We start from the raw sequence: 56,991 nt of genomic DNA, 5'->3' as shown, positions 1-56,991 counted from the left end.
TCGAAGACGGGTGAGATCATGACTGTGCTAGTCACCGGCGGCGCCGGCTATATCGGAAGTCACACGGTCCTGGCGCTGGCGGAAGCCGGCGAGGACGTCGTCGTGATCGACGATCTCTCCACCGGCTTCTCGGCCTACCTGCCCGAAGGCGTGCCGCTGTTCATCGGCGATGCCGGCGACGAGAACCTGCTCGAAGGCGTGATCGCCCAGCACGACATCGAGAGCATCATCCATTTCGCAGGCTCGGTCGTCGTGCCGGATTCGATGCGCGATCCGCTCGGCTATTACCGCAACAACTTCACCACCGCGCGCAACCTGCTCAACGTCGCGGTCAAGCGCGGCATTGGCCGCTTCATCTTTTCCTCGACCGCCGCGGTCTACGGCAATCCGGACCAGGTGCCGGTGCCCGAGCACGCGCCGACGCGGCCGCTGTCGCCTTACGGCTCCTCGAAGCTGATGACCGAGATCATGCTGCACGACGTCGCTGCCGCCTACGGCATGCAATACGTGACCCTGCGCTATTTCAACGTCGCCGGCGCCGATCCGCAGGCGCGCATTGGTCTTGCCACCGTCGGCGCCACGCACCTGCTCAAGATCGCGGTTGAGGCCGCCACCGGCCAGCGCGCCAAGATCGACGTGTTCGGCACCGACTATCCGACCCCGGACGGCAGCTGCATCCGCGACTTCATCCACGTCACCGACCTGTCGCAGGCGCATCGCTCGGCACTTGCTTATCTGCGCAATGGCGGCGCCTCGACCACGCTGAATTGCGGCTATGGCCGCGGCTATTCGGTGCTGGAGACCATCGACGCGGTGCGCCGGGTTTCGGGCCGCAGCTTCGCCGTGCAATACGCTCCGCGCCGGCCCGGCGACATCATGACCATGGTCGCCGACACCAGCCGTATCCGCAGCCTGCTCGACTGGCGGCCGCAATACGACGACCTCGAGACCATCGCGGCTCATGCGCTGGCCTGGGAGGACAAGCTGTTCCGCGAGCGCCACGGCGAGCTTCGCCACGCCGTCTCGGCCTAGAATCATCCCAAGCGCAAGCCCTTAATTGGGCTTGAAAAACCCGGCTTGAGCGGGCACAGAGGCCCATCGATCCCTGACGCGCGGGCAGGCTTTTGTCCTGCGCCGTCAATGGACACCGGATGGCCCAGTTTCCAAAGAAAATCACCGACGATCCCTACGCGGCAGCGGTCCTGATTCGCCGCCTGATCACGGAACAGGGAATCGTCTACTGGCGGCGCTACCTCGTGGCCTTCGCGCTGATGGCGCTCGCGGCCGGTGCGACCGCTGCTGCGACCTACGTCCTCGGCCAGGTCATCAACCAGGCCTATGTCGACAAGAACATCCCGGGCATCGCGATGTTCTCGGCCATCACGGTCGCTCTGCTGTTCGTCAAGGGCGTGGCGACCTACGGCCACATGGTGATCCTGACCAAGATCAGCAACGCGATCCTCGCCACCAACCAGCGCCAACTGTTCGCAAAATTGATGCGCGAAAGCGTCGGCTTCTTCTCCGAGCGGCACTCCTCTGAATTTCTCGCGCGGCTGACCGCCGGCGCCAAGTCGATCACGGACGTGCTCAACATGCTGGTCAACGCCATCGGGCGCGATCTCCTGATGCTGCTCGCCATGATCGGCGTGATGGTCTGGCAGGACCCGCTGATGTCGTTCATCGGCCTCGTCGCGGTGCCGCCGGCGATGCTGGTGCTGCGCAAGCTGGTCAAGCGCATCAAGGGCCTGGCCTTCAACCAGTTCACCGGCACCGCCGACATCATGGAGACGATGCAGGAATCGCTGCAGGGCATCCGCACCGTCAAGGCGTTCACGCTCGAAGAGACCATGCAGAAGCGCATCGACGAGAACATCGCGGTCGTCGAGCGCAACGCCAACAAGATGGCCCGCGTCGCCAACCGCTCCAACCCGCTGATGGAGATGCTGGGCGGCTTCGCCGTCGCGGGCTGCCTGATGTACGGCGGCTATGCCGTGGTCGCGCTCAACGCCACGCCCGGCGCATTCTTTTCGTTCATGACCGCGTTCCTGATGGCGACTGAGCCGGCCAAGCGGCTGGCCCGGCTCAACATCGATCTCAACAGCCAGCTGGTCGGCGCCCGCATGCTGCTCGAGGTCGTCGACAGCCCCGCGAGCGAGCAGTCCGACGATGACAAGCCGGCGCTGAAGCTGACGGATGCCCGCATCGAGCTGCGCGACGTCAGCTTCTCCTACCGCTCGGGCGAGACCGTGCTCAACCGCATGAGCTTCGTCGCCGAGTCCGGCAAGGTGACTGCGCTGGTCGGCCCCTCCGGCGGCGGCAAGTCGACGGTGCTGGGGCTGCTCCTGCGCTTCTACGAGGTGACGCAGGGCGACATCGTGATCGACGGCCAGTCGATCTCGTCGGTCTCGCGCAAATCGCTTCGCGCCCAGACCGCCTATGTCGGCCAGGACGTCTATCTGTTCCGCGACACCATCCGCAACAACATCGCCTTCGGCAAGCCGGGCGCCAGCGAGGACGAGATCGTCGCGGCGGCGAAGGCGGCCTGCGCGCACGACTTCATCATGGGCTTTCCGCTCGGCTACGACACGCCGGTCGGCGAGCACGGCACCCAGCTCTCGGGCGGACAGCGCCAGCGCATAGCGGTCGCGCGCGCGCTGCTCAAGAATGCGCCGATCATCCTCCTGGACGAAGCAACCGCAGCCCTCGATTCCGAATCCGAGCGGCAGGTGCAGGAGGCGATCGAGCATCTCTGCCAGAACCGCACCACCATCGTGATCGCGCACCGCCTGCACACCATCATGCACGCAGACAGCATCCTGGTGGTCGAAGGCGGCGAGATCGTCGAGCAGGGCCGCCATGACGAGCTGCTCCGTCGCGGCGGCCGCTATGCCTCGTTCTTCCGCCTGCAACATCACGACGCCGGCGCTCTGGCGCCGATCAGCGCAACCGCATAGAGTTCGTTTCACCTCAAGAGCAGCGAGACCCGCATGAACGCCGCCTCCTACGTCATCCCGCTTCCGCCCCAGGCTTCGCTTCCCGTTGTCGGCGAGAGCGGCCGTTATCCGGTGCGCCGCATCTGGTGCGTCGGCCGCAACTATCTCGAGCACATTCGCGAGATGGGCAATGACGAGCGCGCCCCGCCGTTTTTCTTCGGCAAGCATGCCGACATGCTGGTGCCCGACGGCGCCACCATTCCCTATCCGCCTCTGACCAAGGATCTGCATCACGAGGTCGAGCTGGTCGTCGCGATGAAGAGCGGTGGACTGAACATTCCCGCCGACAAGGCTCTGGACCACGTCTACGGCTACGCCGTCGGCATCGACCTCACCCGGCGCGACCTCCAGATCGCCTCGCGCAAGAAGGAGCGCCCGTGGGAGATCGGCAAGTCGTTCGACTATTCGGCGCCCTGCTCCGCGCTGCAGCCGGCCTCGAAGATCGGCCATCCCGCCAAGGGCAAGATCTGGCTGACGGTCAACGGCAAGGAAGCGCAGAAGGGCGACCTCACCGAATTGATCTGGAACGTGCCCGAGATCATCTGGCAACTCTCCCAGCAGGTGAAGCTCGCCGCCGGCGACATCATCATGACCGGCACGCCCGCCGGCGTGTCGCAGCTCCAGCCTGGCGACAAGCTCGAATGCGGCGTCGACGGCATCGGCACGCTGAAGGTCAGCATCGGCCAGCCGGAATAAGGCTCGCTGCAGCTCGGACTCAAAAGGCCCCGGAATGGGGCCTTTTGCATGTCGATCGTGCACGCGGTCGAGCTACCAGGCCTTGACCGGCCGATTGGCGTGGCTCGCCTGCGGCACACCGCGATTGAGCGACATGTGCGAATGCACGCACAGCCAGCGATCGCCGCTTCTCGAAAACACCATGGTCGCCCGGCCGGGACGCGCAAATGTGCTGCCATCGGGATGATAGCCCGTGCTGGTCCACGGCGCGATCACGGTTGCCATCGTGCCATCAGGCGATGCTAGAACGGACGTCTGATCCAGGACGAAACGGAAGTCGGCGGTCCTTGGCCAGACGTTGTCCCATTGCGTCTTGACCCATTGATCGAGGCCGGGGATGACGTCGTTATGGGTGCCGAAAGCGAGCACGTCGGGATGGAAGAGCGGCCGCGCCGAGGCGTAATCGACCTCGCGGACATAACCCGCGAAGGTGTCCAGCCACTCGCGGAAGAACTGCATGGTCTCAGCATTCGCGGTCGGCAAAGAGGCCATCGCCTGCTCCACATTCGGCAACTCAATCGCGGCGATCTTTGTTGCCATGGGACGGACTATCCAGCAAGATTTGCGCTCCGGGATCACGCGATCGCGACAGGGTCACATCAGAGCCGGGTTCGATGCTTCGACATCGGCCGGCTCCGTTGTATGGAGCCAGATTCATGAACCGCCTGCTTCTGCTTGCAGCCTCCCTCCTCCTCACCAGTAGCGCAGCCGGCGCGCAGTCCAGTCAACCCTATGCCGGCCTCGAGAAGCGCCCCATCAAGGCGCTGTCACAGCAACAGATCGACGATCTCCGCGCCGGACGCGGGATGGGCCTGGCTCTTGCTGCGGAGCTCAATGGATATCCCGGTCCCAGCCACGTTCTCGAGCTCAGTGATCGTCTCGGCCTCACCGCCGATCAGCGCGCCGCGGTTCAACGGCTGTTCGATGCCATGAAACAGGAAGCTGTTCCGCTGGGTAACAAGCTCGTCGAGCAAGAGAGAGCGCTGGAAGACCTCTTCTCTTCCCGTGCGGTCACATCGGAAGCGCTCAAGACCAGCATTGGCGCCATTGCCGAAACTCAGGGGCAGCTCCGCGAGAGCCACCTCAAATACCACCTATCAACCGCTGCCTTGCTCGATCAGAGCCAGATGCAGCGGTATGCAGAGTTACGAGGCTATCAGCGTCCAGACGGCTCCGCAGGGCACAAGCACAAGCACCATCACTAGACAATGCCGACCGAGATCAGACGATCGCGCCAGGGCGGATCGAGATGAGGCCACGGCGGACCAAGCTTCGCTGATCCGCCCCGCGCATTTGCCTCAATTCAGTGCCGAGTACACGATCAGGCCGAGGATCAGCGCCGTCAGCGAGTATTTCAGCGTGTAGTAGACGTTGCGGTTCCACTCCTTCACCTTGCGGCTGGCGAGGTGGATCTCGTAGAGCTTGCCGAACACCTTGTTGAGCACGCCGACGTGCTCACCGTCGACATTCTGGGTCGCCGACGCCTTGACGATGTGATGGCTGACCCAGCGGTTGATCGCGGTCATGAAGCCGTACTTCATCGGGCGCTCGACGTCGCAGAACAGGATGATGCGGTTGACGTCGGTCGCATTCTCGGCGCTGTGGATGAAGGTTTCGTCGAACATGAAGGCCTCGCCATCACGCCAGACGCATTCGACGCCATCGACGAGGATCCGGCACTTGTTCGAGTTCGGCGTGACCAGGCCGAGATGATAGCGAAGAGAGCCGGCGAAGGGATCACGGTGAGCGCCGAGCTTGCCGCCGGGCGGCAGCATCGCGAACATCGCGCCATGCACGCTCGGGATCGATTTGAGCAGCTCCACCGTCTTCGGGCACAGCGTGTTCGCCGAGGGCAGGAAGTCGTCGTACCATTTCAGGTAAAACCGCTTCCAGCCGCTCTTGAAGAACGAGTAGAAGCCCCAGTCGTTGTTCTTCGCCGCAGCGCGGATAAAACCTTCATCGAACAGGCGCACGGCCTCGTCGCGGATGGTCTGCCAGTTCTCGCTGAGGGGCTTCAGCTCCGGAAACTGATCGACCGAGATCACCGGCTTGTTCGGCACCGCCGAGCCCGCATACATCAGCACATTGTAAGGTGCGAGATAGGTCGAGTGATCGCCGAGTTGGCGCGCGAAGCGCAGCCGCTGCTTGCCGCGGAAGTGAACGTAAATCGTCGAGGCCGCAAGCACATACAAAATGACGAGCTGCGGCGCAAAAAGCTGTTTCAACATTTCCCCAATCCCAAGTGACCCAGCTGGGGTGTCGTGTAGCTCGACCCGGCCCGAGCGGCAAGATATTCACCGGTGGATTGCAATCACGCCGGGGAGAGCAAGGGATGGAATTGGGTCCAAACCGGCCGAAACGAGCCGAGTCAGGCCCGTGACAGCGCCTGCAGGCCCTTGAAAGTTAGGCGCTTGGGGTCGGTGACGCCGGCGAGGTAGAGGCGGCGGATGAAGGCGATGACAGCGTCGCGATCGCAATCGGTCAACGCGACGACGGCGTCGACCGCTATTCTCTGGGCTTCCATTGGGCTCACCTCGGCCTTGCGAGTAACCCCGGCCGAGACAGGGTAGGACTCATCCGTTAAATCGGCGTTAACCGTTCCGGAACCATCGCCGATTCAGCCGCCCCGCCGTATACGCGAAAACGCGCATTGCTCAGGGCGCGAAGTGGGGCTCCCGGTCGCACGCGGCGCAGCGATGCGATCAGGAATACTGCATCACGCCGTCGTCGATCCGGCCGAAGCGCAACGAGACGATGTCGAGCGCGTAGTTCTGGTGAAGCCGCCAGGGCCGCTTCGAGCCCTGCTTTGGCATCTTGGCGATCGAGCGCTGCACGTAGCCCGAGGTGAAATCGAGCGAAGGCTGCGCGGTGATGGTGGGATCATCGTTGTGCGGCATGCACTGGCGGAAATTGTGCCGGTCCATGTAATTGATGAGGCGACAGACATATTCGCAGGTGAGGTCGCATTTCAGCGTCCAGGACGCGTTGGTGTAGCCGAAGGCCGAGGCCATGTTCGGCACGTCGGCATACATCATGCCCTTGTAGGTCAGCGTGTTGGCGAAATCGACGGAGCGGCCGTCGACGCTGACCTCGAGACCGCCGACGACCTGGAGCACCAGCCCGGTCGCCGTCACGATGATGTCGGCCGCCAGCTCGCTGCCGTCCTTCAGGCGTATGCCGTCATGCGTGAAGGTGTCGATCTCGCTGGTGACGACGCTGGCGCGCTGCTCGCGGATCGCCTTGAAGAGGTCGCCATCGGGCACGAGGCACAACCGCTGGTCCCAGGGATTGTAGCGCGGCGTGAAGTGGGTCGCGACGTCGTAGTCCGGGCCGAGCGCCATCTGCACGCCTTTGAGAATGAGGTCCTTCACCTTCGCCGGCCTGCGCCGGCTGAGCTGGAAGAAGAACATCCCCCACATCACGTTGCGCCAGCGGATCAGGTGATAGGCGAACTTCGCCGGCAGGTTGCGGCGCAGCTTGTTGGCGACGGGATCCTGCGCCGGCCGCGACACCACATAGGTCGGCGAGCGCTGCAGCATGGTGACCTGCGCCGCCTTCTTGGCGAGCTCCGGCACCAGCGTTACCGCTGTCGCGCCCGAGCCGATCACGACGACACGCTTGCCCGCGTAGTCGATGTCCTCGGTCCATTTCTGCGGATGCACGATGCGGCCGGCGAAATCAGCAGCGCCCTTGAACTCCGGCGTGTAGCCCGCCTCGTATTTGTAATAGCCCGAGCAAAGAAATAAGAAATTGCAGGTGAAGCGCACCAGCTCGGTCGCGCCCTCGCCCGTGATGCGCTCGGCTTCCACCGTCCAGCGCGCATCCGGCGTCGACCACGCCGCGCGCTTGACGCGATGGTGGAAGCGGATGTGCTTGTCAATGCCGTTCTCGCTAGCGGTCTCGCGCACGTAGTTGAGGATCTGCGGCCCGTCGGCGATCGCCTTCGGATCGGTCCACGGCTTGAACGAATAGCCGAGGGTGAACATGTCGCTGTCGGAGCGGATGCCGGGATAGCGGAAGAGGTCCCAGGTGCCGCCGATGCAATCGCGTCCCTCGATGATGACATAGCTCTTGCCCGGACACTTGGTCTGCAGATGATAGCCGGCGCCGATGCCTGATAGCCCGGCACCGACGATGAGGACGTCGAAATGTTCTTGTTGCATGGTTTCCTCCGCCGGGCGGATTGTCCGCCTGCCGCCGCTGGCCGTCAATCGGCAATCAACGTGCCGCAACCGCAAGGCGAGTTGAATTCCATGCCCCAAAACAACAAAGCCCCGGATCGCTCCGGGGCTTTGCGTCGATGGTTGGTCGACCGGCGGATCAATACCGGTAATGATCGCTCTTGTACGGGCCTTCCGGTTTCACGCCGATATAGTCCGCCTGGTCCTTGCGGAGCTCGGTGAGTTTGACGCCGATCTTGGAGAGGTGCAGGCGGGCGACCTTCTCGTCGAGCGTCTTGGGCAGCACGTAGACCTTCTTCTCGTACTTGCCGTCCTTGTTGTTGGCGAACAGCTCGATCTGCGCCAGCGTCTGGTTGGTGAAGGATGCCGACATCACGAAGGACGGATGGCCCATCGCGTTGCCGAGGTTCACGAGGCGGCCCTCCGACAGCAGGATGATGCGGTGCTTGTCGGGGAACTCGATCTCGTCGACCTGCGGCTTGATGTTGGTCCACTTCAGATTGCGCAGAGACGCGATCTGGATCTCGTTGTCGAAGTGGCCGATGTTGCAGACGATGGCGCGATCCTTCATCGCGCGCATGTGCTCGATGGTGATGATGTCCTTGTTGCCGGTGGCGGTGACGAAGATGTCGGCCCGCGGCGCGGCGTCTTCCATGGTCACGACCTCGTAGCCTTCCATCGCCGCCTGCAGCGCGCAGATCGGATCGACCTCGGAGACCATGACGCGGCAGCCGGCCTGGCGCAGCGAGGCGGCCGAGCCCTTGCCGACGTCGCCGAAGCCGGCGACCATCGCGACCTTGCCCGACAGCATCACGTCGGTGCCGCGGCGGATGCCGTCGACCAGCGATTCACGGCAACCATAGAGGTTGTCGAACTTCGACTTGGTGACGCTGTCGTTGACGTTGATGGCCGGCCACAGCAGCGTGCCTGCCTTCTGCATGTCATAGAGACGATGCACGCCCGTCGTGGTCTCCTCGGAAACGCCCTTGATGCTGTTGGCGATCCCGGCGAAGTAGCCCTTCGGCTTTTCCTTGAGCTGCTTCTTCAGAAGCGCGAAGAACACTTCCTCTTCCTCGGAGCCGGGCTTGTCGAGGAAGGCGGTGTCGCCGTTCTCGGCGCGCAGACCGAGATGGACATACATGGTGGCGTCACCGCCGTCATCGAGGATCATGTTCGGGTGACCGCCGCCGTGCCAGTCGAACAGCTTGGCGGTGTAGTCCCAGTACTCGGTCAGCGTCTCGCCCTTGACGGCGAAGACGGGAATGCCGGCGGCGGCGATCGCAGCGGCAGCGTGATCCTGCGTCGAATAGATGTTGCAGGAGACCCAGCGGATGTCGGCGCCGAGCGCGGCGAGCGTCTCGATCAACACGCCGGTCTGGATCGTCATGTGCAGCGAGCCGGCGATGCGCGCGCCCTTCAGCGGCTGCTTCGGGCCGTACTCCTCGCGGGTAGCCATCAGGCCGGGCATCTCGGTCTCGGCCAGCGAGAGCTCCTTGCGGCCGAAATCGGCGAGCGAAATGTCCTTGACGATGTAATCGGTGAAGCCGGGCTTCGCGTTCATTTGGGGGTTCCTGTTGTTTGGCTCGCCATTCCGGGGCGCTCGTCGAGCAAACCCGGAATCCGGAAAGTTCGAGATTCCGGGTTCGCCGCCGTCGCGGCGCCCCGGAATGACGCAAGAGAGCTAGAGCGCGCGCTTGAGCTGCTCGACGAGGTCGGTCTTCTCCCATGAGAAGCCGCCCTCGTTGTCGGGCGTACGGCCGAAATGGCCGTAGGCCGAGGTGCGCGCGTAGATCGGCCGGTTGAGGTCGAGATGGCTGCGGATGCCGCGCGGGGTGAGGTCCATCGCCTTCGCCGCGGCCTTCTCAAGCTGGTCTTCCGAAACCTTACCGGTGCCGTGGGTGTCGATGTAGATCGACAGCGGGCGCGCCACGCCGATGGCGTAGGCGAGCTGCAGCGTGCAGCGGTCGGCAAGACCGGCGGCGACGATGTTCTTGGCGACGTAGCGCGCAGCATAGGCCGCGGAGCGGTCGACCTTGGTCGGATCTTTGCCGGAGAACGCGCCGCCGCCATGCGGGGCCGCACCGCCATAGGTGTCGACGATGATCTTGCGGCCGGTCAGGCCAGAATCGCCGTCGGGACCACCGATGTAGAACTTGCCGGTGGGGTTGATGTGCCAGATCGTCTTCGCGGTGATCCAGTCCTTCGGCAGCGCCTCGCGCACATAGGGCTCGACGATCTCGCGAACCTGGTTCGAGGTGAGGTCGGGAACCAGATGCTGGTGCGAGACGACGATCTCGCGCACGCCGACCGGCTTGCCGTTCTCGTACTGCACGGTGACCTGGCTCTTGGAGTCCGGCCCCAGCACCTTCTCCTTGCCGGAGTGGCGGGCTTCCGAGATCAGGCGCAGGATCTTGTGGGCGTAGAAGATCGGCGCCGGCATCAGATCGGGCGTCTCGTTGGTGGCGTAGCCGAACATGATGCCCTGGTCGCCCGCGCCTTCTTCCTTGACTTCGCCCGGCTGCAGCGCGTCGACGCCCTGGGCGATGTCGGCCGATTGCGGGTGCAGGAGGATCTCGATGTCGCAGGTCTTCCAGTGGAAGCCTTCCTGCTCGTAGCCGATGTCCTTGATCGCACCGCGGACGACGCCCTCGATCTGCTCGTTGGTCACCGACTTCGGGCCGCGGGTCTCGCCGGCGATCACCACCTTGTTGGTGGTCGCGAGCGTCTCGCAGGCGGCGCGGATTTGCCAGGGGTCGATGCCCGCCTTCGGCCCTTCACGGTAGAACAGGTCGACGATCTCATCGGAGATCCGGTCACAGACCTTGTCCGGATGGCCCTCGGACACGGACTCGCTGGTGAAGAGATAGGACGCGCGCATCAGTAACCCCTTGTTCCGCCGCCAGCCGGCGGGCGTTTGCGATGTTTACTTTTGATGATGTCAATCACGCCGGCGCGAGATGACGTAGGATTCGTCGAGAAACCAGAGCCCGTTGTACTTCCGCAGCACATCCCTGGCGGCATCCAGAGTGCGGCCGTTTTGAGTCATTTCCGCCAATCGGTCGTCCTCAATCTGAGCGACATACACCGCCGCATTCCACGCTGCAAAGGCCGTCGAGGTTCCGATGGTGCCGGTGACCTCGTTGGGCAGCGCTTCCATATCATACCTGAAGATCGAACGATTGTCCGCATATGCATTAAAATTTAAGTCGCGGCCCACCGATCCAAGTTCATACTTAACGGCACGCAGTAGCTCATGACGGCTGACTGAGAAAGGATTTTCTCCCGGCCAGATCGCCTGGATCATTTCCATGCCCGGATCCTGCCCATGGGAGTGGATACCGATCAGCCTGCCGCCCGGCCGCAGCGCCCGCGCCAGAGGTGCAATGATCCGCTTGGCCCGGAAATTGACCGATGACAGGGCCCGGTAGGGCTGGGATGCGATGACGAGGTCAAAATTGGCCTCAGTCTGGCCCGGCCGCGGAATGGTCGAATCCAGCAGGAACCTGTGGTCGTCGCGATAGAGCACGAGAACGACAGGCCGCTCGTAGAGCGGCATGGCCGTGCGCGGGCTGATCGCAGCGCGCCAGTTCTGCTCCAGAAACGGCCTCAGCTCCGCGATCTGCTGCTCGAACTCGCCCGACGAAGCGCCGCGGAGCGGCACCTCGTGCCAGACGGTGGCAGCGGCTGCAGCAGGCGATGCTGGGGTCAGCCAGGGCGCCTCCGCGTAGAACATGTTGGTGAACACGAACACCGATGCCGGGTGCTCGAAAATGCGGTCCGGCACCTTCTCCAGCGTCAGGCGCAAATCCTCCAGGCTGAGCTCCTTGCCCGCGACGTAGAACGGCATGTGCGGAAAGCGCTGGTGCGTGGCGCGCAGCACCCGCGCCAGCACCGTGCCGTCGCCGACGCCGGCGTCGAACAGGCGCAGCGCCGGCGGGCGCGGATGGATCGAGGCAAGCTCCAGCGCGACGCGGTCGGCGATCACCCGCTTTTCGCTGCAGGTGTGGACGAACAGCAGGTATTTCTGGCGGTTCTCGAAGAAGCGGAAATTGCCGCGCGGATCGCGCTTCTCGGGCGGCACCTGAAGCCCCCGCGGCGGCGGCACGCCGCCGGCCATCGACGCCGCCATATAGGCCTGGATCCGCTCCAGCGTGTCGATGGTGATGCGCTTTCCCTCGCGCAGGCGGTGCACCAGCTTCCCATCGTTCACCGCACGCCGGCCGAACGTCGATTCCGCCATGTCCGCCTTGCGGCAGAAGTCGGTGATCTGGCTCAGGATTTCGTCGTTCTTCATGAGTGGGAAATCGGTGGGCAGACGGATTGGGACTTGCGTCTTAGCAAATTCTGCCCACTCAGGGAATAGCGGATGCGGGGCCTTTGTGCGCCCGGAGAGCTGCCCCCTGCGGCTGGCCGGGCAACAAACGAGCGCCCCTCCTCGCATGAGACCATGCGCCGCCTCCTCGACACGCTCTGCCTCTCTGCTCGCGGACTGGTCGCGCCGGCGGTGGCGCAGCCGCGCAACCAGCTCGGCCCGCTCTGCACCACCGAGACCACGCCGGCGGACAAGATGGCCGCCCCCTGCACCAAGATCATCGCGCGGAAGGTCTTCAAGGGCGAGCAACTCGCCACCGTCTATTTCTGACGCGCGGTTGGCTGGAACAAGAAAGGCGATTACACCAAGGTCATCACTGAAGCGACGGACGCGGTCCGGCTGCAGCCGAGCCAGGCGGTCTATAACCTCCGCGGCCCGGCCTATTACGACGAGCGCGACGACATCGCGATCGCCGACTACGACATGGCGATCAAGGCCGATCCGAAATCGGCGTTCTCGTTCCAGAACTCGTCGCTGCTGGGTGAGGTCTATCTGGCGGAGAAGTGAAGTTCTCTCGTGCCCCGGACGCAGCGTAGCGCTTCTTCAGCGGTGCGCTGCAGAGCCGGGGTCCACACCCACCCCGCGGCAGGCGTAGCAGGGTGGGTCCCGGATCTGCGCAGCAACGCTAAGAGCGTTGCTGCGCGTCCGGGACACGAGCTCTGCCAGTTGTGGGCCCTCAATTGCCCCACACTTCCTTCGCGATCTCGACCGCGAGGCTGAGCTTGGCCCATTGCTCCTCCTCGGAGAGGATGTTGCCCTCTTCCGTCGAGGCAAAGCCGCATTGCGGCGACAGTGCGAGCTGCTCCAAGGGCGCGAACTTGGCGGCTTCTTCCAGGCGGCGCTTGATGTCGTCCTTCTTCTCGAGCTCGCCGAACTTCGAGGTGATGACGCCGACCACGACGACCTTGTTGCCCTTGGGCAGGAAGCGCAGCGGCTCGAAGCCGCCGGCGCGGTCGCTGTCGTACTCCAGGAAGTAGCCGTCGTAATTGGTGCCGGCGAGCATGGTCTCGGCCACCGGCTCGTAGCCGCCCGAAGAAATCCAGGTCGAGCGGAAATTGCCGCGGCAGACGTGGGTCGTCACCACCATGTCGGCCGGCTTCTCCGCCAGCGCGTAGTTGATGACGCGGGCATAGATCTGCTGCAGGCCATCCGGGTTATCGCCGCGCTCGCGCGCCTTCTGCAATTCGTCCTGCGAGCAGAGATAGGCCCAGACAGTATCGTCGAACTGGAGATAGCGGCAGCCAGCGTCGTAGAACGCCTTCACGGCCTTGCGGTAGGTCTTGCCGAGATCTTCGTAGAAGGCATCGAGATCGGGATAGACGTCCTTGGAGATCGACTTGCGCCCGCCGCGGAAGTGGAGCACCGCAGGCGAAGGGATCGTCATCTTGGCGGTGACGTGGGCCTGGTCGGCGACCTTCTTCAGGAAGCGGAAGTGGTCCAGCATCGGGTGGCTGTCGGGAAAGTCGAGCTTGCCGATGACGCGGACCGCATCGTGACGGGTCTGCACGCCCGTGAACTGGATGCCGGTGTCGGGGTGAAACAGCTCGCAGCCCGTGAGCTTGGCCAGGAAATCGAAATGCCACCAGGAGCGGCGGAATTCGCCGTCGGTCGCGAGCTTCAGCCCGATCGAGGCCTGCTTGTGCACGACCTTCTCGATCTCCATGTCCTCGATCTTGCGCAGATCATCGGCCGAGATCTCGCCCTTCTCCAGCCGGCTGCGGGCTTCCTTGATCTTGGGCGGACGCAGGAGGCTGCCAACCTCGTCGGCGCGGAAGGGGGCTTTGGTTCGCTGCATGTGTCACTCCCTGGACATCTTAGTGGGCGCTCGCCCTGGCGACGCCGAGATGGCGTTCCAGGACAGAGGGATCGGTCTTCAGTGCGGCGCTCGGAGCGTCGTGGACGATCGTTCCGCGCTCCAATATCACAACGCGGTCGGCGAGCCCCAGAATCTTTTGGGCATTCTGTTCGACGATGATCGAGCAGATACCTCCGGACCGGGTGATGGTCCCGATCGCCTTCAAGAGTTCCTCGACGACGATGGGCGCAAGGCCCTCGGTCGGCTCGTCCAGAAGCAGGACCTTCGGGTTGAGGGTGAGCGCGCGACCGATCGCCAGCATCTGCTGCTCGCCGCCGGAGAGCTGGTTGCCGAAATTGCTCCGCCGCTCCTTCAGCCGCGGGAACATCTCGTAGACCTTCTCGACCGTCCAGGGACCGGGCTGCGCCACCGCGGTCATGTTCTCTTCCACCGTCAACGAGCGGAAGATGTTGCGCTCCTGCGGCACCCAGCCGATGCCGGCGCGCGCCCGCTGGTCGGGCCGCATCGCCGTGACATCAGTGCCGGCCAGCGCAATGGAGCCTGCGAAGCGACGCGTGACGCCGACGATGGAGTTGATCAGCGTGGTCTTGCCGGTGCCGTTGCGCCCGAGCAGCGCCAGCACCTGTCCTTCGGCGAGACGGAGCGTCATCTTCGGCAGCACCACCGCCTCGCCGTAGCCGGCGCGAAGCGAATCGATCGCGAGCAGGTCAGACATCGACCGCCTCCTCGCCGAGATAGACCGCCTTCACCTGCGGATCGCGCGCGACCTCTTCGGGCGGGCCTTCGGTCAGCAGCGCGCCCGAGACCAGCACCGAGATGCGATCAGCAAAGGAGAACACGAGGTCCATGTCGTGCTCGATCAGGAGCACGGTGACGTCCCGCGGCAGGCTGCCCACGACGGCGAGAATGTCGTGGCGCTCGCTCTCGGGCACGCCGGCGGCGGGCTCGTCGAGCAGCAGCACGCGCGGCTTAGCCGCAATGGCCACCGCGATCTCGAGCAGGCGCTGCTTGCCGTAGGGCAGCGTCACGGTCTCTTCGTTCATGACGTCGAGCAGATGGAAGCGGGAGAGCAGATCGGCGGTCTCGCCATTGACGTCACTGCGCGTGCCCATCCGTCGCCACCAGTCGCCGCCATGGCCGAGGCGCTCGGAGACCGCGAGCCCGATGGTCTCCAGGGGAGTCAGGTCCGGATAGAGCTGGTTGATCTGGAACGTGCGCGACAGTCCGCGCAGCACGCGCTTGTGCACCGGTAGATCGGTGATGTCCTGACCTTCGAGCAGGATGCGGCCTGCGTTCGGCTTCAGCACGCCGGTGAGCTGGTTGATGACCGTGGTCTTGCCGGCACCGTTCGGGCCGATCAGCGCGTGGCGGGCGCCCTGCTCGACCTTCAAAGACAGATCGCGGGTGACGCGCAGGCCGCCGAACTGCTTCTCGAGATTTTGGGTTTCGAGCGCGATGGTCATGAATCGCTCTCCGGCACGGCAACGATCGCCTTGCGCCCCGCAATCCGCCTGATGATCAGGTTCGGCACATACAGCACCCAGCGATGCAGGCGCTGGCGGCCGACCAGCACGATCACGACCAGCACGAGGCCGATCCAGAACTGCCAGTATTGCGGCGTGATGGTCGAGAACAATTCCTGGAGCATGCGGAAGATCACCGCGCCGATCAGCCCGCCGTAGAGATAGCCGGTGCCGCCCATGACCAGCACCAGCATCAGGTCGGCGGAGCGTTCCATGGAAAACACGTCCAGCGAGGCAATCGCGGTCGTCTGGGTGAACAGCGCGCCCGCAATGCCGGCATAGAACGCGGCCAGCGTATAGATCGCGATCAGGCGACGGTTGACCGGAATGCCAATGGCGGCGGCGCGGAGGGGATTGTTCTTGATGGCGCGCAACGACAGGCCGAACGGGGAATGCACGACGCGGCGGGCGAACAGGAACAGCAGGAACAACACGGCCAGCGAATAGAAGAAGCCGGCCTTGCCGAACATGTCGAACGGGATCTCGCCGAAGATCGGCTGCATCTCGATGCCCTGCAGGCCGTCGGTCCCACCGGTGATGTTGGAGAAGCGCTCGGCGAGCGCTTCCAGCAGCAACGCAATGCCGAGCGTCACCATCAGGCGCGTCAGGTCGACGCCGCGGATCACCAGAAAGCTGGTGGCAAAGCCGAGCACCATGGCGGCAAGGCCGGCGACGATCAGCGCCAGCACGGGCTCCTTGACGATGCCGTGCAGCGCCAGCAGCCCCGCAGCATAGGCGCCGACGCCGAAGAAGGCGGCATGGCCCAGCGAAACGATGCCGGCATAGCCGAGGATGAGATCGAGCGACATCGCGAACAGCGCAAGGCGCAGGATGTCGGTCATGATCAGATAGCGCGACGGAAATGCGAAACCGCAGGCCAGCACGATCAGCCAGAAGGCGATTTCGCCGTAGTGCCAGCGCGCCTGGCGCTGGGCATGGAAGCCGACGTCAGAAGCAGCGCTCATCGGCGAACTCAACGCGCGGCCGTGCGGCCGAACAGGCCGTTCGGGCGCCAGATCAGGATCACGATCATCATGGTGTAGATCACGAAGGGGCCCATCTTCGGCACGTAATACTTGCCGGCGACGTCGCCGATGCCGAGCAGCAGCGAGGCGAGGAACGGGCCAGTTATCGAGGACGAGCCGCCGACGGTGACCACGATCAGGAAGTAGATCATGAACTTCAGCGGGAAATACGGGTCGAGGCCGAGGATCTCGGCGCTGAGCGCGCCGCCGAGGCCGGCGAGCCCGCAACCGAAGGCAAAGGTGAAGGCGAATACCTGCGGCACGTTGATGCCGAGACCGCTCGCGGCGCGGGGGTCATCGACCGCCGCCCGCAGGCGGCTGCCGAAACGCGTCTTCGCCAGCACCATTTGAAGCGCGATGGTCAGCAGGCCGCAGATCACGATGATCATCAGCCGGTAGCGGCCGATACCGACTCCGAACAGATCGAACTGGCCTTGGAGCGCGGCGGGCAAATTGATGAAGACCCGCGAGGATCCCTGGATATAATCGACGACTGCCACCGACATGAAGGTCAGGCCTATCGTGAACAGCACCTGGTCGAGATGGCTGCGGGCGTAGAGATGACGGTACAGCGTCCGTTCGAGCGCGATGCCGATTACGGCCGAGGAGACGAAAGCGAGCGGCAGGGCGGCGAAGAACGGCCAACCCATCCGGTTGACCAGCACCATGCAGATATAGCCCCCCGCCATCGCGAAGGCGCCGTGGGCGAGATTGACGAAGTTCATCAGGCCGAGCGTGACCGCGAGCCCGCAGGCGAGCACGAACAGCAGCATGCCGTAAGCGACGCCATCGAACAGGTTGGTAAGGATTGCGGTCATGTCTCAGCCTGGGTTGTCCGTCATGGCCGGGCTTGTCCCGGCCATCCACGTTCTTGTCTAGGCTTCCGCTTGGATGCCCGGGTCAGGCCCGGGCATGACGCGGAGCAAAGGGTCCCCGATGCGCGCTAAGCGCGCTCGGGGATGACGCGCTTTTGCGCGTCACTTCTTGGTCTTGCCGAGATCCTTGACGGCCTCGAAGGTCGCGAACTCGACGTTGTAGAGTTCGCCATCCACTTTCTCGACCTTGCGGATGTAGATGTTCTGCACGATGTCGCGGGTCTCGGGGTCGATCGAGATCGGACCGCGCGGGCTCTCCCACTTCTGGCCCTTCATGGCCTCGATCAGCTTGTCGCCGTTGGTGTCGCCACCTGTCTTCTTCAGCGCCTCGTAGATCAGGTGAATGCCGTCATAGCCGCCCACGGCCATGAAGCCCGGACGGTTGCCGAAGGCCTTCTTGTAGGCCGCGACGAAATCCTTGTTCATCTGCGAGGGGTGCGCCGCGGAATAGAGATGCGCGGTGACCGTGCCGAGCACGGCGTCGCCCATGTTGTTGAGCAGATCGTCGTCGGTGACGTCGCCCGGCCCGATCACCTTGATGCCGGCCTTGTCGAGGCCACGCTCGGCATATTGCTTCATGAAGTTGCCGCCCTGGCCCGCCGGCACGAACACGAAGATCGCATCCGGCTTTGCGTCCTTCATGCGCTGCAGGAACGGGGCGAAGTCGGGGTTCTGTAGCGGCACCTTGACCTCTTCCACCACCTCACCGCCGCCGGCCGTGAAATGCTGCTTGAAGAAGTTGAGCGCGTCGTTGCCCGGCGCGTAGTCCGAAGTCAGCGTCGCGACCTTCTTGATGCCGTTCTTCACCGCCCAATCGCCGATGATGGTCGAGGACTGCGCCAGCGTGAAGCTGGTGCGCACGATATAGGGCGAGCGCTCGGTGATGATGGAGGTGCCGGCCGCCATCACGACTTCCGGAATCTTGGCCTGGGTGGCCAGCGGCGCGGCGGCGAGCGCGGCCGGCGTCACGCCGAAGCCGGCGATGAAATTGACCTTGTCGTTGACGATCAGCTCCTGAGCGGCGGTCTTGGTCTTGTCCGGGATCGCGGCGTCGTCCTTGACGATGATCTCGATCTTCTTGCCGGCGACAGTGTCGCCCTTCTGCTGCATGTAGAGCTTGATCGCGTTCTCGATCTGCTTGCCGGTCGAGGCCTGGCCGCCGGTCATCGGCAGGATCAGCCCGATCTTGACGCTGTCCTGGGCCTTCGCAGGCGCGAGGCCGGCAAGGCCTGCAATGGCCGCAACCGCGGCGGCCCAAGTCGCCTTATGCGACAGTTGTTTGCGTTCGAACATCTGATGTCCCTCCCCTTCATTCCTGACTCTTGTGCCCTGGACCGAGTGCCCGGCCCTTGCCTTCACCTTAGCTGCCGCAAGTGCCCTGGCAGCGCCACATGGGCGTCTTTCGCGCCTTGCTTGTCAATCGGACGTTCGGCGGCCCTTCGGCACAGCCCGAGTGTCCAGAAGACCGATCGACTGGACGCGGTGCCACCGCATCGGAGTAGCTCGAGCACCGCCTTCATTTGTACGAATGTACAAACAAAATGGACTTGTCAACGAAAACCCCTGCCCGCGGACCAAGCCATGTTGTCGCGAGCCTCGCATCAAGTCCAGAAATGCGAAGGATCGCGTGCATGGAGGATTTCGCCTTTCTTTTGCAGAATCTGTACATCCACGCGCCTCACTCGGGCGCAACTCGGTAACAAATTACCTACCTCGAATAAGTCTATTTTACCTTGTTGAAGGCTACGCTTCTTCCTGGCGAACTGGCGTCCAATCACCGAACGCGTACACCATGCCCAAGACTCTTCGTTCCGTCCTCGTCCTCGTTGCGCTCGCCGCGGGGCTGTCCGGCTGCGGGACGGTTAACGAAAAACTCTCCGCCGGCATGGGCGATTACGTCCCGCAATGGGCCGGCGGCCTGCCCGCCGATGCTCCGCCGCGACCGGGCACGCCGCAATACGACGCCTACATGAAGGAGCGCGAACGCAAGCGTCTGCTGCCGGCCGCGGATCGCGAGAAGGAAGAGCAGGCGCAGAAGGGTGCAGCGGGGACGACATCGGCTGGCGCGGGGCGCTGAGGAAGCGAATGGCGAATAGGCAGTGGCGAATATATCCCTCTTCCATTCGCTACTCCCCACTCGCTAATCCACGAACACCACCGTCTTGAGGCCGTTGAGGATGACGCGGTCGTCGAGATGGTAGCGGATGGCCCGTGCCAGCACGCGGCGCTCGATGTCCCGGCCTTTCCGGACCAGATCTTCCGGCGTGTCGCGATGGCTGATGCGCTCGACGTCCTGGTCGATGATCGGGCCCTCGTCGAGATCGCGCGTGACGTAATGCGCGGTGGCGCCGATCAGCTTGACGCCGCGCTCATGGGCTTGGTGATAGGGCTTGGCGCCCTTGAAACCCGGCAGGAACGAGTGGTGGATGTTGATGCAGCGCCCTGACAGCCTTGCCGAGAGATCGTCGGACAGGATCTGCATGTAGCGGGCGAGCACCACCAGATCGGTCTTCGTCTTGCCGACGAGATCCATGATCTGTGTCTCCTGCTCGCGCTTGGTCTCCTTGGTGACGGGCAAATGGTGGAAGGGGATGCCGCCGAAATCGAGCCCGGCATAGACCTCGCGTGGGTGGTTGGAGACGATCGCGGTCGGAATCATCGGCAATTCGCCGGTTCGCCAGCGATAGAGGATGTCGACCAGGCAGTGATCGGACTTCGACACCAGCAGCATCACCTTGCGATGCGCAGCGCGGTCGCGCATCTGCCATTCCATGCCGAAACGCTCGGCGATCGCGGCGAAGCCGGTCTGCAATGCCGCGAGTTCCACGGCAAGATCGGCCGCTGTGAACACCACCCGCATGAAGAACTTCTTGGTCTCGACGTCGTCGAACTGCTGGGCGTCGAGGATGTTCTGTCCGTTATGAGCGAGAAACGTCGAGACCGCCGAGACGATGCCTGGGCGATCCGGACAGGACAGGGTCAGGACGTATTGATGGTCGGGCAAGGCTCGGCTCTTGATGAAGGTTTGTGCAGCGGAACGATCCAGCGGATTGCGCCCTGCTCTAGCACCGACCCGCCCTTGCGCCAATCCCAGCTGCGGAGTCAGGATGAACGGACAATTGCGAATTCTCAACGGAGCACAGCCATGGCCGACCGCTTGAACGGCTACCGCATCCTGATCCTGGAAACGCGCGAGGAGGCGCAGTTTTCCAAGCTTCTGGCCGAGCAAGGCGCCGAGGTCGTGCAATGCCCGATGTTCACCATCCATGATGCGCCGGATCCGGCTCCAGTCGAGGCCTGGATCCGCCGTGCCATCGACAAGCCCTTCGACGATCTCGTGCTGATGACCGGCGAAGGCCTGCGCCGCATCATGAAGCTCGCCCGCGCCCGCGGGCTCGACGCTGCCCTTGTCGCGGCGCTCGCCCAGGCGCGCAAGTTCACCCGCGGCCCGAAGCCGGGCAAGGCGCTGCGCGAGATCGGCCTCGAGACGCAGCAGACCACGGAGAAGCCGACCACCGAAGGCGTGATCGAGATGCTGGCCAGGCTCGACCTGAAGGGGCGGCGCCTCGGTCTCCAGCTCTATCCCGACAAGGATCACAGCGCGCTGACCGGCGCGCTGGCCGCGCAAGGCGCCGCCGTCGATACGGTGCTGCCCTACGTCTACGATTCCAAGGCTGCCGATGCCAACATCGTCGCCGCCATTGACGACATGGCGGAGGGACGCGTCGACTCGATCGCGCTGACCAATCTCGGCCAGGTCCGCCGGCTGATCGAGGTTGCCAAGGCGCGTGGCAGCGAGACGAAGCTGCGCACAGGTCTCGAACGCACGCTGATCGCATCGGTCGGCCCGGCCGTTTCCGGCGAGCTCGCAGCCCATGGCTTGCGCACCGACGTCTCGCCCGCCGACGAAGCCTATTTCATGCGTCCTCTGATCTCGGCCATGGCAAGTGCGTTGGCCGACAGGAAAGCGGCCAGCGCAGCGAGGTAAGAGCCGAGCGCGGGGGCGGCCTGCGGCGGCTGCGATTGACACCGGCATCGCCAGCGTTAGGTTGCGCCACAGCAAGAAGAAACAACAAGGTTAAGGAAATCGCCGTGACACGCGTCATCGCGTTGTGAGCGCCACTGCACGACCTTCGGCGCTCGCGCCATTCCGCATCCGCAACTACCGCTTCCAGTGGCCGTCCGATCTGCTCACCTCCTGGGCCTTCGAGGTCGAGACGCTGGTGCTCGGCTGGTACGTCATCGTCGAGACCGGCTCGGTGCTCCTGCTCACGGTGCTGGCTTCACTCCAGTTCGTCGGAACATTGGTCGCGCCCGTGTTCGGCATGATCGGCGACCGGATCGGCCATCGCGATCTTCTGGTCGTCATGCGCCTTGCCTATACGGCGCTGTCGTCGACCATCATGGTCCTGGCGCTGAGCGGTCATCTGTCGCCGCTGAGCGTCATGATCATCGTCACGATCATGGGCTTGATCCGCCCCTCCGATCTCGGCGTTCGCGGCGCGCTGCTCGCCGATATCATGCCGGCCGAGCAGCTGGTGGGCGCCATCAGCGTTGCGCGCACGACCCAGGACAGCGCGCGCATTGCCGGAGCGTTGACGGGGGCCGGGCTGTTCGCCGTGCTCGGTATCGGCCTCGTTTATGTGGCGATCGCCTGCCTTTACTTCACGGCAGCGCTTCTCATGCTCTGCCTGACCCGGCCGAAAAGGACCGTCACCACGAGCGATCTTACCGCAAGCAGCCACACCGTTACGCGGCTGCTTGGCGACCTCAAAGAGGGGATCGTCTATGCCTGGAACGGTCCGGCAATGCGCGCGGCGCTGTGCGTCGCTTTTCTGGCGAATCTCACCGCATTTCCTTTCACGGGCGGATTGTTGCCCTACATCGCGCGGGAGATCTTTCACACCGACCAGACCGGCCTCGGATATCTCTCGGCGAGCTTCGCCGTCGGCTCGCTGATCGGCTCCATCACGCTCAGCCTGGTCAGCGGCGTACGCATTGCCCGGCTTCTGATCGGCGCAACGCTGGCCTGGTACGCCATGCTGCTGGTGTTCGTCGAGGTCAGGACGATGCCGGTGGCGATGGCCTGCCTCGTCCTCGCCGGCATCGCCCAGAGCATGTCGATGATCTCGGCTGCCGTCATCCTGATGCGCACTGCGAGCGCACATCTGCGCGGCCGTGTCATGGGCGTGCGCATGATGGTGATCTATGGCCTGCCGATCGGACTGCTCGCGGCCGGCAGCCTGATCGACGTCATCGGCTATTCCGCGACGGGCTCGCTCTATGCCGGCGCAGGATTCGTGGCGATGCTGGCAATCGCGATCCGCTGGCGCGCCGACCTGTGGCCGGTGCACGCGCCGGCCAATGCGCGATGACGGCGTCCCCGCAACGACGTCAGACCTCCACCGGCGGCGATCTTAGCGGAAGCAACGCCGCCACCCGCCAATCGCGCAAATAGAGACCGCCCCAGGCAAGACCAGCAAGATAGACGCCGAAAAGCATATGGCTGAAGAGCGGGTTGCCGACCCGCAAGTGAACCGCCACGGTGCCGCCCATATAGGCGGTCAGCAGGATCGCACCGAGCACGGCCGTTCGCGGGAGGGCGTAGAGCGCGGTGCAGGCCAGCGCCACCACGCCCAGCGCGCGCGCCAGATCGGCCGACGGGGGATAGCCGAGCTCGGCGGTCGCGTTGATCACGACGTCCAGCGGGACGAGCTTCATCCCGGCATCAAACAGCATAAAGGCAATCACGAGCCCGCTCATGACCCAGCCGGCCACATGTCTCGACTTGGACATCGTCATCACCTACGACGCCTTCCCCTTGAGAAGGGCGACGATGGCCATCGCATGGCCGTGGCCAAGGCCGAACTCGTCCTTGAGCGCGGCCACGATGGCACCCGCTTTCACGCCGGCCGCCAATCCCGCCCCGGTCGAAAAACCCCGGTCCTTGCCCCATTTGCGAAATTGGTCCGGGCTCTTGCCGGTCTTGGCCTGGATATTGTCGAGATAGGCCTTGAAACTCACCGCAGCGTTCCTCCGATGTTCGCTCCACCAGCGCGGCCGGAGCGATCCAGGCATATTGCGGTCAGGACGTGGTCGTCTTGTATGAAAACGACAATTGCGGCCGCTCGCGCGAGAGGCGCGCAGGCGTCATGCCGATCAGTTGCCTGACCGAGCGGGTAAGATGGGCCTGATCGAAATAGCCGGCGCCCGATGTCGCGTCGAGAACGGAGCTGCCGCTCACCAGCAAGGCCGCGGCGCGACGCGCCCGCTGGATCTGCTGATGGCTGCTGAACGTCATGCCCGTAACGCGGCGAAAGTGGCGCTGAACCGAACGCCGGCTCATCCAGTCGACGTCGCCGTCGATCGCCGCATCGGTCGCGTGGCTGCGTGCGATGACACCGGCGTGCGCCATGCGAGCGACGAGACTTTCCGCATCGTCGTAGCCTGGAATGTCCCAGCTCAGACCCGAAAACAGAAAACGGCCGTTGGGCAGCACCGGCAACTGCATGTTTTGATGGTCGATCAGTGCGCTCGTCGGTATCTGCGGCAGGTAGGTTCCCAGCCGAAACCGGATCGCGAGCCATTCGCCGTTCGCGGGACATTCGACGAATGTCCCGCGGGTGACCGGCCCTCGGAGCGTCACCGCCAAAAACTCCGGGAGCCTGGTGACCACCAGCTCGATATTTCCCTCGGCCATCGACAGGAACGAGCCGCCACGCCGGCTCCGGCTGCGCCATACCCGCTCGACATAAGGCGAATCCGACGCGCGATGGTCGAACTCTATGAGCACGGAAGCACCGGGAATGCGCAGATCATCGTTCCTCCCCGTAGCTCCCGAGCCGCGCGATATCGAGGATCGTGACCCCGCCATATTCCAGCCGCAGCAGCCCCTCCTTCTCCAGCCGGTTCAGCGCGCGGTTGGCATTCTGACGGGACATGCCGGAGAGCGCGCCGATCTCCTCCTGGGTGATCTCCAGATGCGCGGTCGATTCCGGATAGAGGATCGGGTTGAACAGCGAGGCGATGCTGCGGGCGAGGCGCGCGGTGGCGTCGAGCGTGCGGTTGACCTCGAGCATGCCGATGAACTGGCCCAGCCGCTCGTTGAGCTGGCGCACCAGGAAGCGGTTGAATCCGACGCTGTTCTCGAACAGCCACATGAAGGCGCTGCGTTCCATCAGCGCGATGCGGCTGTCGCGCAGCGCGACCACATCGTAGCGGCGCGGCTCGTTCTTGAGCACGCTGCCCTCGCCGAACCAGGCCCCTGCCGTCAGCCCGGCAAGGCTGGTCTCCTTGCCGTCGCGCGAGACCCCGCCCATGCGGGCAAGGCCGCCCACCATGCCGGCCCAATAGGCAAAGATATCACCGCGCATGAACACGCTCTCGCCGGTCCCGTAGGACCGTTCCGTGATTCCGGCGCGCGCAACCTCGATCTCGGCTGGTGTGAGCTCACGCGACCAGGCGGCAATGCGCTTCAGATGATCCTCTGAAATCATGATCTCGAAGCCAGCCGCACCGTTCTGTCACCCCATGCTCCTGTTGCACTGCAACAGAATCGCTTCGGCCATCCATCCGACGAAAGATGAAGACCCGCTCGGCCCGACAAACTTTGTCGCAGAATTGTCAGGCCGGAGACATTTCAAAATAGCGCTTTCCCCTATTGAGGACCACCTCGGGCGATGCGGCTTTTGATCCCTCACGGGAACGAAGGTGGCGCCGGTCCGGTCGAGACCAATAGCTGCATGGTCTGGCCGGCACGACCGTACTAGGATCGCCTGACAGGAACGGAAGAGCGCCAATCAAGCGCCATCACCGGGAGGGATTCGTTTGGTGGCTACCAGTCTCGAAGTGCGCGGCGTGTCCTTACGATTCGGCGGCGTCCGCGCGCTGACCGACGTCAGCTTCGCCATCAGGGAAGGCGAGCTGTTCTCGATCATCGGCCCCAACGGCGCCGGCAAGACCTCGATCGTGAACTGTATTTCCGGTCGCTACAAGCCGACCGAAGGCCAGCTGTTCTATCAGGACCGCGACATCACCGGCTTGACGCCGAATGCCCGCGCCTCACTCGGCATCGGCCGCACCTTCCAGAATCTCGCGCTATTCCACCACATGAGCGTGCTCGACAACATCATGGTCGGCCGCCATCACCTGCTGAGGAACAATTTCCTCACGGGCTCGCTGTACTGGCTCACCGGCGCGCGCAAGGAGGAGCTCGAGCACCGCCGCAAGGTGGAAGAGATCATCGACTTCCTCGATCTGCAGTCGGTGCGTAAGGCCACCGCCGGCACCCTCTCCTACGGCCTGCGCAAGCGCGTGGAGCTCGCCCGCGCCATGGCGCTGGAGCCGCGCCTGATCCTACTCGACGAGCCCATGGCCGGCATGAACTTCGAGGAGAAGGAGGACATGGCCCGCTACATCGTCGATCTCAACGAGGAGTTCGGGATGACGGTGGTGATGATCGAGCACGACATGGGCGTGGTGATGGACATCTCCCACCGCGTCATGGTGCTGGATTTCGGCAAGAAGATCGCCGAGGGCGATCCGGCGACAGTGCTCGCCGATCCGCACGTCAGGCGTGCCTATCTCGGCGAAGAGGACGAAGTGCTGGTCGATCCCGATGATGCCTCTCCGGCGCAGGAGAGCGCGGCATGATGGATTATGCGGGCCGCGTCGCGCAGGCCGACACCTATCCGAAGATGCTCCGGCTCAATGCCAGGGAGCACGGCAACGAGATCGCAATGCGCGAGAAGGATCTCGGGCTCTGGCGCATCTTCACCTGGAACGACTATCAGGCCCGCGTGCGCGATTTCGCGCTCGGCCTCATCGAGCTCGGCCTGGGCCGCGGTGATGTCATCGGCATCATCGGCGACAACCGGCCCGACTGGGTCGCGGCAGAAGTTGCGACGCATGCGATTGGCGGCCTCAGCCTCGGGCTCTATCGCGACGTCCTGGACGAGGAAGCTTCCTATCTCCTCAACTATGGCGAGGCGCAGCTCGTCTTCGCCGAGGACGAGGAGCAGGTCGACAAGCTGCTTATCCTTGCCGAGCGCGTGCCGAAGCTGAAGCACATCATCTATTCCGATCCGCGCGGGATGCGGAAATACGACGACCCGCGCCTGATGCCGGCGGAGAAGTTCGCCGAGCTCGGCCGCGCCCGCGCCGCACGCGAGCCGGAGCTCTACGACAGATTGGTCGATGCCACCGAGGGCGAGGATGTCGCGATTCTCTGCACGACGTCGGGCACCACCTCGCATCCGAAGCTCGCGATGCTCGCCGCCGGCCGCGTGCTCGGCCATTGCGCGACCTATCTCGCCTTCGACCCCAAGGGTCCCGATGACGAATATGTCTCGGTGCTGCCGCTACCCTGGATCATGGAGCAGGTCTACGTGCTCGGCAAAGGTCTGCTCTGCCGGATGAAGATCAACTTCGTCGAAGAGCCGGACACGATGATGAACGATCTGCGCGAGATCGCCCCGACCTTCGTGCTGTTCGCGCCCCGCGTCTGGGAATCCATTGCCGCCGACGTCCGTGCCAAGGTGATGGACGCGACGCCCTTCAAGCAGCGCCTGTTCGACATCGGCATGAAGTCGGGCCTTGCCGCGCTCGAACAGGGCAAGCGTTCGGGCTTTGCCGACGCGATCCTGTTCCGCGCGCTGCGCGATCGCCTCGGCTTCACCCGGTTGCGCTCGGCCGCGACCGGCGGCGCGGCGCTCGGCCCCGAAACCTTCAAATTCTTCCAGGCCATGGGCGTGCCGCTGCGCACCCTGTACGGCCAGACTGAGTTGCTAGGGGCCTATACGCTGCATCCCGAGGGCAAGGTCGACCCCGATACGACGGGTGTGCCGATGGCCGACAATGTCGAGATCCGGATCGACAATGCCGACGTCCACGGCGTCGGCGAGATCGTCGTGCGGCACCCTAACATGTTCCTCGGCTACTACAAGAACCCCGAGGCCAGCGTCGCCGACATCAAGGACGGCTGGATGTGCTCGGGCGACGCCGGCTATTTCAACGCCAACCACCAACTCGTCGTGATCGACCGCATCAAGGATCTCGCCGAGACCTCCCGCGGCGAGCGCTTCTCGCCGCAATTCATCGAGAACAAGCTGAAATTCTCGCCCTATATCGCCGAAGCCGTGGTGCTTGGGGCCGGCCGCGACGCGCTCGCGGCGATGATCTGCATCCGCTACTCCATCATCTCGAAATGGGCGGAAAAGAACCGCCTCTCCTTCACGACCTACAGCGACCTCGCCTCACGGCCGGAGGTCTACGCCCTGCTGCAGAAGGAGGTCGAGACCGTCAACGCCACGCTGCCGCCGGCACAGCGCATCTCGCGCTTCCTGCTGCTCTACAAGGAGCTCGACGCCGACGACGGCGAGCTCACCCGGACCAGGAAAGTCCGCCGCGGCGTCATCAACGAGAAATACGCCGGCATCATCGACGCCATCTACCGCGGCGATTCCGACATCCCCGTCGACACCGTGATCCGCTTCCAGGACGGCACCACGCAGCGGGTGCGAACGTCGCTGCGGGTGGTGGACCTCGGCGGGCACGGGCACATGGCGGAGGCTGCGGAGTGATACAGATTGTCGTCATGCGCGGGCTTGACCCGCGCATCCATCCTCTTCCGAACAGTCTTCCTTCCGCATCGATGGATTGCCGGGTCAAGCCCGGTAATGACGCGCTGAGTCACCCAACATGAACACTGCCTTCCTCATCCAGCTCCTGGTCAACGGCCTCGTGGTCGGCACGCTCTATGGCGTGGTCGCAATGTCGTTCGTGCTGATCTACAAGGCGACGCAGGTCGTCAACTTCGCGCAAGGCGAGCTGCTGCTGGTCGGCGCCTGGGTGTGCTGGGCCTTGCTTGCGAAATACCAGGTGCCGTTCTGGATCGGCATGCCGATCACGCTGGTGTTCATGTTCGTGTTCGGCATCGCGGTGCAGGTGCTGATCCTGCGGCCGATGATCGGCGAGCCCATCATCTCGGTGATCATGGTGACGATCGGCCTCTCCACCGTGCTGCAGGCGACGCTGAAATGGATGTTCGGCGTCAATCCGCAGCCGTTCCCGCGCGTGTTCGAGAGCCAGTCGGTCAGCCTGTTCGGTCTGCAGATCCAGACCGTCTACGTCATGAGCCTCGTGGTGTCGGTCGCGATGATGATCGGCATGGCCTGGTTCTTCCGCGCTTCGAAGTACGGCCTTGCGATGCGCGCCACCGCGTTCAACCAGCAGGTGGCGCAGTCGCTCGGCATTTCCGTCAAGAGCGTGTTCGCGATGGCCTGGGCGATCTCGGCGACGGTGTCGGCGGTCGCCGGCGTCGTCGTCGCCGTGGTCAATGGCGTGTCCTCGGGCCTTGCTGCCTACGGCATCAAGGTGTTTCCGGCGGCGATCCTCGGCGGGCTCGATTCCGTCGGCGGCGCGGTGCTCGGCGGCATCATCATCGGGCTTTTGGAGAACGTCGCCCAATATGTCGACAGCGAGTATCTGCACTGGGGCAATCTCTACGAGATCGCGCCGTTCTACGTTCTCATCATCGTGCTGATGATCAAGCCCTACGGCCTGTTCGGCACCCACGACATCGAGCGGATCTGATCCATGGCCGGCCCTGCCCTCATTCCCGCTGGTGATTTCCGCACCACTTACGCCGCGGACACCACGATCTTCCCGACCACCACCAGCCGCAACTTCGCGATTCTGGGCGTCGCGCTGCTCTGCCTCGCGCCGCAACTCTTCAGCGGCTACTGGCTCAGCATTTTGATCCAGATCGGCATCTTCTCGATCGCGGCGCTCGGCCTCAACATCCTGGTCGGCTTCACCGGCCAGATCTCGATCGGACACGCGGCCTTCTTCCTGCTCGGCGCCTTCACCTCGGCCTACATCTCCAACAATGCGCCGATCCCGGTGTTCTTCGCGATCCCGCTCGCGGGACTCGTGACGGCGCTGGTGGGACTGGTCTTCGGCATCCCCGCGGCGCGGCTGAAAGGACTCTACCTCGTCATCGCGACGCTGGCCGCGCAATACATCCTGCTCGACTTCTTCTCCCGCGCCGAATGGTTCTCCGGCGGCTCGGTGCCGGTAAGCGCCGAGCCGTTCTCGATCTTCGGTTACACGCTGCGGGGCGACCGGCAGTATTTCTACGTCGTGCTGGCCTATGTGCTCTTGAGCTACATCCTCGTCACCAACCTGATGCGCACGCGCGACGGCCGCGCGCTGGTGGCGATCCGCGACCACTATCTCTCCGCGGAGATCATGGGCATCAACCTCACCAAGTACCGCACATTGTCGTTCGGTCTAGCCGCATTCTTCGCCGGCATCGCGGGCGCGCTCTATGCGCACTATCAGCTCGTGGTCTCCCAGGAAGGTTTCGGCATCGAGCGCTCGATCCTGTTCCTTGCCATGATCATCATCGGCGGCACCGGTTCGATCATGGGCACGCTGATGGGCACCGCCTTCGTGGTGCTGCTGCCCGAGGCGATGGAGTTCGTCAGCCACTATCTCAAGGGCGGCGCTATCGACAAGGCGCTGTCGCTCAACAACAACATCACCTTCCTGCGCGAGATCGCGATCGGGCTGATCATCATCGCATTCCTGATGTTCGAGCCTGACGGGCTCGCGCATCGCTGGCGGCAGATCAAGGCGTACTGGAAACTTTACCCGTTCTCGCATTGAGCACAGGCAACTTCACTTTAACAATAAACAGGAGGAACCGACCCATGAAGATGAAGTCCCTTTTGAGCACCGCATCGCTCGCGATCACGATCGCAGCATACGCGGCAGGCGCGCAGGCGCAGATCGCGATCGGGCATCTCGCCGACTATTCCGGCGGCACCTCCGACGTCGGCACCCCGTTCGGGCAGGCCGTCGCCGACACCTTCGCCTGGATCAACAAGAACGGCGGCATCGGCGGCAAGCAGGTCAATCTCGACACCAACGATTACGGCTACCAAGTGCCCCGCGCGATCGCGCTCTACAAGAAATGGTCGGCACCGGACAACAAGGTCGCCGCGATCATGGGCTGGGGCACCGCCGACACCGAAGCGCTGACCGGCTTCCTCGCCCAGGACAAGATTCCCGACATGTCCGGCTCCTACGCCGCGGCGCTGACCGATCCCGAAGGCGTCAGCGGCAAGGCCAAGCCCGCTCCTTACAATTTCTTCTACGGCCCGAGCTATTCGGACGCGCTGCGCGCGATGCTGATGTGGGCGGCCGAGGACTGGAAGGCCAAGGGCAAGTCGGGCAAACCCAAATTCGTGCATATGGGTGCCAACCATCCCTATCCGAACGCGCCGAAGGCCGCCGGCGAGGCCATGGCGCAGGAGCTCGGCTTCGAGGTGCTGCCGCCGCTGATATTCGCTCTGACGCCCGGTGACTACAGCGCGCAGTGCCTGAGCCTGAAATCGTCCGGAGCGAACTACGCCTATCTCGGCAACACCGCCGCCTCCAACATCTCGGTGATGAAGGCCTGCAAGACGGCCGGGGTAGACATCCAGTTCCTCGGCAATGTCTGGGGCATGGACGAGAACGCCGCCAAGACCGCGGGCGATGCCGCAAACGGCGTGATCTTCCCGCTGCGGACAGCGGTGAGCTGGGGCGGCGACGCGCCCGGCATGAAGACGGTGATGGAGATCTCGAAGATGTCCGACGCCAGCGGCAAGGTCTATCGCCCCGTGCACTACGTCGCGGCCGTCTGCTCGGCGATGTACATGAAGGAAGCGATCGACTGGGCCGCAAAGAACGGCGGCGCCACCGGCGAGAACGTCGCCAAGGGCTTCCACCAGAAGAAGGACTGGGTGCCGTCGGGCATGGAAGGCGTCTGCAATCCCTCCACCTGGACCGAGAAGGACCACCGCGGCACGCTGAAAGTGGATCTCTATCGCACCAAGATCTCGGGCTCGACCGATGGCGACCTCAACGATCTCATGGCCAAGGGCGCGATCAAGCTCGAGAAGGTCAAGACGGTGGAGCTGCCGCGCAAGCCGGAACTGCTGGGGTGGTGAGCCCGGCTCTTACCACACGAACACTGTCATCCCCCGCGAAGGCGGGGGATCCAGTACGCCGCAGCTTCTCGAGGAATCTCCGGCGCCTCTGGAATACTGGGTCGCCCGCCTTCGCGGGTGACGACAGCGGAGAATGAAGACGCATGTCCCAAACCATTGAAGCAACCCGCTCAACTCCCGCCGCTGTCGCGACGCCGCCCCTCCTCGCCGTGCGCAACATCGAGGTCGTCTATGACGATGTGATCCTGGTGCTGCGCGGCCTCAGCCTCGACGTGCCCAAGGGCGCGATCGTGGCGCTGCTCGGGGCCAACGGTGCCGGCAAGTCGACGACGCTCAAGGCGATCTCGGGGCTGCTCAAGACCGAGGACGGCGAGGTGACGCGCGGCGAAATCCTGTTCGAGGGCGAGCGGATCAACGGCATCGATCCCGACAAGATCGTCCGCCGCGGTATCTTCCAGGTGATGGAAGGCCGGCGCATCGTCGCCGACATGACCTCGCTCGAGAATCTCAAGCTCGGCGCCTTCACGCGCCGGGACCGCGAGGTCGACGCCGACCTCGACATGGTCTTCAGCTATTTCCCGCGCCTCAAGGAGCGCACCGGCCTTGCCGGTTATCTCTCCGGCGGAGAGCAGCAGATGCTCGCAATCGGCCGCGCGCTGATGGCGCGCCCGAAGATGATCCTGATGGACGAGCCTTCGATGGGCCTGTCGCCGCTGCTGGTGAAAGAGGTGTTCTCGATCATCCAGAAGATCAACCGCGATCTCGGCGTCACCATCCTGCTGGTCGAGCAGAATGCACGCGCTGCGCTCTCCGTGGCGAGCCACGGCTACATCATGGAGCAGGGCAAGGTCGTGCTCGACGGCAGCGCCGACGCATTGCGCGACAACGAGGACGTCAAGGAATTCTACCTCGGCGGCGCCGGCGACCAGCGCAAGAGCTTCAAGAACCTCAAGAGCTTCAAGCGGCGCAAGCGCTGGCTGTGATCCACAAGGAGCCTAGCCGAGCACCTGCTCGGCTTCCGTGACCGCGCAGAGAACATGATAGAACGACGACGCAGGAATGGTGTCGATCAGCGATTTGCCGTCGCGATCGAACTGGTCGTACCAGCCGCCCTTGACGGGATGGCTGAGATAATGCCGTTCGAGCCGCACCAGCGCCGCGCGCGCCTCGTCCGCCGCACCCGCCTCGCCGGATTCGGCCTGCGCGATCCACGCCTTCGCGATCTCGGTTTGCGGCCACAGCCGGCGCGTGCCGCGGCGGATGTTGCCGCTTGCGTCGCCCTCGTCGACGAGGCAGCCCGTCGCCTCGTCGCGATAGCGCAGCGAGGTCTCCAGCAATTCCGCACGACGCTGACCGGTCGGGCAGCCTGTAATCCGTTCAAAACCTTTCAGCAGCCAGACCCACTCCGCCTGGTGGCCCGGCTCGACGCTGACCGGCTCGATCTTCGACCAGTCCTCCTCGAAATACTCGGACAATACGTGCTTCTGCTTGTCGTAGAGGTTGGCGAGGAACAATGCGAAGAATTCTCCGGCACGGTTCTGGAACGACAGATCATGCGTCGCCTCGAAGCACGCGATCATCGCCTCGAACAGATGCATATGCGGGTTCTGCCGGCGCGGCAGCGAGACCGGGAGGCCTTCGTGAACGCCGCCATGCGGCGAGCGCAGGTGGCCGTCGAGGAAGGCGAGGAGCGCATCGATCTCGGCGCGGACCTGCGCATCCTGGTCGAGCGCATAGACGCTGGCGAGCGCAAACAGGATGAAGGCGTGGTCATAGGCATCACGCCGGGCATCCAGCACCGATCCGTCCGGCGTCAGCCGGTGCACATAGCCGGGCCGGCCATCGGGCGCCCTCGCTTTGGCCAGCAGGTGCTCCAGCCCCTTCAACGCAGTCGTGCGCCCCTCGGGATACCAGCCCATCTGTGCCGCCTTGGCGTAGCACCAGATCTGGCGGGCCTGCACGAACACGCGCCGGGGCGCGGCCGCATCCGCCGCACCGTCGCGGTGCAGCCTGTCGATGAAGCCGCCCGCAGCGTGATCCCAGCCGACCGTCGACCACAACGGCAGCGCCTCGTCGATCATACGGCGCTTCAGGCGCGCAACGACGTTCGACGCCTCGTCCGCCGCGATGATTCCTTCGTCCGCCATCGGATCCCTTTCAAGCCTCGCCAATGGCGGTCTGATAGCCATGCCGGTGGCGGCGCGCAACGGATGCCAACACGGAAAGAACAGCCATGACCGCCCATTACGACGCCCGCGAGACGCGTGAGCAAGCCGCGCGCGAGGCCGACCTGTTCGCCCGCCTCCCGGAGGTGCTGCGAGCCGCGATGGCCGCCCCGGCCTATGCCGAGCGGCTCAAAGGCTTCGATCCCGCCGCCGTGACCTCCAGGGCGGCTCTGGCGGATTTGCCGGTGTTGCGCAAGTCGGAACTGCCCGCTCTGCACAAGGCCTCCGCGCCCTTCGGAGGCTTCGTGGCGGGGGCCCCGGGCTCGTTCGCCCGCCTGTTCACCTCCCCCGGTCCGATCTTCGAGCCGGAAGGGCGGCAGGCCGATCCCTGGCGCGGCGCGAGGGCGCTGTTCGCAGCCGGGTTCCGCCCCGACGACATCGTCCTCAATACCTTCAGCTATCATCTTACCCCCGGGGGTTTCATCTTCGATGCATCGGCGCGTGCGCTCGGGTGCGCGGTGATCCCCGCCGGCCCCGGCAACACAGAGCAGCAGTTCGAGCTGATCGAGGCCTACCGGCCGGTCGGCTACAGCGGCACGCCGGATTTCTTGAAGATCCTGCTCGATGCCGCGGCAAGCTCGGGGCGTGACGTTTCCTCGATCAAGCGCGCGCTGGTCTCGGGCGCTGCATTCCCGCCCTCGCTCCAGGCCGAGATCAAGGGGCGCGGCATCGACGCCTACCAGGCCTTCGGCACCGCCGATCTCGGCCTCATCGCCTTCGAGACCGAGGCGCGCGAAGGCATGGTCGTGAACGAGGACCTGATCCTGGAGATCGTCAAGCCCGGCACTGGCGATCCGGTCGCACCAGGCGACGTCGGCGAGATTGTCGTGACTTCGCTCGACCCGCACCATCCCTGGATCCGGCTCGCGCTCGGCGACCTCACCGCGGCCCTGCCCGGCACGAGCCCGTGCGGGCGCACCAACATGCGCATCAAAGGCTGGATGGGCCGTGCCGACCAGACCACCAAGATCAAGGGCATGTTCGTCCGTCCCGAGCAGATCGCCGAGATCGGCAAGCGCCACGCGGGGCTCGGAAGACTTCGCCTCATCGTCACGCGCCAAGGCGAGACCGACGCCATGACGTTGAGAGCGGAAGCTGCGACCCCTAGCGACTCGGTCCGTGACGAGATCGCGGCCAGCTTGCGCGCCGTGACGAAGCTCGGCGGAGCCGTCGAGCTGGTCGGTCCCGGCACGCTGCCGAATGACGGCAAGGTCATCGCGGACGAGCGCTAGCCTCAGCTCGATTTCGACAGCAGGTCATTGCCGAGGCCGAGCACATCCCTCCGCGAAGCCGGAGCGCGGAACGAACTCTCGGCATGACGGAGATGACGGCGTAGAGCCCGGTTTTCAGGCTATGGCTGCAATGCCGCCGGGCGCAGGAACCTTGCATCGTCCCGGCCGCTCCCGTATTACCAGACCCTGCTGCGATATGGCCGGAATCGGCCCTTTCTGGACCCCAAAACGTGCTTGACCGAACCCTCGTCACGATCGCCGAGACGGAGACCATTGAGGAAGCCTTCCGGCGCCTGAACGCGAACATGCTCGGCATCCTGTTCGCGCAGGACGCGAGTGGGCGAATCGTCGGCGCTGTGACGGACGGCGACATCCGCAGGTGCATGCTCACCGGTATCACGATCCAGGACCGGGTTGTGTCCTGCATCAACCGCAAATTCGTCTGGGCACCGACCGGCGGGCCACGCGAGCAGATCCTCAAGCTGCTCGACCAGCGCGTCCACGTCGTGCCGATCCTCGATGGCGAGGGACGGCTGGTCGACGTGTTCAGCCGCGAACTGTTCAACCTGTCGGAAGAGAGCGAGGTGTTCGCGCGCGCCCGCTCGCCGGTGCGGATCAGCTTCTCCGGCGGCGGCACCGACCTGACGCATTACTTCGTGGCGAATGACGGCGGCGCGGTCATCAGCGCCACGATCAAGATGTACGCTCACGCGACGCTGCGGCGCCGGAGCGATCCCAGCATCCGGATCTACTCGCACGACTTCCGCCGCACGGTCGAGGCCGACAATCTCACCGAGCTCGGAACGGGCGGAGATCTCGCACTGATCAAGTCGGTCGTGCGCCTGATCAAGCCGACTTACGGCTTCGAGCTCGAAGTGTCCGCCGACTTCCCGGTCGGTTCCGGCCTCGGCGGCTCCGCGGTGGTTTCGTCGGCGATCATCGGCTGCTTCAACGAATTTCGCAGCGACCAGTGGGACCGCCACGAGATCGCGGAGATGGCCTTCCAGGCCGAGCGGTTGATGCTCAACATCCCCGGCGGCTGGCAGGATCAGTACGCCACCGTGTTCGGCGGATTCAATCACATGGAATTCTTCTCCGACCAGAACACCATCGTGCCGCTCCGCCTCGATCCCAACATCATCGCCGAGCTCGAGGAGAGCCTGGTGCTCTGCTACGTCGGCGCGGGGCGCGATTCCGGCGCCATTCACCGCGACCAGAAGGCTCAGCACGAGACCAGCGACGCGGTGGCCGCAGCTGCCAAGCAGAAGGAAGTGACGCGCGACATCAGGCGGCATCTGCTTCGCGGCCAACTGCTGGAATGCGGCCGGCTGATCGACGAGGCCTGGCACGCCAAGCGGAAGCTGAGCTCCAAGATCTCGTCGGACGCGATCGACGCGATCTATGATTTTGCCAAGCAACATGGCGCGGTCGGCGGCAAGTTGCTTGGCGCCGGCGGCGGCGGTTACTTCATGTTCTTCGTCCGCCCGTTCGAACGCTACCAGCTGATCGCGGCGCTGGAACAGCAGGGGCACAGCTGTTCGCGCATCATGTTCGAGGAGAACGGGCTGCGGACGTGGAAATCGCGTGTTCCCGCCCAGCCAGCCTGACGCATATGAGACGAGAATGTTGATGACATCGCCCAAACAGCCAGCTCCGGTCCGCATCGGCAACCGTCTTCTGGGCGATGGCGAACCCTGCTACGTCATCGCCGAGATCGGCAACAACCATAATGGCGATTTCGACCGCGCCATTGCGCTGGTCGACGCCGCGGTCGCGGCCGGAGCCGATTGCGCCAAGTTCCAGATGCGCAAGCTCGACGAGGTCTATCGCGCCTCGAGCCTGTCCGGCAAAGACGACGACCTCGCCGTCGAATATACGCTCGATCTTCTGCGCCGCTTCGAGCTGCCGACCGCACAGCAGAAGAAGATCGCCGATTATTGCGCAGCCAAGGGCATCGAGTACCTCTGCACGCCATGGGACGCCAAGAGCGTCGCCGTGCTCGAAACCTTCGGCGTCGAGGCCTACAAGGTCGCCTCGGCCGACCTCACCAACCTGCCGCTGCTCGCCCGCCTCGCCGCCACCGGCAAGACGCTGATCGTCTCGACCGGCATGAGCACGACGGACGAGATCAAGGCCGCGGCGAAGTTCCTCGACGACCGCAATGCCAGCTACGTGCTGCTGCATTGCCAGAGCACCTATCCGGCCGCGCTCCACAACATCCATTTGCGTTTCATGGAAACGCTGCGCGAGATCCATCCGGTCGTCGGCTATTCGGGCCACGAGCGCGGCATTGCCGTTTCGACCGCGGCCGTCGCGCTCGGCGCCGTCGTCATCGAACGCCACATCACGCTCGACCGCGAGATGGAGGGGCCGGACCATGCCGCGAGCCTGGAGCCGGAGGAATTCAAGGCACTCGTCTCCGGCATTCGCGAGGTGGAAGCGGCCCGCGGCGAGAAGCTCGCCGAGCGCGCGCTGAGCCAGGGTGAGCTGATCAACCGCGAAAACCTCGCCAAGAGCCTGGTGGCCGCGCGCGACCTGTCGGCCGGCACCGTGATCTCCGAAAGCGACATCGCCGTGAAGAGCCCGGGACAGGGCCTGTCGCCGCTCAAGATGCCGGCGCTGCTCGGCCGCAAGCTGACGCGAACGATGGCAGCCGACGACTATTTCTTCCAGAGCGACCTCAATGAAGGCGCCGCGAAGGCGCGGCGCTACCGCTTCGACCGCCCCTGGGGCGTGCCGGTGCGCTATCACGATACCGAACGCTTCTTGGAAATCTGCGAGCCCGACATCATCGAATTCCATCTCAGCTACAGCGACATGGAGCGCGATCCGGCGGCCTATCTGTCGGGTACCTATGATCTCGGTTTCGTGGTGCATGCGCCGGAGCTGTTTGCCGGCTCCAAGCTGATGGACCTCGCAACGCCCGACGAGGCGCTGCGGCGCTACTCGCTGGAGCAGACCCAGGCGGTGATCGATATTACCCGCGGCCTGAAGAAGTTCTTCCCCAAGACCAAGCGCCCGCCCATCGTCGCCAATATCGGCGGCTTCACCATGGACGAGCCGCTGCCGCCGGAGGAGAAAGCCGAGCGCTACCGCATCTTTGCGCAGAGCTTGACCGAGCTCGACATGGAGGGTGTCGAGCTGACGCCGCAGACCATGGCGCCATTCCCCTGGCATTTCGGCGGCCAGCGCCACCAGAACATCTTCATCTTCCCGGAGGAATCGGCCGCGTTCTGCGCCAAGCATGGTTTGCGCATGTGCGTCGATATCTCCCACACCAAGCTTGCCGCCAATCATTTCGGCTTCGACTTCGCGCAAGGCCTCGCCCAGCTCGGGCCACACACCGCACACCTGCATTTCGGCGACGCCAAGGGCCTCGACGGCGAAGGTCTCCAGATCGGCGAAGGCGAGATCGATTTCGACGAGATCGGACAGGTGTTGCGCAAGCATGCACCGACGGCGTCGTTCATTCCCGAAATATGGCAAGGCCACAAGAACATGGGCGAAGGCTTCTGGACCGCGCTCGAGCGTCTGGAGGGACACATCTGATGGCGCGCAAGACGCTGGCCGTGATCGCCGCGCGCGGCGGCTCAAAGGGCATCCCGCACAAGAACCTGCTCGATCTCTGCGGCAAGCCCCTGATCGCCTGGACGGTCGAACAGGCCCGCGCGGCTCGCGGCGTCGACGTGGTGGCGGTCTCGTCGGACAGCGACGCGATCCTCGCCGCGGCCGAGGCCGCCGGCGCCGTCGGCGTGCGGCGTCCGGACGACATTTCGGGCGACCTCGCCTCCTCCGAATCGGCCTGGCTGCATGCCCTCGATGCGACCGAGGCGCAAATGGGCCGGTTCGAGCGCGTCGTCGCGCTTCAGGCCACATCGCCGATCCGCGAGCCCAGCGACATCGAGGACGCACTTGAGACCTTCGATCGCGACCATCTCGACAGCCTGCTGTCGGTCTGCGAAGTTGAGGACTACTTCAACTGGCGGATCGGCGCGAACGGCCCGGAGCCGATCAATTACGACTATCGCAACCGCCGCATGCGCCAGCAGATCGAGAAGCGCTACCTCGAGAACGGCTCGTTCTACGTCCTGATCCCATCCCTCCTGCGCGAGCAGAACAATCGTCTCGGCGGCAAGATCGGCTTCCACGTCATGGATCGTCACAAGATGTTCCAGATCGACCGCCCCGAGGACGTCAAGCTTTGCGCCGCCATCATGCGCAGTTACGGCTATGCCTGATCTCAGCGCCTTCTCGCTCGCAGGCAAGATCGCGGTGGTCACCGGCGCCTCGCGCGGCATTGGCGCGGCGATTGCGAGCGGCCTCAAGGATGCCAACGCCACCGTGTTCGGCCTCAGCCGGTCCGGAATCGCGCCGCAGGGCGTCACCGCCATTGCCTGCGATCTCTCCGACGACGGCGCGATCGAAGGCGCGTTCCGCGCCATCGCGGCAAGAAGCGATCGCATCGACGCACTCGTGAACGCCGCCGGCATCAGTCTTCCGGCCCAAGGCGGCGAAAGCGAGCTCGCACGCTTCCGCGCCACGGTCGCAACCGATCTCACCGGCGTCTACGCCACCATCCTCGCCGCCTATCCGCTCCTGAAGAACGCGGGCTCGGCGGCGATCGTCAACGTCACCAGCATCAATTCGGTGCGCGGCTTCCCCGGCAATCCCGGCTACGTCGCGGCAAAGGCGGGGCTTGCCGGGCTGACGCGCGCACTCGCCGCCGACTACGCGCCGGACGGCATCCGCGTCAACGCACTTGCGCCGGGCTACGTCGCGACCGAGATGACCGCGAAGAGCTATGCCGATCCCGTCATGCACGAGGATCGGCGCCGCCACACCATGCTCGGCCGCTGGGGACAGCCCGCCGACATGGTGGGTGCCGCGGTTTTTCTGGTCTCGGAAGCCTCCGCCTATGTGACCGGCCAGGAAATCTTCGTCGACGGCGGCTGGATCGCCAAGGGCCTCGCCATCAGTTCGGACAGCACATCGTGACCACAACGCTCGAACGCATCGGCTTCATGCAGGGACGCCTGTCGGCTTTGGTCGACGGCAAGATCCAGGCGTTCCCGTGGAACGAATGGCGGGAGGAATTTCCCCACGCCAAGGCGCTCGGCCTGAGGCGGATGGAATGGACCATCGATCAGGAACGGCTGCGCGAGAACCCGCTGATGACCGAGCCGGGGCAACAGGAGATTCTGACGCTGGCACGCGAAAACGGCGTGCGCATCCCGAGCCTGACCGGCGATTGCTTCATGCAAGCGCCGTTCTGGAAGGTCGATGCGGTCGTGCGCGATGCTCTCGTCAACGATCTCGATCTCTTGATTGCCGCCTGCAGCCGCATCGGCATCGAGTTCATCGTGGTCCCGCTGGTCGACAACGGCAAGATCGAGCGCGAGAGCGAGAGCGACACGCTCAAGCGGGTTCTGATCGCCCGCCGCGAGCAGCTCTTGAGACAGAACGTCAAGATCGTCTTCGAGTCCGATCTGCCGCCGCGCGATCTCGCCCGCTTCATCGAGGCGTTTCCGGCGGAGGTCTTCGGCATCAACTACGACAGCGGCAACAGCGCTTCGCTGGGCTACGACAGCGCCGAGGAGATCGAGGCCTACGCGCCCCGCATTCTCAACGTCCATGTCAAGGACCGCGTGCGCGGCGGCACCACCGTGCCGCTCGGCACCGGCAACGCTGATCTCGCCAAGACGATCCGGCTGATCGAGCGCTCCGGCTATAGGGGACAATACATCCTGCAAACCGCGCGGGCCGGCGACGGCGATCACGCCGGCGCGCTGGCGACATATCGCGACATGACGATTCGCTGGATCGAGGATGCCGCGCGATGAGGCTCGAGCTAGATGATCGCGTCGCGCTCGTCACCGGCGCCAGCCGCGGGATCGGGCTCGCGATCGCGACGACGCTCGCCGCCGAAGGCGCCAGGGTCGCGATCGCGGCGCGCGGCGCAGATGCGCTCGATGCCGCGCGGGATACGGTCGGCGGCAGCACGTCGGTCCACGTGGCCGATGTCACCGATCCGGCTGCCGCAGCGAGGCTGCTGAACGAGGTCGAACGGCAGTGGGGGCGCCTCGACATTCTCGTCTGCAACGTCGGCAGCGGCGCTTCCGTGCCGCCCGGGCAGGAGAATGCAGCGGAATGGTCGCGGGTGATGGACCTCAATCTCTTCGCCGCGACCAACATGATCGAGGCTGCACGTCCGCTGATGGCGCGCGGCAGCGGCGACCGGTCGATCGTCTGCATCTCCTCGATCGCCGGCATGGCGGCGCTGGGCGCGCCCGTCACCTACTATGCCGCGAAGGCGGCGCTGAACGCCACCGTGCGCGGGCTGGCACGCCCGCTGGCGCTCGAGGGCATCCGCATCAATGCGGTCGCGCCTGGCAACATCCTCGCCGCCGACGGCACCTGGGCGCGCAAGCTCGCCGAGAACAGGGCCGCGGTCGAGGACATGCTTGTTCGCGAGGTGGCACTGCGCCGGCTGGGGAAGCCGGAGGAGGTCGCCGACCTCGTCGCGTTCCTCGCCTCGCCGCGCGCGGCGTTCATTACCGGCAGCGTCATGGTCGCCGACGGCGGCCAATTGCGCGGCTGAACAGGAGCTCCCGATGGCAAGCCCGTCCTCACGCTATGACCTGACCGGCCGCACCGCTCTCGTGACCGGTGCAGGCGGCCTGCTCGGCCGGCAGCATGTCGCCGCGCTCTCCGAGGCCGGCGCGCGCGTCGTCGTCACCGACGTCGGACTTGCGCAGGCCGAAGCCGCCGTTGCCGCACTCAAGCAGAATGCGCCGTCCGCCGAACTGATCGCGCTTGCGATCGACGTCACCACACTCGATTCGGTGCGCGCTGCGCACGAGCAGCTTTCCGGCCGCGACGTCTCCGTCGACATCCTCGTCAACAACGCGGCCATCGATCCCAAGGTGACGTCCGCACCCGGCGTGATGCATTCCTCCCGCTTCGAGGCGTTTCCGGTACCGCAATGGCAGACCGAGATCGCCGTGGGCCTGACCGGCGCGATGCTGTGCGCTCAGGTGTTCGGCGGTGCAATGGCATCGCGTGGCCGCGGCGTGATCCTCAACATCGCCTCCGATCTCGGTGTAATCGCGCCGGACCAGCGGCTCTATCGCCAGCCGCAGGTGACGCGCGAGGAGGAACAGCCGGTGAAGCCGGTGACCTACTCCGTGATCAAGCACGGGTTGATCGGACTGACGAAATATCTGGCGACGTATTGGGCCGATCACGGCGTCCGCGTCAACGCGATCTCGCCGGGCGGGGTCTTCAACAACCAGGATCCGGCCTTCGTCGAGCGACTGACGCGCCTGATCCCGATGGGCCGCATGGCAGATGTCGACGAGTACCGCGCCGCGGTGCAGTTCCTGTGCTCGGATGCCTCGAGCTACATGACCGGGCAGAACCTGGTGATGGATGGCGGGCGGAGCGTGTGGTAGCGGCTCGCAGTTCAGGATGCAGCTGTTCGGCGGGATACCGCCTCAGCAGGCGGCCAGAACCGCCCGACGATGACAGCATTGACCCGCACGCCCGCGGGCCATTTCCAATCAGTGCTGTAAAATACCGGCAAGATTCATGTGAGCGGGACGGGAGTGCTCGATGCCCAGCAGCGTCCGCCGATTGTCATTTGTGCGCTGCAGGTGCAGGCTGGCGAGCGTAACCCCGGCGCAGGTGGTGACTGTGCTTCCGCGACCGCTGAACGGCTTGAGGAAATCGAACACACGAGGGCCGAACATATCCACGACCGACGTCTCGCGCGCCCCGAGCGGCGGGATCTCGCCGAAGTCCGCCTCGAGCTCCTCGCCGTCCTCGCGGATCAGCCTCGTCGTCGGCCGCGCCGAATGGGCATATTCGGGATCGGAAGAGTGATTGATCAGCAGCACACTGCTGACGATGTCGCTGGTCGCAATGATCTTCGGATTGATGCCGGTGAAGCCGACATGCGCCTTGAGCCGGCCCTCGTTCAAGGGCCGGGCAAACGCGCCGGTGCGGTAGATCGCGACGTTGTCCTGGTCGACATAGGTCATGGAATAGCTGGCAGGCGAGGATCGGAAGCCGTCCATTCGTCCGCGCGACATCACGGCGATGACCAGATAATCGTCCTGTGGCAGCTTGAGCGAGGCGAAAAGACGCGACAGTTCGATCTCGACGGACGCACCCGGCGCGTAATCCCGAGGGAACTCGTAAGTTGCCCGGTACTCGCCATTGCGCGAGAGAATGTGCAGCTTGAACCTCAGCTTCTTGCTGAAGCCCGATGCGACCAGGCTGGCGAGCTCGGGAACAAGATCCTTGAACGTTTCGCGAAAATTCTTGCGCAGGCTGCCGGCGACGAGGCTACGCAGATACCTGATGTCGATCGGACGATACCAGGCAGGTATCGAGAAACCCATGCGCGATTCGACGCCGGCAAACGTCGGGAACATGAATCTGGGCTCGTAGGGCTTCCAGGGACGGGATGGGAAACGAGTCACGGACGCGCCCTTCAAAAATGATGCAAGCTGAACTTGCCGTTGGCAAATTCGTAATAGCTGAACGGACTGGCGATGTTGGTGCCTTTGAACTCGAGGGCAAAACCTTCGGCCGCGCCGATCAGCTTTTCGGCCTCGGGGAAAAGATCCAGCGTGCCGATGCGGGCGGCTCCCATCGGCGCGATTTCCGGCAGCGCACGCTGGCCCAACTCGGTGCCGTCCAGGGCCATGAGCCGGGCCGTCCCGACGGAGATGCCCTCGGACGCCATGCAGGAGTTCACCAGCACGACGCCCGATTCCTTCAGGAAACGGGTGAGATAGGATTGCATCCAGGCGGAAGTCGGGAATGGTGCCGCGGCGACCGGCTCGCGCTCGTGCGACAATGTCACCGCGCCGTGCTGCGAGAAATATTGCGCGTAATAGCCGGTGGTCACCTTCCGACCGGGACGAAGCTTAGTCTCGTGCTTCGGAATCAGCGCCATCGCCACCGTACCCGAAACCCGGGGACACAGATCCGAAGTCTGCAACTGCAGTTGGCCGTTGATGCCGAGTTCCCTGTGGAAATGACCGGCCGGCGTGCCCGCACCGTCAAAGAACCAGACATGCGCATCCACCTCCGGATGGTCCTTCATGAAGACCGAGAAGTAGTTGAATGCGGAGACCTCCGTCGTGACGGTCTCGTCATTGCGCAGGTAGAGCACAGCGGGCGGATAACCTCGGGCGACGGCCTCGCCAATCAGCAAATCACCGGGCATTCGACGGGACTCGGCGGGAGAGCAAGGGATCAGCATAGACCGAACCGGCCGGCGGCTTAACCCAAATCATACGCGATGTTCTTGCCCGCATGCTAAAACGTCGGCGAGATTTCAGCGCCTGTTTACGCTGTGCCGACAAGGGAATCAACCGGGAAGGGCGCAGCGATGAGCGATTCGGAACAATGCACTTTAAGTCCGCACGCCATCGTCGGCTCGAGCTCCGGCTGCCCAAGCAGCCGCTGGATATGAGGGGGCCCTTGCTACCGGAACGAGTGCCGCCATCTTTGCGCTCGAATCCTTGCATTGCGGCTACGGCTCCCGTATGACCGAAACTGGCTACGTGACCTGGTATGCGCCTCAAACAGGCGGAACATCGGCCTTTCCTGGACCTACACCGTGCTTCGACCGCGCTTCAGCATCACTCCGACCGTGGCCATTCCAGCGAGGAAATGCTGACGTGCGCTGGCAAACAAAGGCGCGGGCGTTCTCCGTATTGTCGAACATACCTTGGGGCGAAGACCTGCATTACGCCCTGCAACGCTACGTCACACGACGGCTGCCGCGCCCCGAACGACAGGTCAGGTCCATCTATACGCTTGCGCAGCGGCTGCTGGGCGTCCACGAGAGGTACAGCATCCGACCGTTGCGAGATTCGACTTTTTACGAATTCGGCGCCGGGCGGGATCTGATCATTCCTCTCGCCTTCAGTGCACATGGGGCGCGGCGCTTCATCACGGTCGACATCGAGCGCTTGGCCAAGCTGGAACTGATCCGCTCCAACGCGGCCGTGATTTCTCGACTGAGCGGGACCGACCACCCCGACTTGAAATCCATAGAGGACCTCGAACGTTACTGGCACATCGACTACCGCGCACCGGCCGATGCCCGAAAGACAGGTCTGCCAGCCAGTTCGATCGACTGCGCTGTCTCCGTCGAAACGCTCGAGCACATTCCCAAGACCGACATCGCGGCGATCTTGAAGGAGTTGCGACGCATCATGCGCCCTGACGGGCTCATCCTCATGCAAATCGACTACGGCGACCACTTCAAAAGCTTCGATCCGTCCATCAGCTCGTTCAATTTCCTGACCTATTCCGACGAGGATTGGGCGCCCTTCCAGTCTCGCTTCCAATACGTCAATCGTTTGCGCCACAGCGAATATCTGCAGCTGTTCAGAGAGGCCGGGTTCGAACTGCTCAGCGACCAACCAGACCGCCGGCCACCGGAGCAGCCGATCCTGAAGCGCTTGGCACCGCGCTTTCGAAACTTCTCCCCAGAGGATCTGTTCACGCTCGGCTCCCTGATCGTTGGCCGCCCAGCCGACCTCCCGAAGGGAAATTGAGGATCGCCAATTCTCGGCTGCTACGACGGCCCCCATCCTAGAGATCTCGCGATGTGGACGACCACCTTTGTCCTGACCTTGCTGTACTTCCTGATCCAGCTCGGCACCGGGTTTTCGATCTTGGCCATTGCGCCTGCGAACCTGGTATCGGCATGCCGGCTCACGAAGGCTCAGTTCGTTGTCCTTGGATTTAGCGTCGGCGCCTCTGCCACGGGCATCCTGCTCGGCGCCCTATCGCTATTCGTGACCGACATCTGGCTTCAGTTCGCGACATTGGTCGTCGTATCCTGCTTCGGACTTGCCTGGTCATTGCCCAACTGGTGCCCGAGCCCCAATGAGGCGCGCGCGGCTGCCACCTGGTGCATTCTGTCGCTACCAATCGCGCTGCTGACATGGTGGTGGTCGTTCGGCGCATTTTCCAGCTTTCCATTTGCGGACATCGGCGCTGATGTTCACTGGATGAAGACTGCACAAGAGTACGCCGATCGCGGTATCATCAATCCGTATGCGGCCCAGTCCTATGTCGATCTTCGTTCGGGAGTAGCAGGCGCGCTCGCGGGAACGCTGGGCCTGGAACTCCTTAGATTTACCTGGACCTATCGCTTCTTCTCGATCCTGTTTTTCCTGTTGGCGTCCTACGCCTTCGTGCAGGGCGTCTATCCCACCTCGCCCCGGAAATGGATCGCTTTCTTCTTTGCCGCGACCACCAATGCTGTCGCCCTGATGACGAACGGCAGCTTGGCGGTCGTCGGCAGCGTCGTATTTCTCGGCGTGCTGATCAGCAATGCACCGCGCGAGGCAAACGCTGTCTCGGCCCGATCTGTTCTGCTGCTGACTATTGCCGCGGGCGCGACTCTGCTGTTCGCGTTCGTCTTGAACAACAACACGCTCGTGCTTGCTCTGCTCATAGCCGGGCTGTTCCTGCTCAGGATTTTGGGCGGCGCCGGAAGATATGGCGCGGTTTTCCTCCTTGGTTGCATCTGGCCAGCGACGATGGTGCTTGCACATCGCGGCTCCTACCTGTTCGTTCCGATCGTTGTGGCCAGCTGGCTCATGTATCTCGTGATCGCGAGAATGATTTCTGCCTGGCCATCGCCCAGCATCGCGGTGCTGCGGCTTATGTCCTTCGTGCTACCCCCCATCATTCTCGGAATTGTCGTCTGCGTTGCGGGAATGCGCTTCGGCTACATCCCTTCGATAAGCGCCAACGACACTTTTTCCTCGATTACGGAATTGATGCTGGGCCGAAGGATCGAAGGCGGTGAAGAGCTGTTCCTGGGCTCCGGACCGCTGGTCGCCACGATCGAGCTCGGCCGGACGATCGGTCCGGTCCTGTCCATCTGCACAACGCTGGGCATTGCGTGGTGGTGGATGACCCGACCCGCCCGTCGAAATTCTTCCGGTGCGATCGGGCCTCGTGACCACGGCTTCGTGACACTCCTGTGGTCCTGGATCGCCGGCTGCAGCCTGAGCCTTGCCGTACTCTCCGGCTTCCCGTACCTGTATCGCACCAGCACGATCATACTGTCGCTGTTCACGATCACGGCCACTGAGGTCTTTGGTCAGTTATTGTTCGATTTCAGTCCGCTCCCGCGCTATCGGCGGGCCCTGATGGCCGCGGCAGTCACACTGCTTGCAAGCGCTCTTGTGATTCTGATCTATGCCTTTCCCTGGCGAACCGACCTGCCTTTTGCCGGCTATCAGGCCGTCCTGCGACCGGTGGAATTGGCCAGCGTCGCGCTGCTCGTCGCGCTCGCGCTATTGACCCTGGTTCAGTCGCGACGGGTCTACATCTTCGCTCTGGCGGGGATCGTGGGCTTGGGAATGGCCATCGATAAGGTCGGTCTGTCCGGCATCAATAGGAGCTACAGTTACGGCCCCCTTCCCGACCGCACTACAATCGTCTCACACTACAACGCCGACGAGCTCGAATTGGCCCGTTGGCTCCGCCAGAATCTACGAAAAGGGATCATCCTCTCGGACCCGTACACGATGGGCATCGTTCGGGCGACCACCGGCGCGCCGGCCGCCTATCTGTTCTCGAATCTGGACACCGTGAACGAAATGGTCGCAACGCGGGCAAAATCGGTCGTGCGCACGATTCTGCAGCCGGCCGAGGGAGATCAGCGGCTTGCAAGTACTTGCAGCCTGATCGCCCCCCTGGTTGGATCCATCAACGCGGAGGCCTTGTTCCAAATGGGAAGGGCCGATGCTCTGAGCGGAATCATGCGATCGATCCGCACCGCGCCGGCACAGGGCCAGAAAGCGGCCCCGCCGCCTTCGGACGTCGCCGCGGCATTGATCCCTGAAATTCCGCCTGAGGAGGCCAAGGCCACGATCCAGAACATCCTGCAGACGGGCGAGAATGCCTGGAACCTCGTCGCGATCATCACACCCCGCACGATCGAGTGGACCCATCTCGCGGCCAGCCAGCGTCTCGGCTATTTTCCTCCCGCAGAGCCGATAGAGCCGACGATCATTGATGCCCTTCGCGCAGGCCCGTTTCCAGTCCTGTTCGCCAACAGGCAGACCGTCGTCGTTCGCATTCCTTGTTCGCACTGATATGAAGACAAGACGGGAGTTAGCCGGCGTATTGCCGCAGATTGGCGTTGTGCTGCATCATTCAGGGTGTCGAAGGGACAAATCATGCTGAGACAGGCCGTCGTCCTCGTCGGAGGGCTGGGCACGCGGCTTGGCGCGCGCACCAAGGCGGTGCCGAAACCGATGCTCGACATCGGCGGCAGGCCGTTTCTCGACACCCTGATCGATGAACTCGTCCGCTATCACGTCTTCGATGAAATCCTCCTGCTAGCCGGCCACAAGGCCGACCTCGTCGAGAGCCACTACGCCGGCGCTGCGCGGGGCCGGGCAAAGATCCTGGTGTCGCGCGAAACCGAGCCGCTCGGTACCGGCGGCGCGCTCGTGAACGCACGCGATCTGCTGCACGACCGCTTCCTGCTGCTCAACGGCGACTCGCTGTTCGACTTCAACCTGCTTGATCTGATCGCGCGTGCGCGGGACGGTCGGATTCACATGGCATTGCGCGACGGCGTCGTCGGGGACCGCTACGGGCGCGTCGCGCTCGAAGGCGACGTGGTGCGCGATTTCATCGCCCCGGGTGCGGGCGCCACCGGTCCGGTCAATGCCGGGATCTACGTCGTCGACAAGTCCGTTCTCGCCGATATCGCGAAGCTTCCCGCCTCTCTCGAACAGGACGTGTTTCCCGGCCTTGCCTCGCGCGGCGAGCTGCGCGGCACCGCCTATCGCGGCTATTTCATCGACATCGGCATCCCCGACGATTTCGCGCGCGCCGACCGCGAATTGCACGACAAGCTGCGGCGGCCCGCCGTGTTCTTCGACCGCGACGGCGTGCTCAACCATGATTCCGGCTACACATTCGAGACGCACAAGCTCGAATGGATCGACGGGGCACGCGAGGCCGTGAAGGCCGTTAACGACGCCGGCTACTTCGCCTTCGTCATCACCAATCAATCCGGCGTCGCGCGCGGCTATTACGAAGAGCATCACGTCGTCACCCTGCACCGCTGGATGGCGGAGCAGATGGCGCTGGTCGGCGCGCATATCGACGCCTTCGAATATTGCCCCGATCATCCCGAGGGAACCGTGGCCCGCTATTGCCGCGTCAGCGACCGTCGCAAGCCGGGCGCGGGCATGATTACCGACCTGGCGCAGCGTTTCCCCATCGACATGGCGCGCAGCATGGTGATCGGCGACAAGCCAAGCGACCTCGAGGCCGCGCAGGCGGCCGGCCTTCCCGGCCATTTGTTCCAGGGCGGCAATCTCGAGGCGTTCGTGAGAGAGCGTCTGAACGCGGCCGGCAAGACTTAAATGGCGCGTCAAAAACTGCTGCATCCCCGGGCATTTGGCAGCTTTCGCACCGCTGCTCTGTTGCGCGCGACCGCCAGTATGCTATAGCGCCATCTTGTTGCGAAGACTGGCTTAATCGCCATTTGGGGTCCGGCATGGCAGATCTGAGGGACGCCCGCGTCCTCGTTACCGGCAGCGACGGCTTCATCGGTTCGCATGTCGTCGAGGAGCTGGTGAAAGCCGGGGCCCGCGTCAAGGCGATCGTCTATTACAACTCCTTCAACTCCTGGGGCTGGCTGGACACCGTTCCCGCTGACATCATGAAGTCCGTGGAGGTGGTCGCCGGCGACATCCGTGATCCGCATTTCATGATCGCAACCGCCAGCGGCTGCACCGACGTGCTGCACCTGGCGGCGCTGATCGCGATTCCCTTCTCCTATGTCGCGCCCGATTCCTATGTCGAGACCAATGTGCGCGGCACCGTGAACGTGCTCCAGGCCGCGCGCATGGCCGGCGTGCGGCGCTTCGTGCAGACCTCGACCAGCGAGGTCTATGGCACGGCGCAGACCGTTCCGATCAAGGAGAGCCATCCGCTGGTCGGCCAGTCGCCCTACTCGGCCTCGAAGATTGCCTCCGATCAGATGGCGCTATCGTTCCACGCCTCGTTCGACATGCCGGTCGTCGTGATCAGGCCGTTCAACACCTATGGACCGCGGCAATCGGCACGTGCGGTGATCCCCACGATCATCAGCCAGATCGCGACCGGCAAGCGCAGGATTCGTCTCGGCGCTGTCAGCCCAACGCGCGATTTCTCCTTCGTCACCGACACCGCGCGCGGCCTGATCGCAGGACTCACCGCACCGGCCGAGCAGACCGTCGGCCAGACCATCAATCTCGGCAGCGGCTTCGAGATCTCGGTCGGCGCCACCGCGCAGATGATCGCCGACGTGATGGGGACCACGATCGAGATCGAGACCGACGAGGCGCGGCTGCGCCCGGCGAACAGCGAGGTCGAGCGGCTCTGGGCCGACAATTCCAGGGCGCGCCAGCAGCTCGGCTGGGCCCCCGAATTCGGCGGGATCGAAGGCATGCGCCAGGGCATCGAGAAGACGGTGAACTGGTTCACCAATCCCGTCAATCTCAGCCGCTACAAGGCGGACGTCTACAATGTCTGAGGCAATTGTGGGAACGGCCGCGACCAGATCCGACTTCTCTACGCGCACCTTCGATCCGAAGGTCGTGGTCGATGCCGTCCGGCGCGCCGCAGGCACGCCCAACGGCATCCTCGGCCTGCACGAGCCGGTGTTTGCCGGCAACGAGGTCGCCTATCTCGAAGAATGCATCAAGAGCACTTTCGTCTCCTCGGTCGGCCCGTTCGTCGACCGCTTCGAGCGGATGCTGGAGGACGTGACCGGCGCCAGGCGCGCGGTCGCCGTCGTCAACGGCACGGCGGCATTGCACGCCTGCTTCCGCCTCGCCGGCGTCGAGCCCGGCGACGAGGTCATCTCGCCGGCGCTGACCTTCATCGCGACCACGAACGCGATCGCCTATTGCGGGGCGGTGCCGCATTTCGTCGACAGCTCCTTCGTCACGCTCGGCATGGATCCGCGCGCCCTCGCCGCGCGACTCGAGACGATTGCCGAGCGAACGCCGAAGGGCACGGTCAATCGCGAGACCGGGCGCCGCATCGCCGCGATCTCGCCGATGCACACGTTCGGGCATCCCGTCGAGCTCGACGAGATCGCCGCGATCGCCCGCGACTGGGGCATCGCACTGGTGGAGGACGCCGCGGAATCCTTGGGCTCGACCTATAAGGGTCACGCCGTCGGATCGCAGGCGCAGCTCGCGGCGCTGAGTTTCAACGGCAACAAGATCGTCACCACAGGCGGCGGCGGCGCCATCCTCACCAACGACGAGGAGCTGGGACGCCGGGCCAAGCATCTCACCACCACCGCGAAGCTGCCGCACAAATGGGCCTTCGTGCACGACGAGATCGGCTTCAACTACCGCCTGCCCAACCTGAACGCCGCGCTCGGCTGCGCCCAGCTCGAGCAGCTCGACGGTTTCCTGGCGAGCAAGCGCCGGCTGGCGGCAGCCTATGAGCGCGTCTTTGCGGACGTTCCCGGCGTGAGCTTCTCGCGCGAGCCCGAGGGCACCACGAGCAATTACTGGCTGAACGCGATCCTGCTCGACGAGGCCCATGCCGGACGGCGGGACGACCTGCTGACGGCGCTGAACGAAGCCGGCTTCGGCGCGCGGCCGGCCTGGACCCTGATGCACCGCCTGCCGATGTTCTCGGACAGCCCGCGCGGCGATCTCGCCACCGCCGAGTCGATCGAGCGCCGCCTGATCAACCTGCCGAGCAGCGCCAGCATCAGGGCCCGCGATGAATAGCGGCGCGCGAAAGATCTGCTTCGTCACCGGCAGCCGGGCCGATTTCGGGCTGCTGGTCTGGCCGATGCGCGCGATCCGCGAGACGTCAGGCTTGAAGCTCCAGCTCATCGCCACCGGTATGCATCTCGCGCCCGAGTTCGGCTCCACCTTCAACGCCATCCGCGACGAGGGCTTCGAGGTCGACGAGCGCATCGAGACGCTGCTCGCCAGCGACACCGGCGCGGGCGTTGCAAAATCGGTCGGGCTCGGCGTGATCGGCTTTGCCGACGCGTTCACGCGGCTGCAACCGGATCTCGTCGTCGTGCTCGGCGACCGCTTCGAGATGTTCGCGGCCGCCCAGGCCGCGATGTTCATGCGGCTGCCGATGGCGCATCTGTTCGGCGGCGACGTCACCGAAGGCGCGGTCGACGAATCCGTCCGCCACGCCATCAGCAAGATGTCGCATCTGCATTTCACCAGCAATCAGGACTCGACGCGGCGCTTGATGCAGCTTGGCGAGCACCCAATCCGCATCCACACCATCGGCTCGGTCGGCATCGACGCCACCAAGCATCTCGATCTGATGAACCGCGACGACATCGGCAACGCGATCGGGATGCCGCTCGGCGAACGCAATGCGCTCGTGACGTTCCATCCGGTGACGGTCGAGGCTGGACGCTCGGTGGCCGAGCTGGACGAGCTGTTCGCGGCGCTGTCGAGGCTCGATCCCGGCTTTCGCCTCATCTTCACGCTCGCCAATGCCGATGCCGAAGGGCGCGCTCTGAACGACCGGACCAAGGCCTTCGCGGCCGGCCGGCCGAACACGATCGCGGTCGCCTCGCTCGGGCAGCTCCGCTATCTCAGCCTGTTGAGCCAGGTGGACGTCGTGATCGGCAATTCGTCGAGCGGCATCCTCGAAGCGCCGTCATTCGGTGTTCCGACGGTGGATATCGGCGACCGTCAGAAGGGGCGCGAGCGCGCCGATTCGGTATTTCACGCCACGCCCGAGCGCGGCGCGATCGCCGCGGCGATCTCGCAAGCGCTTCAGCGCGGCCGCAAGGACACCGTCAATCCCTATGGCGACGGCAATTCCAGCCGGCGCTTTGCCGACATCATCGCGGCCATCCCGGATTTCGGCCAGCTCCTGAAGAAGGGCTTCTACGAAGCTCCCGCAAACGGAGCGCGGCCATGACGAGACACACGCTGATCATCGCGGAAGCCGGCGTCAATCACGACGGCAGCCTGGACAAGGCACTAGCCCTGGTCGATGCGGCAGCCGATGCCGGTGCCGACATCGTCAAGTTCCAGACCTTCAATGCGAAGGCGCTGGCGGGCGGAGCGGCGAAGAAGGCCGACTACCAGCAGCGTACGACGGACGCCGCCGAGAGCCAGCTCGCCATGCTGGAACGTCTCGAGCTGCCCCAGGCTGCGCATCATACGCTGATCGCGCGCGCCGAGGAGCGCGGCATCGCGTTTCTGTCGACACCGTTCGACGACGCTTCGCTCGCCTTTCTGCTGTCGCTCGAACTGCCGCGCATCAAGATCGGGTCGGGCGATCTCACCAATGCCCCGCTGCTGCACGCCGCAGCGAGGGCCGGTGCGACGCTGATCCTCTCGACCGGCATGGCGACGCTCAGCGAGATCGAGGAAGCCCTCGGCGTGTTGGCGCACGGCTACGCGCAACGCAACGATGCTGCGGGGCTCGCATCTTTCCGCGCGGCGTGGCGCGATCCGGCAGCGCGCGCCGCGCTGGCGCCGCACGTCAGCCTGCTCCATTGCACGACCGAATATCCCTGCCCCATCGCCGATGTGAACCTCGCTGCGATGGCGACGATGCGGTCGGCGTTCCAGCTTCCGGTCGGCTATTCCGATCACACAGACGGTTACGAGATTTCGGTCGCCGCGGTCGCGCTCGGCGCGGCCGTCATCGAGAAGCACCTGACGCTGGATCGCAATGCGCCCGGTCCCGACCACGCGGCCTCGCTCGAACCTGATGATTTCAAGCGGATGGTCGCTGCCATCCGCAATGTCGAGGCCGCGCTCGGCGACGGCGTGAAGGCGCCGAGGGAGTCCGAGGTCGGGAATGTGCCGGTGGCGCGCAAGAGCATCGTGGCGGCACGCGCACTGAAGGCCGGCGAGATCATCGGCCCGGCCGACATCACCGCCAAGCGGCCCGGCACGGGGCGGTCGCCGATCGAGTATTGGTCCCTGATCGGAACCGCGGCACCGCGGGCGCTCGAGCCGGATGATCCGGTCTAGCGGCGAGGCTTGGCAGGAACCCCGCGCAGCACCGAGCCGGACGGCCATGAGCCCGTGACGACAGAGCCCATCGCGACCAGCGTATCGTTGCCGATGGAAATGTGATCGCGGACACGGCTGCCGAGCCCGACGAAGCAATTGTCGCCGATTTCCGCGCCGCCGCCGACCACCGTTCCCGGCGAGAGGTGGGTGTAGTGTCCAATGCGCACGTCGTGCTCGACGACCGCGCCCGAATTGATGATGCAGTGATGGCCGATCATGCTTCGCGCATTGACGATCGCGCCCGGCATGACGACGCTGCCCGGACCGATCGTGGCCGACGGCGAGACGAACGCGCGCGGATGAATCACCGACGCCCAGCGCGTCAGCTGCAGCCGGCCGATCATCTGCCGGCGCGCGGGTCCCGCCTGCATCGTTCCGACCCCGACCACGAAAGCGGCATCGGGATAGTTCGGCGCGACATCATCGGTTCCGAGATAGCGCGCATCGCCCAACGTTCCCGGCTGGCGATCGAGGAAACCGATGACGTTGAACTGGCCCGACAGAAGCGCTGCCTCGTAGACCATGAAGGCATGTTCGCCGCCGCCGATGATGATCAGATCGTCCATCGCGATTCCCCTGAGCTGCACCGATCTTAGCGGCCGGGCCCGGGCGCTTCAAACCGACCGATTGCGCCTGAAAACGCTTGAATTAACAAGGACAAGCCCGGGCCCCCTGACGGGGTTGACGCCGCCTCTCGCAGCCGCGATATAGCAGGCTCAGCCGTGGGCTGCCCACAAATCCGGCGTGTACGAGGCAGAATTGCCATGAAATCCTGGCGCAAGGCCATCGTCGGTACCCAGGCCAGTGTGGGCGAGGCCATTGCCGCGATCGAGAGCGGAAGCATCCAGATTGCGCTGGTGCTCGACGACCAGAACCGGCTGCTCGGCGTGGTCACCGACGGCGACGTCAGACGCGGACTGCTGCGCGGCATCGCCCTCACCGGGCTTGCGACCGATATCATGAACCGGACGCCGGTGTCGGCCCCTGCGACCTTGTCCCGTGAGGATCGCCTGCATTTGATGCGGCAGAGGTCGATCAAGCAGCTCCCGCTCGTCGACGAGGGCGGCCATCTCGTCGTGGTCGAGACGCTCGATGAGCTGCTCGAGCCGCGCCAGTATCCGAATCCGGTGCTGATCATGGCCGGCGGCCTCGGCGAGCGCCTGGGCGCGCTGACGCGCGACGTGCCGAAGCCGATGCTCAATGTCGGCGGCCGCCCACTGCTCGAGACGATCGTCCGCAACGTCGTCCAGCAGGGCTTTGGCAACATCTTCATTTCGGTGAACTACAAGGCCCAGACGATCAAGGATTACTTTGCAGATGGCGCCGCCTTTGGCGCCAACATCCAGTACGTGCACGAGACCGAGCGCCTGGGCACCGCCGGTGCGCTCGGACTGTTTGCAACACCGCCGGATCTGCCGATGATCGTCACCAACGGCGACATCCTCACCACGATCAACTACGGAGCGCTTCTCGACTTCCACAACGGAGCGCCGGCAGAAGCGACGATGGCTGTCCGCGAGCACAAGGTGCACGTCCCCTATGGGGTGGTGTCCACCACGGACGGATTTCTCCAGACCATTCGCGAGAAGCCGACCGAGAGCTGGTTCGTCAGTGCCGGCATCTATGTGATCGGCAGGTCGGTCTTCCGCCACGTCACGCCGGGCGTCAGCATCGACATGCCGACCGTGCTCGAGCGCGTGATTGCCGACAAGGGACGCGTCGCAGTCTATCCGATTCGCGAGTACTGGCTCGATATCGGCCGGTTGGAGGATTTCGAGCAGGCGCATGCGGAGTTTCACGAGGTCTTCCCGTGATCTCGACAACAGCCGTCGTGGTTGGCCTCGGCTCGATCGGCACAAGGCATGCGCGCGTCCTGCGCGAGCTCGGCCTTCGGGTCGCAACGGTCAGCCGGCGCGAAGGTGGCGACTACGGTTCGATCGCGCAGGCCGTTGCGGCGGCGCATCCGGACTACGTGGTGATTGCCACCGAGACGGCGCGCCATGCGGACAATCTGCAAGAGCTGGCGCAAACCGGCTTCCATGGCAAAGTCCTCGTCGAGAAGCCGCTTTTCGCAACGCCGGCACCGCCCCCGAAATATCCGTTTGCCCATGTCAGCGTCGGATACAATCTGCGCTTTCACCCAGTGATGACGGCGCTGGCGGACACGCTGCGCGGACGCGACGTGATCACGGTCGGCGCCTATGTCGGCCAGGACATCAGGGACTGGCGACCGGACCGCGATCACCGCACAACCGCCTCCGCCACGGCTGATGCCGGGGGCGGCGTGCTGCGGGATCTCAGCCACGAGCTGGACTATCTGCTCTGGCTGTTCGGGCCATGGCATCGCGTCGCGGCGCTTGGCGGCGCCTCCGGCGCGCGCGACATCGACGTCGAGGACCACCTCGACCTGCTGCTCGATATGCAGCGGGCGCCGTCCGTTCACGTTCACATGGACTATCTCGACCGTCAGGGCGTCCGTCGCATTCGCGTCAATGTCGACGACGACACCATCGAGGCCGATCTCGTCGGCGGGCGCCTCGCCGTCAACGGCAAGGCAAGGGAGATCCCCAGCGAGCGCGACCAGACCTACCGCGACATGCATGTGGCGGCGATGCGTGGCGCCCAGCCGGCCTGCTCCCTGCCGGAGGCCCTCGGCGTCATGCATCTGATCGACGCCAGCGAGCGCGCGTTGCGCAGCAAGACCTGGGTGTCGCCATGAGCCTTGTCTGTACCATCTGCGCGCGAGGCGGCTCGAAAGGTGTCGTCGGCAAGAACGCGCGCGATCTCCTGGGTAGGCCCGTGCTCGCGTGGAGCATCGAGCAGGCGCGCGAGACCGGCCTGTTCGACGCGATCGCCTTCAGCAGCGATTCGGACGCCTTGCTCGATGCGGCGGTGAAGGCCGGCGCCGATATCGCGGTCAAACGCCCTGACGAGATGG

The 56,991-nt window shown here is 64.4% G+C and carries 53 protein-coding genes and 1 pseudogene (1 of these 54 cut by a window edge); 32 read left to right on the top strand and 22 right to left on the bottom strand.

What is annotated here, in order from left to right:
* Positions 1–18: 18 nt before the first annotated feature.
* The 3 genes from galE (at position 19) to P0R31_RS12995 (ending at position 3,689) form a co-directional block, all read left to right on the top strand.
* Positions 19–1,032, top strand: a complete 1,014-nt coding sequence (gene galE, locus P0R31_RS13005) for a UDP-glucose 4-epimerase GalE (RefSeq protein WP_275514412.1) — start codon at positions 19–21, stop codon at positions 1,030–1,032.
* Between the two features lie 119 nt (positions 1,033–1,151).
* On the top strand, positions 1,152–2,954 hold the full coding sequence (locus P0R31_RS13000; RefSeq protein ID WP_275514411.1) for an ABC transporter ATP-binding protein: 1,803 nt from the start codon (positions 1,152–1,154) through the stop codon (positions 2,952–2,954).
* Positions 2,955–2,987: 33 nt separating this feature from the next.
* Complete coding sequence (locus P0R31_RS12995; protein ID WP_275514410.1) at positions 2,988–3,689, top strand: fumarylacetoacetate hydrolase family protein; 702 nt, start codon at positions 2,988–2,990, stop codon at positions 3,687–3,689.
* Positions 3,690–3,761: 72 nt separating this feature from the next.
* Here the strand turns inward: P0R31_RS12995 and P0R31_RS12990 are convergent, their stop codons facing one another.
* On the bottom strand, positions 3,762–4,220 hold the full coding sequence (locus P0R31_RS12990; protein WP_275514478.1) for a YybH family protein: 459 nt from the start codon (positions 4,218–4,220) through the stop codon (positions 3,762–3,764).
* A 164-nt stretch (positions 4,221–4,384) separates the two neighbouring features.
* Here P0R31_RS12990 and P0R31_RS12985 point away from each other — a divergent pair, with 164 nt between their 5' ends.
* Positions 4,385–4,933, top strand: coding sequence for a Spy/CpxP family protein refolding chaperone (locus P0R31_RS12985; RefSeq protein ID WP_275514409.1), 549 nt, complete (start codon positions 4,385–4,387; stop codon positions 4,931–4,933).
* Between the two features lie 93 nt (positions 4,934–5,026).
* Here P0R31_RS12985 and P0R31_RS12980 read toward each other — a convergent pair whose 3' ends face one another.
* The 6 genes from P0R31_RS12980 to P0R31_RS12955 form a co-directional block, all read right to left on the bottom strand.
* Positions 5,027–5,956 (bottom strand): aspartyl/asparaginyl beta-hydroxylase domain-containing protein, encoded by a 930-nt coding sequence (locus P0R31_RS12980; protein ID WP_275514408.1) that lies wholly within the window; start codon positions 5,954–5,956, stop codon positions 5,027–5,029.
* A gap of 140 nt (positions 5,957–6,096) precedes the next feature.
* On the bottom strand, positions 6,097–6,252 hold the full coding sequence (locus P0R31_RS12975) for a hypothetical protein (RefSeq protein ID WP_007612486.1): 156 nt from the start codon (positions 6,250–6,252) through the stop codon (positions 6,097–6,099).
* Positions 6,253–6,430: 178 nt separating this feature from the next.
* On the bottom strand, positions 6,431–7,891 hold the full coding sequence (locus tag P0R31_RS12970; RefSeq protein WP_275514407.1) for a flavin-containing monooxygenase: 1,461 nt from the start codon (positions 7,889–7,891) through the stop codon (positions 6,431–6,433).
* A 157-nt stretch (positions 7,892–8,048) separates the two neighbouring features.
* The gene (ahcY, locus tag P0R31_RS12965; RefSeq protein ID WP_157285529.1) at positions 8,049–9,470 is read right to left on the bottom strand and encodes an adenosylhomocysteinase; all 1,422 of its coding nucleotides are present in this window, start codon (positions 9,468–9,470) and stop codon (positions 8,049–8,051) included.
* Positions 9,471–9,590: 120 nt separating this feature from the next.
* Positions 9,591–10,787, bottom strand: a complete 1,197-nt coding sequence (metK, locus tag P0R31_RS12960; RefSeq protein WP_275514406.1) for a methionine adenosyltransferase — start codon at positions 10,785–10,787, stop codon at positions 9,591–9,593.
* A 60-nt stretch (positions 10,788–10,847) separates the two neighbouring features.
* Complete coding sequence (locus tag P0R31_RS12955; protein ID WP_275514405.1) at positions 10,848–12,203, bottom strand: hypothetical protein; 1,356 nt, start codon at positions 12,201–12,203, stop codon at positions 10,848–10,850.
* A gap of 153 nt (positions 12,204–12,356) precedes the next feature.
* Here P0R31_RS12955 and P0R31_RS12950 point away from each other — a divergent pair.
* A pseudogene (locus P0R31_RS12950) lies at positions 12,357–12,767 on the top strand (caspase family protein); the annotation flags it as partial.
* Positions 12,768–12,957: 190 nt separating this feature from the next.
* On the opposite strand, the gene P0R31_RS12945 reads toward P0R31_RS12950, so the two are convergent.
* From P0R31_RS12945 to P0R31_RS12920, 6 genes are all read right to left on the bottom strand, one after another.
* The gene (locus P0R31_RS12945; RefSeq protein ID WP_275514404.1) at positions 12,958–14,076 is read right to left on the bottom strand and encodes a cobalamin-independent methionine synthase II family protein; all 1,119 of its coding nucleotides are present in this window, start codon (positions 14,074–14,076) and stop codon (positions 12,958–12,960) included.
* A gap of 19 nt (positions 14,077–14,095) precedes the next feature.
* Entirely contained in the window at positions 14,096–14,812 is a 717-nt protein-coding gene (locus P0R31_RS12940) for an ABC transporter ATP-binding protein (RefSeq protein WP_275514403.1), read from the bottom strand.
* On the bottom strand, positions 14,805–15,560 hold the full coding sequence (locus tag P0R31_RS12935) for an ABC transporter ATP-binding protein (RefSeq protein ID WP_036043305.1): 756 nt from the start codon (positions 15,558–15,560) through the stop codon (positions 14,805–14,807). Before P0R31_RS12935 ends, P0R31_RS12940 begins: the two co-directional genes overlap by 8 nt.
* Positions 15,557–16,585, bottom strand: a complete 1,029-nt coding sequence (locus tag P0R31_RS12930) for a branched-chain amino acid ABC transporter permease (RefSeq protein WP_275514402.1) — start codon at positions 16,583–16,585, stop codon at positions 15,557–15,559. The genes P0R31_RS12935 and P0R31_RS12930 overlap by 4 nt, the downstream gene beginning before the upstream one ends.
* An 8-nt stretch (positions 16,586–16,593) precedes the next feature.
* A complete protein-coding gene (locus tag P0R31_RS12925) occupies positions 16,594–17,463 on the bottom strand; it encodes a branched-chain amino acid ABC transporter permease (protein ID WP_275514401.1) in 870 nt (289 codons plus the stop codon).
* Positions 17,464–17,622: 159 nt separating this feature from the next.
* Positions 17,623–18,813: an ABC transporter substrate-binding protein gene (locus tag P0R31_RS12920; protein ID WP_275514400.1), complete on the bottom strand. Its 1,191-nt coding sequence runs from the start codon at positions 18,811–18,813 to the stop codon at positions 17,623–17,625.
* A gap of 499 nt (positions 18,814–19,312) precedes the next feature.
* On the opposite strand from P0R31_RS12920, the gene P0R31_RS12915 reads away from it, so the two are divergent.
* Complete coding sequence (locus P0R31_RS12915; protein ID WP_275514399.1) at positions 19,313–19,597, top strand: hypothetical protein; 285 nt, start codon at positions 19,313–19,315, stop codon at positions 19,595–19,597.
* A 63-nt stretch (positions 19,598–19,660) separates the two neighbouring features.
* Here P0R31_RS12915 and purU read toward each other — a convergent pair whose 3' ends face one another.
* Positions 19,661–20,524: a formyltetrahydrofolate deformylase gene (gene purU / locus P0R31_RS12910; protein ID WP_275514398.1), complete on the bottom strand. Its 864-nt coding sequence runs from the start codon at positions 20,522–20,524 to the stop codon at positions 19,661–19,663.
* A 141-nt stretch (positions 20,525–20,665) separates the two neighbouring features.
* Between purU and P0R31_RS12905 the strand changes: the two genes are divergently transcribed.
* Positions 20,666–21,508, top strand: a complete 843-nt coding sequence (locus tag P0R31_RS12905) for a uroporphyrinogen-III synthase (protein ID WP_275514397.1) — start codon at positions 20,666–20,668, stop codon at positions 21,506–21,508.
* Positions 21,509–21,632: 124 nt separating this feature from the next.
* The gene (locus P0R31_RS12900; RefSeq protein WP_275514396.1) at positions 21,633–22,895 is read left to right on the top strand and encodes an MFS transporter; all 1,263 of its coding nucleotides are present in this window, start codon (positions 21,633–21,635) and stop codon (positions 22,893–22,895) included.
* Positions 22,896–22,914: 19 nt separating this feature from the next.
* On the opposite strand, the gene P0R31_RS12895 is transcribed toward P0R31_RS12900, so the two are convergent.
* The 4 genes from P0R31_RS12895 to P0R31_RS12880 form a co-directional block, all read right to left on the bottom strand.
* Positions 22,915–23,322: a DoxX family protein gene (locus P0R31_RS12895; protein WP_275514395.1), complete on the bottom strand. Its 408-nt coding sequence runs from the start codon at positions 23,320–23,322 to the stop codon at positions 22,915–22,917.
* Positions 23,323–23,325: 3 nt separating this feature from the next.
* Positions 23,326–23,544, bottom strand: a complete 219-nt coding sequence (locus P0R31_RS12890) for a DUF4287 domain-containing protein (protein WP_036015710.1) — start codon at positions 23,542–23,544, stop codon at positions 23,326–23,328.
* A 61-nt stretch (positions 23,545–23,605) separates the two neighbouring features.
* Positions 23,606–24,313 carry a helix-turn-helix domain-containing protein gene (locus P0R31_RS12885; RefSeq protein WP_275514394.1) on the bottom strand — a complete coding sequence of 236 codons (708 nt, stop codon included), beginning with the start codon at positions 24,311–24,313 and terminating at the stop codon, positions 23,606–23,608.
* 22 nt (positions 24,314–24,335) lie between these two features.
* Positions 24,336–25,016 carry a Crp/Fnr family transcriptional regulator gene (locus P0R31_RS12880; RefSeq protein WP_036015705.1) on the bottom strand — a complete coding sequence of 227 codons (681 nt, stop codon included), beginning with the start codon at positions 25,014–25,016 and terminating at the stop codon, positions 24,336–24,338.
* A gap of 334 nt (positions 25,017–25,350) precedes the next feature.
* Between P0R31_RS12880 and P0R31_RS12875 the strand changes: the two genes are divergently transcribed.
* The 6 genes from P0R31_RS12875 (at position 25,351) to P0R31_RS12850 (ending at position 32,500) form a co-directional block, all read left to right on the top strand.
* Positions 25,351–26,172 (top strand): ABC transporter ATP-binding protein, encoded by an 822-nt coding sequence (locus P0R31_RS12875; RefSeq protein ID WP_275514393.1) that lies wholly within the window; start codon positions 25,351–25,353, stop codon positions 26,170–26,172.
* A complete protein-coding gene (locus tag P0R31_RS12870; RefSeq protein WP_275514392.1) occupies positions 26,169–28,100 on the top strand; it encodes a long-chain fatty acid--CoA ligase in 1,932 nt (643 codons plus the stop codon). The genes P0R31_RS12875 and P0R31_RS12870 overlap by 4 nt, the downstream gene beginning before the upstream one ends.
* A gap of 118 nt (positions 28,101–28,218) precedes the next feature.
* Positions 28,219–29,112 (top strand): branched-chain amino acid ABC transporter permease, encoded by an 894-nt coding sequence (locus P0R31_RS12865; RefSeq protein ID WP_018643253.1) that lies wholly within the window; start codon positions 28,219–28,221, stop codon positions 29,110–29,112.
* A 3-nt stretch (positions 29,113–29,115) separates the two neighbouring features.
* Entirely contained in the window at positions 29,116–30,189 is a 1,074-nt protein-coding gene (locus P0R31_RS12860) for a branched-chain amino acid ABC transporter permease (protein WP_275514391.1), read from the top strand.
* 44 nt (positions 30,190–30,233) lie between these two features.
* Positions 30,234–31,517: an ABC transporter substrate-binding protein gene (locus P0R31_RS12855; RefSeq protein WP_275514390.1), complete on the top strand. Its 1,284-nt coding sequence runs from the start codon at positions 30,234–30,236 to the stop codon at positions 31,515–31,517.
* A 143-nt stretch (positions 31,518–31,660) separates the two neighbouring features.
* Positions 31,661–32,500, top strand: coding sequence for an ABC transporter ATP-binding protein (locus tag P0R31_RS12850; protein ID WP_275514389.1), 840 nt, complete (start codon positions 31,661–31,663; stop codon positions 32,498–32,500).
* Positions 32,501–32,512: 12 nt separating this feature from the next.
* On the opposite strand, the gene P0R31_RS12845 is transcribed toward P0R31_RS12850, so the two are convergent.
* Positions 32,513–33,664: an AGE family epimerase/isomerase gene (locus tag P0R31_RS12845; RefSeq protein ID WP_275514388.1), complete on the bottom strand. Its 1,152-nt coding sequence runs from the start codon at positions 33,662–33,664 to the stop codon at positions 32,513–32,515.
* 86 nt (positions 33,665–33,750) lie between these two features.
* On the opposite strand from P0R31_RS12845, the gene P0R31_RS12840 reads away from it, so the two are divergent.
* The 8 genes from P0R31_RS12840 to P0R31_RS12805 all read left to right on the top strand — a co-directional run bounded on the left by P0R31_RS12840 (position 33,751) and on the right by P0R31_RS12805 (position 42,425).
* On the top strand, positions 33,751–34,974 hold the full coding sequence (locus P0R31_RS12840; protein WP_275514387.1) for a phenylacetate--CoA ligase family protein: 1,224 nt from the start codon (positions 33,751–33,753) through the stop codon (positions 34,972–34,974).
* Positions 34,975–35,204: 230 nt separating this feature from the next.
* Entirely contained in the window at positions 35,205–36,581 is a 1,377-nt protein-coding gene (locus P0R31_RS12835; protein ID WP_275514386.1) for a CBS domain-containing protein, read from the top strand.
* Positions 36,582–36,603: 22 nt separating this feature from the next.
* The gene (locus P0R31_RS12830) at positions 36,604–38,523 is read left to right on the top strand and encodes an N-acetylneuraminate synthase family protein (RefSeq protein WP_275514385.1); all 1,920 of its coding nucleotides are present in this window, start codon (positions 36,604–36,606) and stop codon (positions 38,521–38,523) included.
* Positions 38,523–39,212, top strand: coding sequence for an acylneuraminate cytidylyltransferase family protein (locus P0R31_RS12825; RefSeq protein WP_275514384.1), 690 nt, complete (start codon positions 38,523–38,525; stop codon positions 39,210–39,212). The genes P0R31_RS12830 and P0R31_RS12825 overlap by 1 nt, the downstream gene beginning before the upstream one ends.
* Complete coding sequence (locus P0R31_RS12820) at positions 39,205–39,969, top strand: SDR family oxidoreductase (protein ID WP_275514383.1); 765 nt, start codon at positions 39,205–39,207, stop codon at positions 39,967–39,969. Before P0R31_RS12825 ends, P0R31_RS12820 begins: the two co-directional genes overlap by 8 nt.
* Positions 39,966–40,814: a sugar phosphate isomerase/epimerase family protein gene (locus P0R31_RS12815; RefSeq protein WP_275514382.1), complete on the top strand. Its 849-nt coding sequence runs from the start codon at positions 39,966–39,968 to the stop codon at positions 40,812–40,814. The genes P0R31_RS12820 and P0R31_RS12815 overlap by 4 nt, the downstream gene beginning before the upstream one ends.
* The gene (locus P0R31_RS12810; protein WP_275514381.1) at positions 40,811–41,572 is read left to right on the top strand and encodes an SDR family NAD(P)-dependent oxidoreductase; all 762 of its coding nucleotides are present in this window, start codon (positions 40,811–40,813) and stop codon (positions 41,570–41,572) included. Before P0R31_RS12815 ends, P0R31_RS12810 begins: the two co-directional genes overlap by 4 nt.
* Positions 41,573–41,585: 13 nt before the next feature.
* On the top strand, positions 41,586–42,425 hold the full coding sequence (locus tag P0R31_RS12805) for an SDR family oxidoreductase (RefSeq protein ID WP_275514380.1): 840 nt from the start codon (positions 41,586–41,588) through the stop codon (positions 42,423–42,425).
* 108 nt (positions 42,426–42,533) lie between these two features.
* Here the strand turns inward: P0R31_RS12805 and P0R31_RS12800 are convergent, their stop codons facing one another.
* The gene (locus P0R31_RS12800) at positions 42,534–43,409 is read right to left on the bottom strand and encodes a hypothetical protein (RefSeq protein ID WP_275514379.1); all 876 of its coding nucleotides are present in this window, start codon (positions 43,407–43,409) and stop codon (positions 42,534–42,536) included.
* Between the two features lie 59 nt (positions 43,410–43,468).
* A complete protein-coding gene (locus P0R31_RS12795) occupies positions 43,469–44,209 on the bottom strand; it encodes a hypothetical protein (protein ID WP_275514378.1) in 741 nt (246 codons plus the stop codon).
* 457 nt (positions 44,210–44,666) lie between these two features.
* Between P0R31_RS12795 and P0R31_RS12790 the strand changes: the two genes are divergently transcribed.
* From P0R31_RS12790 to neuB, 7 genes are all read left to right on the top strand, one after another.
* Entirely contained in the window at positions 44,667–45,551 is an 885-nt protein-coding gene (locus tag P0R31_RS12790; RefSeq protein WP_275514377.1) for a class I SAM-dependent methyltransferase, read from the top strand.
* A 51-nt stretch (positions 45,552–45,602) separates the two neighbouring features.
* Positions 45,603–48,113, top strand: coding sequence for a hypothetical protein (locus tag P0R31_RS12785; protein WP_275514376.1), 2,511 nt, complete (start codon positions 45,603–45,605; stop codon positions 48,111–48,113).
* An 84-nt stretch (positions 48,114–48,197) separates the two neighbouring features.
* Entirely contained in the window at positions 48,198–49,400 is a 1,203-nt protein-coding gene (locus tag P0R31_RS12780; protein ID WP_275514375.1) for an HAD-IIIA family hydrolase, read from the top strand.
* Between the two features lie 134 nt (positions 49,401–49,534).
* The gene (locus P0R31_RS12775; RefSeq protein ID WP_275514374.1) at positions 49,535–50,554 is read left to right on the top strand and encodes an NAD-dependent 4,6-dehydratase LegB; all 1,020 of its coding nucleotides are present in this window, start codon (positions 49,535–49,537) and stop codon (positions 50,552–50,554) included.
* Positions 50,547–51,773 (top strand): LegC family aminotransferase, encoded by a 1,227-nt coding sequence (locus P0R31_RS12770; protein WP_275514373.1) that lies wholly within the window; start codon positions 50,547–50,549, stop codon positions 51,771–51,773. The genes P0R31_RS12775 and P0R31_RS12770 overlap by 8 nt, the downstream gene beginning before the upstream one ends.
* Positions 51,766–52,944 (top strand): UDP-N-acetylglucosamine 2-epimerase, encoded by a 1,179-nt coding sequence (gene neuC, locus P0R31_RS12765; protein ID WP_275514372.1) that lies wholly within the window; start codon positions 51,766–51,768, stop codon positions 52,942–52,944. The genes P0R31_RS12770 and neuC overlap by 8 nt, the downstream gene beginning before the upstream one ends.
* Positions 52,941–54,011: an N-acetylneuraminate synthase gene (gene neuB / locus P0R31_RS12760; RefSeq protein WP_275514371.1), complete on the top strand. Its 1,071-nt coding sequence runs from the start codon at positions 52,941–52,943 to the stop codon at positions 54,009–54,011. Before neuC ends, neuB begins: the two co-directional genes overlap by 4 nt.
* Here the strand turns inward: neuB and P0R31_RS12755 are convergent.
* Positions 54,008–54,619, bottom strand: a complete 612-nt coding sequence (locus P0R31_RS12755) for an acetyltransferase (protein WP_275514370.1) — start codon at positions 54,617–54,619, stop codon at positions 54,008–54,010. The genes neuB and P0R31_RS12755 overlap by 4 nt on opposite strands.
* 198 nt (positions 54,620–54,817) lie before the next feature.
* Here P0R31_RS12755 and P0R31_RS12750 point away from each other — a divergent pair, with 198 nt between their 5' ends.
* The 3 genes in view from P0R31_RS12750 to P0R31_RS12740 are tightly spaced (each overlapping or abutting the next) and all read left to right on the top strand, a layout consistent with a single transcriptional unit that may run on beyond the window.
* Positions 54,818–55,867: a nucleotidyltransferase family protein gene (locus tag P0R31_RS12750; RefSeq protein WP_275514369.1), complete on the top strand. Its 1,050-nt coding sequence runs from the start codon at positions 54,818–54,820 to the stop codon at positions 55,865–55,867.
* Positions 55,864–56,772, top strand: coding sequence for a Gfo/Idh/MocA family protein (locus P0R31_RS12745; RefSeq protein ID WP_275514368.1), 909 nt, complete (start codon positions 55,864–55,866; stop codon positions 56,770–56,772). Before P0R31_RS12750 ends, P0R31_RS12745 begins: the two co-directional genes overlap by 4 nt.
* Positions 56,769–56,991 carry the beginning of an acylneuraminate cytidylyltransferase family protein gene (locus P0R31_RS12740; RefSeq protein WP_275514367.1) on the top strand. It continues 479 nt past the right edge of the window, so 223 of the gene's 702 nt are visible here — the first part of the coding sequence; its start codon is at positions 56,769–56,771; its stop codon lies off the right edge, out of view. Before P0R31_RS12745 ends, P0R31_RS12740 begins: the two co-directional genes overlap by 4 nt.

The organism is Bradyrhizobium yuanmingense, from assembly GCF_029167105.1.
Lineage (GTDB): Bacteria > Pseudomonadota > Alphaproteobacteria > Rhizobiales > Xanthobacteraceae > Bradyrhizobium > Bradyrhizobium yuanmingense_A.
The sequence above is the reverse complement of the archived record's forward strand: the minus strand, read 5'-3'. Positions and strand labels throughout refer to the sequence as shown.

Coding starts and splice junctions, on each gene's coding strand:
- neuB (WP_275514371.1), top strand. CDS start 52,941: ATGACGAGACACACGCTGATCATCGCGGAAGCCGGCGTCAATCACGAC.
- P0R31_RS12800 (WP_275514379.1), bottom strand. CDS start 43,409: ATGTTCCCGACGTTTGCCGGCGTCGAATCGCGCATGGGTTTCTCGATA.
- P0R31_RS12805 (WP_275514380.1), top strand. CDS start 41,586: ATGGCAAGCCCGTCCTCACGCTATGACCTGACCGGCCGCACCGCTCTC.
- P0R31_RS12935 (WP_036043305.1), bottom strand. CDS start 15,560: ATGACCATCGCGCTCGAAACCCAAAATCTCGAGAAGCAGTTCGGCGGC.
- P0R31_RS12855 (WP_275514390.1), top strand. CDS start 30,234: ATGAAGATGAAGTCCCTTTTGAGCACCGCATCGCTCGCGATCACGATC.
- P0R31_RS12770 (WP_275514373.1), top strand. CDS start 50,547: ATGTCTGAGGCAATTGTGGGAACGGCCGCGACCAGATCCGACTTCTCT.
- P0R31_RS12990 (WP_275514478.1), bottom strand. CDS start 4,220: ATGGCCTCTTTGCCGACCGCGAATGCTGAGACCATGCAGTTCTTCCGC.
- P0R31_RS12905 (WP_275514397.1), top strand. CDS start 20,666: ATGGCCGACCGCTTGAACGGCTACCGCATCCTGATCCTGGAAACGCGC.
- P0R31_RS12795 (WP_275514378.1), bottom strand. CDS start 44,209: ATGCCCGGTGATTTGCTGATTGGCGAGGCCGTCGCCCGAGGTTATCCG.
- P0R31_RS12840 (WP_275514387.1), top strand. CDS start 33,751: ATGACCGCCCATTACGACGCCCGCGAGACGCGTGAGCAAGCCGCGCGC.
- P0R31_RS12780 (WP_275514375.1), top strand. CDS start 48,198: ATGCTGAGACAGGCCGTCGTCCTCGTCGGAGGGCTGGGCACGCGGCTT.
- P0R31_RS12845 (WP_275514388.1), bottom strand. CDS start 33,664: ATGGCGGACGAAGGAATCATCGCGGCGGACGAGGCGTCGAACGTCGTT.
- P0R31_RS12915 (WP_275514399.1), top strand. CDS start 19,313: ATGCCCAAGACTCTTCGTTCCGTCCTCGTCCTCGTTGCGCTCGCCGCG.
- P0R31_RS12870 (WP_275514392.1), top strand. CDS start 26,169: ATGATGGATTATGCGGGCCGCGTCGCGCAGGCCGACACCTATCCGAAG.
- P0R31_RS12920 (WP_275514400.1), bottom strand. CDS start 18,813: ATGTTCGAACGCAAACAACTGTCGCATAAGGCGACTTGGGCCGCCGCG.
- P0R31_RS12975 (WP_007612486.1), bottom strand. CDS start 6,252: ATGGAAGCCCAGAGAATAGCGGTCGACGCCGTCGTCGCGTTGACCGAT.
- P0R31_RS12930 (WP_275514402.1), bottom strand. CDS start 16,585: ATGAGCGCTGCTTCTGACGTCGGCTTCCATGCCCAGCGCCAGGCGCGC.
- P0R31_RS12750 (WP_275514369.1), top strand. CDS start 54,818: ATGAAATCCTGGCGCAAGGCCATCGTCGGTACCCAGGCCAGTGTGGGC.
- galE (WP_275514412.1), top strand. CDS start 19: ATGACTGTGCTAGTCACCGGCGGCGCCGGCTATATCGGAAGTCACACG.
- neuC (WP_275514372.1), top strand. CDS start 51,766: ATGAATAGCGGCGCGCGAAAGATCTGCTTCGTCACCGGCAGCCGGGCC.
- P0R31_RS12985 (WP_275514409.1), top strand. CDS start 4,385: ATGAACCGCCTGCTTCTGCTTGCAGCCTCCCTCCTCCTCACCAGTAGC.
- P0R31_RS12980 (WP_275514408.1), bottom strand. CDS start 5,956: ATGTTGAAACAGCTTTTTGCGCCGCAGCTCGTCATTTTGTATGTGCTT.
- P0R31_RS12785 (WP_275514376.1), top strand. CDS start 45,603: ATGTGGACGACCACCTTTGTCCTGACCTTGCTGTACTTCCTGATCCAG.
- P0R31_RS12810 (WP_275514381.1), top strand. CDS start 40,811: ATGAGGCTCGAGCTAGATGATCGCGTCGCGCTCGTCACCGGCGCCAGC.
- P0R31_RS12880 (WP_036015705.1), bottom strand. CDS start 25,016: ATGATTTCAGAGGATCATCTGAAGCGCATTGCCGCCTGGTCGCGTGAG.
- P0R31_RS12820 (WP_275514383.1), top strand. CDS start 39,205: ATGCCTGATCTCAGCGCCTTCTCGCTCGCAGGCAAGATCGCGGTGGTC.
- P0R31_RS12830 (WP_275514385.1), top strand. CDS start 36,604: ATGACATCGCCCAAACAGCCAGCTCCGGTCCGCATCGGCAACCGTCTT.
- P0R31_RS12865 (WP_018643253.1), top strand. CDS start 28,219: ATGAACACTGCCTTCCTCATCCAGCTCCTGGTCAACGGCCTCGTGGTC.
- P0R31_RS12850 (WP_275514389.1), top strand. CDS start 31,661: ATGTCCCAAACCATTGAAGCAACCCGCTCAACTCCCGCCGCTGTCGCG.
- P0R31_RS12945 (WP_275514404.1), bottom strand. CDS start 14,076: ATGCAGCGAACCAAAGCCCCCTTCCGCGCCGACGAGGTTGGCAGCCTC.
- P0R31_RS12825 (WP_275514384.1), top strand. CDS start 38,523: ATGGCGCGCAAGACGCTGGCCGTGATCGCCGCGCGCGGCGGCTCAAAG.
- ahcY (WP_157285529.1), bottom strand. CDS start 9,470: ATGAACGCGAAGCCCGGCTTCACCGATTACATCGTCAAGGACATTTCG.
- P0R31_RS12925 (WP_275514401.1), bottom strand. CDS start 17,463: ATGACCGCAATCCTTACCAACCTGTTCGATGGCGTCGCTTACGGCATG.
- P0R31_RS12995 (WP_275514410.1), top strand. CDS start 2,988: ATGAACGCCGCCTCCTACGTCATCCCGCTTCCGCCCCAGGCTTCGCTT.
- P0R31_RS12775 (WP_275514374.1), top strand. CDS start 49,535: ATGGCAGATCTGAGGGACGCCCGCGTCCTCGTTACCGGCAGCGACGGC.
- P0R31_RS13000 (WP_275514411.1), top strand. CDS start 1,152: ATGGCCCAGTTTCCAAAGAAAATCACCGACGATCCCTACGCGGCAGCG.
- P0R31_RS12940 (WP_275514403.1), bottom strand. CDS start 14,812: ATGTCTGACCTGCTCGCGATCGATTCGCTTCGCGCCGGCTACGGCGAG.
- P0R31_RS12755 (WP_275514370.1), bottom strand. CDS start 54,619: ATGGACGATCTGATCATCATCGGCGGCGGCGAACATGCCTTCATGGTC.
- P0R31_RS12860 (WP_275514391.1), top strand. CDS start 29,116: ATGGCCGGCCCTGCCCTCATTCCCGCTGGTGATTTCCGCACCACTTAC.
- P0R31_RS12955 (WP_275514405.1), bottom strand. CDS start 12,203: ATGAAGAACGACGAAATCCTGAGCCAGATCACCGACTTCTGCCGCAAG.
- P0R31_RS12895 (WP_275514395.1), bottom strand. CDS start 23,322: ATGACGATGTCCAAGTCGAGACATGTGGCCGGCTGGGTCATGAGCGGG.
- P0R31_RS12970 (WP_275514407.1), bottom strand. CDS start 7,891: ATGCAACAAGAACATTTCGACGTCCTCATCGTCGGTGCCGGGCTATCA.
- metK (WP_275514406.1), bottom strand. CDS start 10,787: ATGCGCGCGTCCTATCTCTTCACCAGCGAGTCCGTGTCCGAGGGCCAT.